Raw genomic sequence first — 56,046 nt, 5'->3', positions numbered from 1 at the left:
GCCTACCGCGCCAGCACCCTGTGTTCGCACACCTGATCCTGCCTGACTTTTCGCCTGGCGCCCCATGCTGACCTTCTACAATGAATTGCACAGCCAGCACCGGGGCCGCTTCGAAATGTTTCGCGGCACCCTGGTGCCCTGCTTCGAGACACCGGAGCGAGCCGACATGGTGGTGGCCGAGCTGGGGCGGCGCAACCTGGGCCGCATCGTCACGCCCCACGGCGTGCCGCTGACCTCGCTCGAGCGCATCCACACGCCCCGTTACCTGCATTTTTTGCGCCACGCCTGGCACGACTGGCTGGCGCTCGCCCCCGACAACGCGGGCAAGGACGCCTTGCCATCCGTCTGGCCCGTGCGCACCTTGCGCAGCGACATCGAACCGGACGACTTCACGGCCAGGCTGGGCCTGTACTCGATGGACAACGGCACGCCGCTGACGGCTGGCACGTGGACGGCGGCCAAGACGGGCGCCGACTGCGCCGTCAACGCGGCCCACGCACTGCGCCTGGGCGAGCGGGCCACGTTCGCCCTGACGCGCCCGCCGGGCCACCATGCGGGCAGCGACTTTTTTGGCGGCTACTGTTTCCTGAACAACGCGGCCCTGGCCGCGCAGCATCTGCTCGACGACGGTGCACGCAAGGTCGCCATCCTCGATATCGATTACCACCACGGCAACGGCACGCAAAGCATCTTTTACCAGCGCGACGACGTGCTGTTCGCCTCCGTGCATGCCGACCCGCGCAGCGAATATCCGTTTTACCTGGGCCATGCCGATGAAACGGGCAGCGGCGCGGGGCTCGGCTACAACGTCAACTTGCCGCTGCCGGCCGGCAGCACCACGGCCAGCTGGTTCGCGGCGCTGGAAACGGCCTGCCTGCGCATCAATATGTATGCGCCCGACGCGCTGGTGGTCTCGCTCGGTGTGGATACTTTCGCCGGCGACCCGCTGTCGCACTTCGCCCTGCAAAGCGGCGACTACCTGCGCGTGGGCGAGCGCCTCGCGCATTTGAATTTTCCCACCGCCTTCATCCTCGAAGGCGGCTATGCGGTGAAGGAAATCGGCATCAATGTCGTCAATGTGCTCGAAGGTTTTGAGACGGCGGAGTAAGCCAGCCTACATATTCCGAAACAAACTCATGAACGGCTGGCTCACGGCCAGGGTTTCCGGCCGCGTCTTCAGGCGCAAGGCGCCGCGGCCCACCTCGTCGCGCGTGACCGACGCCACCATCTTCATGTTGACGATGGTGGAGCGGTGGATCTGTTTGAAGATGGCCGGATCGAGCACGTCGAGCAGTTCGCGGATCGGCTTGCGCAGCAGCGCCTCGCCTTCCGCCGTCATGACGGCCGTGTACTTGGTGTCGGACTGAAAATAGGCGATGTCTTCCACCATGATCAACCGCGTATCCTTGCCGCTGCTGGCCGTCAGCCACACCAGCGGCGGCGACTTGGCGGCCGCCGGCAAGGCACTGCTCAATTGCTGCAGCAGGCCGGCCAGTGCGCCATCACCCACCCGGGTCTTGCCGGCCCGTGCCTGCACGCGCTGCAAGGTCGCTTGCAAGCGCTCGCGGGCGATCGGTTTCAACAGATAATCGACGGCGCCCTTGTCGAAGGCGTCGATCGCGTACTGGTCGTAGGCCGTGACGAACACCACCTGCGTGGCGGGACTCGCCTCAAGCACGCCGGCCGCCACTTCCAGCCCCGTCAGGCCCGGCATGCGGATGTCGAGGAAGGCGACGTCGGGCTTGTGCGTGGCGATGGCCTCGAGCGCCGTGCCGCCGTCGTCGCAGGCGGCGACGATGCGCAAGCAGGGCCACTCCTCGACCAGCAGGGCCACGAGCGCATCGCGCAGCAGGGTTTCATCTTCGGCGATGACGCAAGTCATCTCAGGCTGATGCATGGGACACTCCTTGCGCCGTGCTGTCGGGCACCGTGATGGTGGCCGTCACGCCATCGGGGAAATTGGCGACGATGGCAAACGCGGCGGTATTGCCGTAGGTCAGGCGCAGGCGTTCGCGCACATTGCGCAGGCCGATGCCCGTGCCGGCGCCATCGTCGCTGAACCCCTTGCCGTCGTCGGCCACCGTGACGATCACCGTGCCATTGCCGCTGCGCGCCATGATCCAGATGGTGCCGCCGCCGCTTTTCGGCTCCAGGCCATGCTTGATGGCGTTTTCCACCAGGGTTTGCAGCATCATCGGCGGCAGCTCCGCCTGGCGCAGGTATTGCGGCACTTCGATCTGCAGGTTCAGGCGCCCGCCCATGCGGATTTTCAAAATATCGAGGTAGGCGCGCGCCCGCTCCAGCTCCGTGCCCAGGGTCGACATGGCTTGCTCCGTGCGCGGCAGCGAGTGGCGCAGGTACAGGATCAGGTTGCCCAGCATCTCGTCGGCGCGCACGGGGTCGCTGCGCGTGAGCAGCTGCGCGCTGGCCAGGGTGTTGTACAGGAAGTGCGGTTCCACCTGCGCATGCAGCAGGCTCAGCTTGGCCACCGTGAGTTCCTTTTCCGTCACCGTCTGGCGCGCCTCGGCCTGCTCACCGCGCCGGCGCTGCGCCACGCGGCGCGTCATCGCCCGCGTCACCGCTTCCGCGTTTTCCAGGTTGCTGCCATGGTCGACGAGGAACCAGTCCGTCCACGCGTTGCGCGCCGGTTCGCAGATCAGGGTCACGCTGCCCGCTTCGCCATTCGGCGTGACGGTGGCGAGGATCTGGTTCGGCCGCGGCTCGAGGAAGCCCAGCAGGCGCATGCGGGGCAAGCCCGTGTGCGTATAGGGCGCCGCGCGGCGCACTCTAGCCTGCACCTGCAGGCTGTCGCGCGCGCTTTCGACCACTTCGCTGCCCGGCAGTTCGCGGATGGCCGCGTCGATCATGTCGAATGCCTCGCCCGCCTCGAACGGTATCTCGATCTGGCGCCGCTGGCGGCTCGACAGGGTGCCGGCGTTGACGGTGCCGGCGATCAGCCGCACGCGCCGCACGTGCGAAAACGCATTCGTGATGACGGCGCTGGCCAGCAGCGCGCCAACGATGACAAAGAAGCCTTCCGTGTGCCCGAAGATATAGCGCAAGAAATTCTCGACCAGGATCGCCGTAGCGATGATGTAGGCGACCATCGTGGCCACGGTGATGCGCAGGATAAAGAAGAGGCTAGTCATGATTTTTCCTTGGGGTGTGAAGTGGAGCCAAGCATAACCATCGGCCCCACCGGCGGTGGCCATTATGCGATGGAAGCCCGGTAGTGGCGACAAAGGCATCAAAATAAAGCATCAATATGCGCCGCCCCGAAATAAAATCGCTTGCAATTAAATAGCGCACGATATATATTGTGTACATGGACGCCGGCAAGCGCTTCTGCAGACGGGGATCCTGGGGCGACAGCCCACGAAACAAGTAGCACACTATTTAGTCGTTAACTATTTAACTCACCGAGGAAAACCATCATGTCGATCAAACAAGTCCTGTACCGCGCTCAAGCTACCGCCACCGGAGGCCGCGAAGGCCGTGCCGTATCGTCCGACAATGTGCTGGACGTCAAGCTGACCACGCCAAAAGAACTGGGCGGCAATGGCGCCGTCGGCACCAATCCGGAACAACTGTTTGCCGCCGGCTACTCGGCCTGCTTCATCGGCGCCATGAAATTCGTCGGCGGCCGCGACAAGATCGCCCTGCCAGCGGACCTGTCGATCGAAGGCAACGTCGGCATCGGCGCCATCGACACGGGCTTCGGCATCGAAGTGGAACTGAAAATCTCGCTGCCAGGCATGGAACGCGCCGCCGCCGAAGCGCTGGTCGCCGCCGCCCACATCGTCTGCCCGTACTCGAACGCCACGCGCGGCAACATCGACGTGACCTTGACCATCGTTTAATGCATCACTGACGCGATTGTCCATCCATCCCCGGCCGCGCCATCAGGCGCCGTCGGGGATATTTTTTTTAGCGCAGCGCCTGCAGCAGCTTGTCCGCCAGGGCCGGCGCCGAGGCGGGGTTCTGTCCCGTGATCAGTTCGCGGTCGACCACCACGTTGCTGGTCCACGGCGCCTGGTTCTGCACATAGCGCGCGCCGGCCGCCTGCAAACCCGACTGCGGATAGAACTTCATCGTTCCGCCCTGCAGCGCGCCCTGCGCCGCCAGCTCTTCCTGATTACTGATCACCGTCATGCGGTAGCCGCTGTAGATCCAGTCCGCCGGGGTGGGTGGCGTGCGGCCCGCTTCCAGCGCGGCCGCAAACGCTGCCGCCTGCGGCAAGGCCGACAGCAAAGCGATGGGGCCGTGGCACAGCAGCGCCGTCGGCTTGCCGTCCGCGTGGAACCGGCGCAACAAGGCGCCCAGGCTGGCATCCTTCAACAGATCCTGCATCGGCGCGTGGCCGCCCGGCACCAGCACGGCCGCGTAGTGGCCATAGCCGATCTGTTCCACGCGCTTCAGGCTGATCACGGGCGAGCGGCCCGGCACCGTCAGCGCCAGCTGGTCCAGCAGCGCCTTGTGCGCCGCGTGCGCGGTGGCGTCGCCGCCAAAGTAATCGACCGTATCCGAGCTGACGTCCAGCGTGGGCGCCTGGCCCTGCGGCGTGGCGAACGTCACCGTGTGACCCGCGTCGAGCAGTTTTTTCACGGGTTGCATCAATTCATTCAGATAAAAGCCCGTCGGGAAGACCTTGCCGTCGCGCAAGTCGAGGTGATTGGCGTCCGACAGCACGACGAGGACCTCGGCCGCCTGGGCGGTGGAAAAGGCGGCGAGCAACAGGCTGCTGATCAGTAATTTTTTCATGGTGTGGCCTTTCTGTAGAGAGGTCACCAGCATATTCCGAATCAAAATGGAGAAAAATGATGAATAATGCACAGCACTGATGCGTAATACGACTGAATAAAATCTCTGACTGGAACCGACATGGACAAATTGCAGGCGATGCAGCTGTTTCGCCGCGTGGCCGAGCTGGGCAGCTTTCGCCGCGCCGCCGATGAACTGGACTTGTCGGCCTCCTATGTGAGCCGGCGCATCGGCCAGCTGGAGCAGGAACTGGGCGGGCGCCTGATGACGCGCACCACGCGCCAGCTGGCCCTGACGGAAACGGGCGCCGCCTACCTTGAGCACTGCCGCAAGCTGCTCGACGAACTGGCGCAGGCGGAAGACATGGTGGCACACTCGACGGCGCACGTGACGGGCCGCCTGCGCATCAATGCGCCGCTGACCCTGGGTGTGGGCGAGCTGGCCGAAGGCCTGGCCGATTTCATGGCCGACTGGCCAGCCTTGCGCCTGGACGTCGACCTGAAGGATGAATACGTCGACCTGGCGGCCGCCAACTACGACCTGGGTTTTCGCGTCACCACCGCGCTCACCGATTCGAGCTACGTGGCGCGCCACATCCACGACTACCGCCTGCACATCTGCTGCGCGCCGGCCTACCTGGAACGCCACGGCCCCTTGCGGGAAGCCACGGACCTGACGCGCCAGCGCTGCTTCATCTACAGCCACGCGCTGTTCGGCAGCCGCTGGCCGCTGCGCCATGCTGGACCGCACAGCGACATCGAAGTGCCGAACTGGGTGCGCACGAACAACACGCTGTTCATGCGCAGCCTGATCCTGCGCGCCCTGGGCATCGGCATCCTGCCCACCTTCGTCTGCCGCGAGGAACTGGCCAGCGGCGCCCTGGTCGAGCTGTTTCCGGACATCGAGCGCCCCAGCCTGGCGCTGTTCGCCATCTATCCGTCGCGCCAGCTGGTGGCGCCCCGCGTGACGCGCTGCATCGAGCACCTGAAGCAGTGGTATGCGCAGCGCTATCCCGCGCCGGCGGTCTGAAGCCGGTAAAATCATGGCCACTCTCAATCAAGGATGACCCATGATCAGCTGGCAATGGAACACGTTCGACGAACTCGGCCCCCACGATTTGTACCAGGTGCTGGCCTTGCGCCAGCGCGTGTTCGTCATCGAACAGCAGTGCATTTACCCGGACCTGGACGGCCATGACCAGCAAGCCATGCATTTGCTGGGCTGGCAAACGGTCGATGGCCAGCGCCGGCTGGCCGCCTACCTGCGCGTGCTGGCACCGGGCGCCAAGTATGTGGAAATGTCGCTGGGCCGCGTGCTGACGGCACCCGAGGCGCGCACCATGGGCGCCGGCAAGCAGCTGCTGGTGGAAGGCATCGCGCGCGCCGAACGCCAGCACCCTGGCCACGCCATCCGCATCGGCGCGCAGCAGTACCTGGAGCGCTTCTATCAATCCTTCGGCTTTGTCACCGTCAGCGCGCCCTATGACGAAGACGGCATTGAGCACGTCGACATGCTGCGCGCGGTGGAGCAACCCGCATGACGACGGCCCTGATTTCCTGGAGCGGCGGCAAGGATTCCTGCCTGGCCCTGTGGCGCGCGCGCAACACCGGCATGGCCGTTCCCCTGTTGATCACGGCCATGGATGAAGATGGCCGCAAGTCGCGCTCGCACGGCGTGCCGCCCGAGCTGCTTGAGGCGCAAGCGGCCAGCCTGGGCGCGCGCCTGCAGCGCTATCACGCCAGCTGGGCCAGCTACGAGGAACAATTCATCGCCATGCTGCGCGCGGCCAAGGCCGAGGGCATCGATCATGCGCTGTTTGGCGACATCGACCTGCAGCCGCACCGCGACTGGGAAGAAAAAGTCTGTGCGGCCGCCGGCCTGACGGCGCACCTGCCCCTGTGGGGCGGAGACCGCCGCGCGCTGGTCGACGAATTTCTCGCCGCCGGCTTCAAGGCCATCGTCGTGTGCATCAATAGCCAGCACCTGCCGCGCGCATTTTGCGGGCGCGAGTTCGACGCCGCCTTTTTGGCCGACCTGCCGCCCGGCGTCGACGCCTGCGGTGAAAACGGCGAATTCCACACCTTCGTCTACGACGGGCCCGCCTTCAGCGCACCGGTGGCGCTGCGCCGCACGCAAGTGCTGCAATATGACGCGCCAGCCAATCTGGGCGGCGCCACGTACTACTTCCAGGAACTGGCGCCCGCCTGACTCCGCCGCAAAAGCAACAAGGGCGACTCCATGGAGTCGCCCTTTGTCCGTGCACCTTGCGCGTGCTTACTTTTTCTCTACTTTTCGCAGCGTGATGTCGAACACCAGGCCAGCGTAAGGCGGAATCACCACCGCACCCGTCGAATCACGGGTGCCGCCAACGCCATAGCCCAGGTCATACGGAATGAGCAGGCGGCGCGTGCCACCCTCTTGCATGCCGACCAGGCCACGGTCCCAGCCCAGAATCATTTTGCCGATACCCAGGACGAACGTAAAACTTTTGGGCGGGATTACCGCATCGAACTGCACGCCTTTGCCGTCCGGCTTGCTCGCGTCATACAGCCAGCCCGTGTACACCACCGTCAGGGTATCGCCCGCGGCGGCGGCCGTGCCGGTGCCTTTCACCAGGTCGGGAAAGAGGAACTCTTTGACTTGCGTGTTCGGGTCAAGCACGACCGGCTTCTCGGTGTTGGCAGCAGCGCCGCAAGCGGTCAGGGCCACGGCGCAAGCGAGGGTGGCGATCATTTGAAATACCGATTTCATGGTTTCCCTTTAAATATTGGTGTGTGGCTAAGCCCGTACGGTGCGGACCGGTACGGGCTGGAGTTTAACAGGACTCGCGTAGCCCATTTGTAAGCAGACGTAAGCAGGGCAATAAATGTGTCTCGATGCAACGTTGACACAATATCTATATTTCCACCTGCGTGCCCAGTTCGATTACCCGGTTGCTCGGAATCTGATAATAGTCGGCCGCCGTGCGCGCATTGCGCGACATGGTGACGAACAGGTGCTCGCGCCACGGCATCATGCCCGCACCGGGCGTCGAGATGATGGTCTGGCGCGCGATGAAGAACGACGTCTCCATCATCTCGAAATCGAGTCCCTGCTGGGCGCACTGCGCCAGCGCGGATGGAATATCCGGTTCATCCTTGAAGCCGTAATGCACGTTGACCTGGTAGCACTGGTGGCCCAGGTCCACCACGCGCACGCGCTCCGATGGCGCCACCCACGGCTCTTCATGCATGAAAACGGTGAGGAAGATCACCCGTTCATGCAACACCTTGTTGTGCAGCAGGTTATGCAGCAGCGCATGCGGCACGCCATCCGTTTCGCCGCGCAGGAAGATGGCCGTGCCGGGCACGCGCAGCGGCGGCGCGATGAACAGCGACGAGAGGAAGTCGTCGAGCGGGATCGCATGCTTTTCCAGGTTCTGGAACACCAGCTGGCGGCCGCGCTTCCAGGTCAGCATGACGATGAACAAAATCGAGCCCAGCAGCAGCGGGAACCAGCCGCCATGGAACAGTTTCAGGGCAGTCGCCGACACCAGGTTGACGTCGATGATCAGGAAAAAGCCCGTGGCGGCCCAGCACAGGGCCAGGTTCATCTTCCAGCGGTAGCGGATGACGAAGAACGTCAGGATGGTGGTCGACAGCATCGTGGCCGTGACGGCAATGCCGTAGGCGGCGGCCAGGTTTTCCGAGGAACCGAAGCCGATGACGGCCAGCAGCACCACGGCCAGCTGCAGCCAGTTCACGGCAGGGATGTAAATCTGCCCGATTTCGCTTTCCGACGTGTGGCGCACGCGCATGCGCGGCAAGAAGCCCAGCGCGATCGCTTGCTTGGTCATCGAGAAGGTGCCGGAAATGGTCGCCTGCGAGGCGATCACGGTGGCCATGGTCGACAGGATCACCAGCGGATACACGCTCCACGCGCCCAGTTGCTGGTAAAACGGATTCGTGACGGCTTCGGGATGGGCCAGCAGCAGACCGCCCTGGCCCAGGTAATTCAGCGCCAGCGCGGGAAAGGCGATCAGGAACCAGGCCAGGCGGATCGGCTTCTTGCCGAAGTGGCCCATGTCGGCGTACAGCGCCTCGGCGCCCGTCAGCGCCAGCACCACGGCGCCCAGGGCAACGAAGGCAACGAAGCCGTTATTCATCAGGAAGGTCGCCGCGTGCAGGGGATTGAGCGCGGCCAGAATGGCCGGCGACTTGATGATGTTGACCACGCCCATGCCGGCCAGCGCGGCAAACCACAGCACCATAATGGGGGCAAAATAGCGGCCGATGCCGGCCGTGCCATGCGACTGCACCGAATACAGCGCCACCAGCACCACCATCGTCAGCGGCACCACATACGGACTGAAGGCGGGCGTGGCCACTTCCAGGCCTTCGATCGCCGACAGCACGGAAATGGCCGGCGTGATCACGCTGTCGCCATAGAACAGGGTGGCGCCGAAGACGCCGATCACCATCAACGGGAAATGCCAGCGCGACAGGCGGCTGACGGACGACAGCACCAGCGCCATCAAGGCCATGATGCCGCCCTCGCCGCGGTTGTCGGCGCGCAGCACCAGGGTCACGTACTTGAGCGAGACGATCAGGGTCAGGCCCCAGAAGATCAGCGAAACGATGCCCAGCAGGTTCTCTGGCGACAGCAGCAGGCCGTGGGCCGGGTCGAAGACCGTTTTGAGGGTGTACAGCGGACTGGTGCCGATATCGCCGTAAACGATGCCGACGGCCGCCAGGGTCATGCCGGCAAGGCCGCTTTTTTTATGTTCCGACGTCAAGATTGCACCCGTTTTTGTTTTGTTGCATCGCACAATATGATAGGTATTAGCAAATAGCAAGAGTATTTTTGCATGGTCCCGGGCTGCCCCAAAGTCGTGGTTTTATGCCGCTCCGCCTTGCTGCGCGGGCTTGCGGCCATTGATTTGTTGCCATTCTACGCCTCGCCAGCGGCGCCGGGCAGCCCCCGATGTTTTCCGCCATAATGACAGACTGTCTACTCTCCAGCGAAGCCCATCATGAATCCAGGCATGTTGTACGCCTCCCTCGCCTTCCTGTGCTGGGGCCTGTTCCCCCTGTACTTTCACGCCATCGGCGAGATCGCGCCACAGGAAATCCTGGCGCACCGCATGGTCTGGTCGCTCTTGTTCCTCGGTATCGTGCTGACCGTGCGCCGGCAGTGGAGCTGGCTGGGCAGCCTCAAAGCGCAGCCCAGGGTGGTGGCCAGCTTCGTCGCCAGTGCGTTTTTGCTCTCCGCCAACTGGTTCATCTATATCTGGGCCGTCAACAACGGCCACGTGGTCGACGCCAGCCTCGGTTACTTCATTACGCCCCTGATCAATGTCATGCTGGGCTTTTTGCTGCTGCACGAACGCCTGCGCCGCCTGCAGTGGCTGGCCATCGGGCTGGCCGCCTGCGGCGTGGCCTGGCTCACCTGGCAGGCGGGGCAAGTGCCCTGGATCGCCCTGCTGCTGGCGGCCACGTTTGGCGGCTATGGCTTGCTGCGCAAGACGGCCGCGCTGGGCGCGCTGGAAGGCCTGTCGTTTGAAACATTGATTCTGTTCCCTCTGGCGCTGGCTTACATGCTGTGGCTGGCCTGGCATGGCCAGAGCGGCTTCGTCAATACAGATTCCACCGCCACGCGCGCGCTGCTGCTGGCGTCCGGCCCCATCACGGCCATTCCCCTGCTGCTGTTTGCCGCCGGCGCGCGCCGCCTGCCGCTGGCCGTATTGGGCTTGCTGCAATACATCGCCCCCACGGGCCAGCTCCTGATCGGCGTGTGGGTCTTCCACGAATCGTTCACCCAAGAGCGCATGCTGGGCTTCCTCGTCATCTGGACGGCGCTGGGCCTGTATGCGGCCGAGGGGCTGTGGAGCAGCCGCCGCGCGCGGCTGGCTGCGTAATCCGGTTTTACCCGCCCCGGCTGCGCGCAGCGCTGGCCGGAAGCGGGCGTTTACCGTATCCTGTCCGTCTTTGTATATCACCCGAGATTTCTAATGGCAAATTACGTCTACACCATGAATCGCGTGGGCAAAATCGTCCCGCCCAAGCGCCAGATTCTGAAAGATATTTCCCTGTCCTTCTTCCCAGGCGCGAAGATCGGCGTGCTGGGCCTGAACGGCTCCGGCAAATCGACCCTGCTGAAAATCATGGCAGGCATCGACACCGACATCCAGGGCGAAGCCGTGCCGATGCCGGGCCTGAACATCGGCTACCTGCCGCAGGAACCGCAGCTGGACCCGGAAAAAACCGTGCGCCAGGAAGTGGAGTCGGGCCTGGGCGAAGTGTTTGAGGCGCAAGCCAAGCTGGAAGCCGTGTACGCCGCGTATGCCGAGGAAGACGCCGATTTCGACGCCCTGGCCACGGAACAGGCACGCCTGGAAGCGATCATCTCGACGTCCGACGGCGGCAATCTGAATCTGCAGCTGGAAATGGCCGCCGACGCGCTGCGCCTGCCGCCATGGGACGCCAAGGTCGGCGTGCTGTCCGGCGGTGAAAAGCGCCGCGTGGCGCTGTGCAAGCTGCTGCTGTCGAAGCCCGACATGCTGCTGCTCGACGAACCGACCAACCATCTGGATGCGGAATCGGTCGACTGGCTGGAACAATTCCTGCTGCGCTTCCCCGGTACCGTGGTGGCCATCACCCATGACCGCTACTTCCTCGACAACGCGGCAGAGTGGATCCTGGAACTGGACCGCGGCAGCGGCATTCCATGGAAGGGTAACTACTCGACCTGGCTGGAGCAGAAGCAAGCCCGCCTGAAGCAGGAAGAATCGACGGAATCGGCGCGCCAGAAGGCGCTGCAAAAGGAATTGGAATGGTCGCGCCAGAACCCGAAAGCGCGCCAGGCCAAGTCGAAAGCCCGCCTGGCCCGCTTCAACGAGTTGTCCGAGCACGAATACCAGAAGCGCAACGAAACGCAGGAGATCTTCATTCCCGTGGCCGAACGCCTGGGCAATGACGTCATCGAGTTCAAGAACGTGTCGAAAGCGTTCGGCGACCGCCTGCTGATCGACAACCTGAGCTTTACCGTGCCGCCAGGCGCCATCGTCGGCATCATCGGCCCCAACGGCGCCGGTAAGTCGACCCTGTTCAAGATGATCACCGGCAAGGAAACGCCGGACAGCGGCGAAGTGGCCATCGGCCAGACGGCGCGCGTTTCCATCGTCGACCAGAACCGCGATAGTCTCGCTGACAACAAGTCCGTGTTCGAGGACGTGTCCGGCGGCGCCGACATGCTGACGGTCGGCCGCTTCGAAATGCCGTCGCGCGCCTACCTGGGCCGCTTCAACTTCAAGGGTTCGGACCAGCAAAAAATGGTGGGCAACCTGTCCGGCGGTGAACGTGGCCGTCTGCACCTGGCGAAAACCCTCTTGATGGGCGGCAACGTCCTGCTGCTCGATGAACCGTCGAACGATCTGGACGTGGAAACCTTGCGCGCGCTGGAAGACGCCTTGCTGGAATTTGCCGGCAGCGTCATGGTCATTTCCCATGATCGCTGGTTCCTCGACCGTATCGCCACGCACATCCTGGCCTTCGAAGGCAACTCGCAAGTCACCTTCTTTGACGGCAACTATCAGGAATACGAAGCCGACAAGAAGAAACGTCTGGGTGAAGAAGGCGCGAAACCGAAACGTATCCGCTACAAGCCGTTGACCACGTAATTTCGGTCCGGCCATGCAAAAAGGCAGTTACCTCGCGGTAACTGCCTTTTTTTTCAGCACATTTCTAAACCATTAGAAATTGTAGCGTGCGCCTAAAGCGAGGCCAGTAGCCTTGCGGCCCTGGTCGGCGCTCTTGCCGAAGTGTTCCACTTCCGCCGTCAGCGAGACTTTCTCGTTGATCGCGTACTGGGCGCCGACGGAAGCGTACACACCCGTCTTGTCGTTGCCGCTGATGCCGCTCGACAGGCCCGTGCCGCTCAAGCTGTTCTTGACCTTGGCCACACCGAGCTTGCCGAATACGCCGACCTTGTCGGTCACGGGCATGGTGGCCTTGCCGGCCAGGTAGTAGCCGTGCGAATCGCTTTTCACGGAACCGTTGCCGGCGCCGGTGACATAGCTGTAATCCTTGCTGCCGAAATCGGCATAGCCGCCCTCGACCGCCCAGGTTTTATCGAAATCGTAACCGGCGAAGATCTTGGCGCCGGCCTTGTAGCCGCTGTGATTATCGGCGCTGGTGGCGCCAGGAATATCGAAGTTATAGCGGTTGCCCGTGACGCCAGCACCCACATAGGCGCCCTCGGCGTGGGCGGCGCTCATGCCGGTGAATGCGGTAACGGAAGCGATCATTGCAAACAGGATTTTCTTCTTCATCATGTTCTCTCTCTCAATTAGTTAATGTTCCTAGATTCGTGCCTGGATTCGCAGTTCAGCGAAGTGCGATGAGGACACAATAACAGCCGAAAAAAGCTACGTCTTTCTTCATTCCGTAAGAACTGTGACAAGATGTAAGCCGACATTGCAAACTGACAATAACCGTACAATGCGCACCGTTGAGCGAACTTAAGATAGACTTAAGAACATTAGCGATTTCAGTCCAGAGGAGAAGTGCATGCACAAACGCCAGTTTCTCGCCGCCGCCATGGCTGGCGCGGCCCTGCCCGCCATCGCCCGCGCGGCGCCCGCCGGCCTGCGCGGTCCTGCCTTGCTGACCATAACGGGCAGCATCGACAAGCCGAACCGGGGTCCGTTCGACGCCGTGCGCGACCAGATGATGCACAAGCAAAAGATCAGTTTTGAGCGGGCGCGGGCCTTCGACTTCGCGGCGCTGGCGAATTTGCCGGCGCGCACCATCCACCCCACCCTGGAATACGATGGCAAGGCGCATGCCCTGCGCGGGCCGTTGCTGGTCGATGTCTTGAAGGCGGCGGGTGCGCCCGAGGAAGATGCCGTACGGCTAGTGCTGCGTGCCGTGGATGGCTATGCGGCGGCGCTGACCATGGCGCAGGCGCGCACGCAGCGTTTTATCGTCGCCACCCACCTGGACGGGCAGGCGATGGCGCTGGGCGGCCTGGGGCCGCTATGGGCGATCCACGATGCGGACCGCATCGCGGCCGTGGCAGCCCTGCCCCTGGCCGAACGCTACACCAGCTGCCCGTGGGCGCTGTATCACATTGGCGTGGAGGCGGGTTGAAGCGGTTGAGGCAGATTAAGCGTAGGCTTCGGCCATCGACATCACGCGTGGCGTAATAACGATGCCATGCTCCTCGAACAGCGCCGTGATGGCCGCCAGATTGTGCGTGCACTCTTCGGTTTTCCAGCCTTTGAAGATATCCGTGCCATCTTTCTGGAAATGCAGGTCCAGCACTTTGCCCCCATCCTTGTGCAGGTAGGGCGAACTATAGGTGTTCTCGAAGCCGAGCACCTTCAATTGCCCCAGCAAGGCTGATGGTGGCTGGTCGGGATCGGTGGCGAGAAAAATGCCGAAGGTCTTGCCTGGCGGTTTGGCGGCGATGTCGACCTCGTAGATGCCAGGGGCCTTGCTGACGGACGTACTCTTTAAAAATAACATACAACACTCCCTGCGCGTAATGTCCCGCGCCTGAAACGGGCGGCAAGACAGGGGCGATGCGCAATGATTCCCCTCAACAAATCTTATTGCTTATTTGCATCTTTGTCGACAAATCGGCACTTTTATTTGGTAAGTCGTGGTTATCTTGTCGCGTTCGCCAGCGTAAATTATCAAGAAAGCCAGTTATCATTGCGCCAATACCCGCCCTGCTGCATGCTTTTGGCTTGCATCACGATTGCCTTTGCGCCGGCCGCCCTTCGTCTGCATGCGTCTTCTGTCGATCAAGTACCGCCTGCTCATCGTCCTGGCCCTGATCCTGGGGGCGGGTTTCATGGCCACCAGCCAGGCCAAGGAGCAAGGCCGCAACGGTGGGCACGCCGCCTGAGTCATTTCCCGCGCTTGCGTCTGGCCAGATCCTGCGTGGGCGCCACCAGCGCCCGGTATAGCTCGCCCGTGGCGGCATCCCAGCTTTGCACGGCCAGTTGCTGGCGTTGCACGGTGGCCGAATCGCCGCGCGCGATGGGGCCGGACAGCGCCGGCGCGGCGCCCAGGCGGAATACATTGGCCACCGCTTCCGTCACCAGCGGCTGCGCCAGTTCGCGCGCCACCGGCTCGGGAATGCCGGCCGCCTGGTAGGCGCGCAAGGCGGCGTCGAGCACCGTCACCAGGTAATTGCTGGCAAACACGGCAGCGGCGTGATACAGGGTCTTGGCGGCCGGATCGATGGGCACGGGGCGCGCGCCGATGGCGTTCAAGGCCGGCGTAAGGAAGGCCAGCGCCAGCGGGTCGCCTTCGACGCCGCAAAACGTGCCGTCAAAGGTGGCGGCCACTTGTGCCGGATCGGCAAAGCTGCGGATCGGATGCGCGCTGGCGACAAACGCGCCGGCCTGCGTGGCCGCCAGCAGCACGTTCGAGGCCAGCGCGCCGCTGCAGTGAAACACGATGGCGCCCGCCTGGCGCCCTTCGGCCACCAGCGCCGCGCAGGCCGGACCGATCTGATCGTCGGAGACGGCCAGCATGGTGACGTCGGCGTGGCGCAAGGCCGCATAGCTGTCGACGGGGGTTCCGGCGCCGATGAAGGCCACGGCCGCTTGCGCCGAGGCCATCGAGCGCGTGAGCACGTCCTGCACGGCGACGCCTTCCACGCCGGCGAACAAACTGCCCAGCACGCGGCCCACGTGGCCGGCGCCGATGATATTCAAAGTGACGTTCATGATGATTTTCTAGAAGCTCGATCCCGGCTGGCGCAGGAATTCCACCTCTTGCGGCGTGGAAGCGCGGCCCAGGATGGCGTTACGGTGCGGGAAACGGCCAAAGCGGGCGATCACTTCCTGGTGGCGCTCGGCGTAGTCGAGCATGCCGTCAAAACCGGGCTGCGCCTGCGACAGCAGCTGGAACAGCTCGACGGCACGCGCCTGCATGGCCAGGTCTTCTGCGTGTTCGAACGGGAGGTAGGCAAAGGCGCGCAGCATCGGCGGCAATTGCTGGTCCTGTCCCGCTTGCGTCAAGGCGATGGCCAACGCCAGCGCCCGGGCGTCGCCGGCAAAGGCGCGCGGCGTGCCGCGGTACACATTGCGCGTGAACTGATCGAGCACGATGAGGCGCGCCAGCGCGCCGTGCGGCGTCGCATCCCAGTCGCGCAAGCCGCCGTCGATGGCGGCATCGATCAGCGCGCCGAAACGCGCGCGTATCTGCGCGTCAAAGCCGTCATCCTTGCGAAACCATTCCATGCGCGACTGGCCATAGTCAGGGTTATCCGGCGGCAAAAACCAGAAATCGAGTACATCTTGGGCTTGTGCATCCATGTCCATCCTCTCGGCATCCGTATCAATTGCGGGCATGCGACAGCTGGAAGCCGGCGATGCCTTCGAAGGCGGCCAGTTCGGCCGACATGGCCGACAGGCTGGCGCCCGTGTTCTTGCCATGCGCGATGGCGACAAAGCGCCATTCCTGCATGCCTTCATTGCTGCCGATGGTCAGCGAGCCGCCGGCGATGTCGTAGCCGCGCTTGGCGGCCATGCGCCGCAGCGCATCCTCACGGGGAATAAAGCCTTGCTTGAAGCGCATGGTGATGGCCACCGCGTGGCGCGACGGCAGCCAGTTCTCCAATTTTGACAGAAAAATCATCGCCATCGCGCACAGGAAGGCCAGGCCCATGGCCGACAGATAAAAGCCGATGCCGACCATGATGCCGATCACGGACGAGGCCCAGATCGAGGCGGCCGTCGTCAGGCCGCTGATGTTGAAACCCTCGCGCATGATGACGCCGGCGCCGAGAAAACCCACGCCCGTGACGATGCCCTGGATCACGCGCGTGGGATCGCTGCCGACGATGGCGCCATGGCCGCCGTACCAGAACTCGGGATAGCCGCCCAGCACCGTCAGCGCGGCCGAAGCCATGCACACGAGGCTGTAGGTGCGCATGCCGGCAGCGCGCCCGTGATACGAACGCTCGTAACCCACCAATAAACCCAGCAGCAGCGCGCCCAGCAGGTTCAGCAGGATCACGCCATTCGTCGCCAGCTCGGCCGGCGACCAGTAGGCGCGCAGGAAGTCGATGGTCGGCATTTAATCCTGGGGCTTTTTGGCCAGCTGCTTTTCAAACGCCACATCGAGCTTGCTGACGCGGCGCGCCTTTTGCGGTCCCAGGCCATTGACGAAGGCGACAAAGGCGTCCAGTTCCAGCGGCGGGCACAAAGGCGGCAAGCCCGGGCCTTCCGTGAGAAAGAACAGTTCGTCGCCCGTGCGCGCCATCGTGTAGAGGCGGTGGCCGGTGCGTTCCTTGAGCCGCTCGATGGCGGAGGTGGCGCGGGTCGAGCGCATCAGATGGCTCCCGTGCGCTGTTCCAGCCACGCCAGCGCAGGCGCATCGGCCGGCGCGGACAACAGCGGCGCCAGGCGCGCGCGCACGGTCGCGTGATAGTCGTTCAGCCACGCCGCTTCGTCGTCGCGCAACAGCGAGCGTTCCACACAACGCGTGTCGATCGGGCACAGGGTCAAGGTTTCGAAGCGCAGGAATTCACCGAACTGCGTCGTTTCCGCAGGCACGTTCAGCACCAGATTCTCGATGCGGATGCCCCACTGGCCGGGGCGGTAGATGCCCGGTTCGATGGAGGTGATCATGCCCGCTTCCATGGCCGTCTGCGGCTCCGGCATGGCGGACTGGGAAATCGATTGCGGCCCTTCGTGCACGTTGAGGAAAAAGCCCACGCCGTGACCCGTGCCGTGGCCAAAGTCGATGCCTTCGGCCCACAGCGGTGCGCGGGCAATCGAGTCGAGCATGGGCGACTTCACGCCGCGCGGGAACTGCGCGCGCGACAGGGCGATCATGCTGCGCAAGACCAGGGTGAAATCGCGTTTGTGCTCGGCCGTGATCGTGCCGACGGGGACCACGCGCGTGATGTCGGTGGTGCCGCCCCAATACTGGCCGCCCGAGTCGATCAGCAGCAAACCGTCGCCTTCGATGGTGGCGGCCGAATCCGCATGCGCGTGGTAATGCATGATGGCGCCATGCGCATTGAAGCCGGCGATGGTGCCGAAACTGGGGCTGACAAAACCGGCGCGGCGGGCGCGCGCGGCCGTCAGGTGTTCGTCGATGCCGATTTCCGTCAACGGCGCGCGCTGCGGGTCGGCCAGGGTGGCGTCCAGCCAGCTGAAAAACTCGCACAGGGCGGCGCCATCCTGCTCCATGGCGGCGCGCACGTGCGCCGCTTCGCCGTCCGTCTTGCGCGACTTGGCCAGGGTAGTCGGGTTGATAGCTTCCACCACGCGCACGCCCTCGGCCACGGCCTGGCGCGTGCCGAACGTGATGCGGCGCGGGTCGAGCAGCAAGGTGGCGCCGGTCGGCAAGGCGGCCAAGGCGGCCGCCGTGCGGTCATATGCGGCCACGTCCACGCCTTCGCTTTCCAGGGTGGCGCGCAGGGCCATCGGCACCTTGCCGTCGGCAACGAACAGGGTGGCGCGCTCCGGTCCCACCAGCGCGTGCGCGAGGAAGACGGGGTTGTAGTGCACGTCGGCGCCGCGCAAGTTGAACAGATACGCGATATCGTCGAGCGTGGAAATGACGTGGTGGCTGGCGTCGTACACCGCCATGCCGGCGCGCAGGGCCGCCAGTTTCTGCGTGCGCGACAGCGATGGATACGCGGGCGCATGTTCATATACGGGCGCGGCCGGCATGACCGGGCGATCGGGCCACACGGCTTGCAGCACGTCGATGTCCGTGCGCAGGGTCACTTGCGCGCCCAGCGCCTGCTGCAGCAATCGCGCATTGGCCAGGCCCAGCACGGTGCCATCGACGGCCACCGTCTGCCCCGGCTGCATGGTCTCGCCCAGCCAGTCGATATACAGCACGCTGGCGCCGGACGGGATTTTTTTCAGGACGATGCCGCTGCCAGCCAGTTCCTCTTCCGCCTGTTCCCAGTAACGGCCATCGGTCCACACGCCGGCGACATCCTGCGTCACGACCAGGGTACCGACGGAACCCGTAAAGCCCGACAGCCATTCGCGGCCTTGCCAGCGGGCCGGCAGGTACTCGGACAAGTGCGGATCGGCCGATGGCACGATCAGGGCATCGATCTGCTGCGCGCGCATGGCGGCGCGCAGCAAGGTCAAACGGGAGGCGGGATTACTGTGAACGGATGTCTGCATGGCGGCGAAAAGGTGCTGTGCTGGGAAGCGCTCATGATACTCCGATTGCCGGCAATGCAGTACTCACGCAGGCCAGGATCAGGATGCGGCTCGTCTTCAATGCTGGAGCAGCTGGCCGGCGAGGCCGACGATTTTTTCCAGCAGCGCCTCATCGTGCGGCAGCCACGGCACGGCGCCCAGCTTGTTCCCCTTCGCTGCCACCTCGCTCGCCACCTCGGCGCCGTCCAGCGTGACCCTGCCGGTGGTCAGGTGAATCGCATGCCTGCCGACCATCAGGTGGCGCGCTTCGAGCGCCATGCGCCCGTCCTCGATCTGCTCCGCGAATACCTGTTCCAGCACCGTGCGCCGCATGCCCGCCATCGGCCCCGGCGCCAGATTGGCCAGGTAAAACAGGCGCTCTGCGCGCTGCGCGCTGTGCTCTTCTTCCAGCAGCGCCAGGGCGCTGGCGCTGACCAGCAGGTCCACCGCGCGGCACGCTTCCGAATACGCCACCGGCGCCATCGGCATCATCTGCGCGGGCGCCAGCCCGTTGGATGTGCAGGCGCCGCCCGCGCCTGGATAGACGTGTCCCCCGAGGCGCAGCAATACGCGCCAGGCGCCGAACTGGCGCGACAAGCCTTCATCGTAATCGAGCCGCCAGCCTTCGCGGCGGGCCAGTCCCAGCAAGGTAGGCAGCGACAACTGGTAGCCGGCAAATGGGGCGCCGCCATCGCCGGGCGGTGCATATATTTCACGATACACCTGGCGCAGCGGCTGGCGCACGCGCCGCCGCGCGAGCAGCGCCTGCCAGGCGGCGCGCTGCTCCCCGCTGCCGTGCAGGGGATGCCACAGGCCGATGTCGCCTTGCTCAGGCAATGCCACTGGCTGCCCCTGCGCACCGATGGCGCCCTCGCCATCGAGCATAAAGGCCAGCCCATCGCCCGTGCGCCAGACCAGCGCGCGCGCCACCGTCTCGATATCGGCATCGTCGCGCAAGGCGCGCCATTGGTCCAGGCCAAACCACACTTCGCTGGCGTAGCCCGCTTCCAGGCGGCGCGCCAGCATGGCCTGGCGCCGCTTGCCCATGGGGCCGGGCATGCCGACCCGCCAGGCGATATCGGGCCGTTCGGCCAGCGCCCGTTCGGCCGGTTTCAGATTGCGTTCCAGCTTCTTGCGGATGCCCGCATGGCGCACCTGCGCCAGCGCCGTGCGCAGGGCCAGCAAGCTTTCCGGCGTGGGGATGGTTTCCACCGCATGGCCCAATGCCATCGCCAGCGACTGCGACGGCGCGCTTTTTGCCGCACCGGGCGCCACGCAGGCCAAGGGCAGCAAGACGGCGATCACGGGACGGAACCATGCATCATCGCGGTAGGCGGCGACCCGCGCGGCGCGCGCCAGCACGGGAGAATCTGCCGTGGCAAAGGCGGCATCGGCCGCATACGGCACGCTGCCGTCGTGGATGGCGGCGATATGGCGCGCCGCCTGTTCCAGTATCGCCCGCGCAAAATCGACATACGCCGCATCGTCGGCCAGCACGGCGGCGGGATCCGCCTCGCCGATACTGTTGCGGTTCCAGAAGCTGCTATGGGGCGAACCGGCCAGCGCCAGCAGGGACGCCTGCGCCAGCTGCGGCAGCAGTGCCAATTCCTGCAAGGTCAATGGCATCGGATAACGGGCGTGACGCTCCTCCATCAGCTGCGCGAATTGGGCAGGGGCGTCGCCGCCAGCAAGGTGCGCCAGCAGCCAGGCCTGGTAGGGCCGTTCGGCCCAGCCCGAGGTTTCGCCGAGAATGCGCCGTGCCTGCGCCGCCGTGCCTGCCGGTGCCTCGCCCTGCAGGCAGGCCAGGCAGCCGATGACATACTCCCATTCCCAGTTGTAATCAGCGGCCGCGTCGAGCGCGTCAAGGAACATGGCGCCGGCCAGCAACGGCGCCAGTCCGGCCTCAGTCACCTGTTCCAGCAGCGTGTGCGCCAGATTAAACCGCGCGACATCATCATGACCGAAGCGCGCCGCGCGGTGCAGCGCCCCCCAGACGGCGCCAAGTTCTTCAGGCGTCCAGTCGTTGAAATCGACGGGCGGCCCCGTGAAACGCGCATGGTCGACGGCAGCACCCTCGAGGCGTTCACGCAGCGCTGTGGCACGGCTGGAGATTTCAGTCGCCATCATCGGCCTCGTAGCGGCGCAAGCCTTCCAGGTCCAGCACGCGGATGCCGCCGTAATCGAGGCGCAATAGCCCCTTTTTTTCCAGCACCTGCAAGGCCTGGTTGGCGCGCTGGCGCGAAGAACCGGACAGCAGGCCGATTTCTTCCTGCGACAGTTGCACCAAGGTGTCCACGCTTGGGTACAGATGCGAATGGAACATCGACGCCAGGCAGCGCGCCACGCGCGTGTTCAGGTCCAGCAGGCGCTCGTTTTCCATCATGCCGATGAACTGGCCCAGGCGCTCGTTGAGCTGCATCAGCAGGAAGCGCGTGAATGGCAGGCTTGTCTCCAGCAGCCAGTGGAAGGTGCTGGCAGGCAGGCGCGCCACGCGCGTATCGCGCACGGCGATGGTGTCGTATTTGCGCATCTCGCGCTTGAGCAGCGAACCTTCGCCAAACCAGCTGCCCGGTGACAAGCCCGTAAACGTCATGGCCTTGCCGGAAGCGGAAAAATTATTCATCTTGACCATGCCGCTGATGACGCCGATCCAGTTGTCCACCGGCTCGCCCTTGCGGCAGACAAAGCCGCCTTTCGGCACGAAAGTCTCGAACACATCGGCCTCGACCCGGGCCATTTGCACTGGGTCGAGCAATTGCGCCCAGTGGGCCGCGCGCACGGCATCCTTGAGGCTGATATCAGGGTAGGTCATTGTGCGATGCACCATCGAAAAGTGGGTAAATGTCCCCGAAAAGACAACTTGGCAAACTAACGCAAGCTACTATCATTGCACAAACGCCTGACACATAAAAAACACAGAGCGCCATCCAACGAGGTGGGGCCTGAGACAAGCAACAGGGAGACACTGGTGCAAACGAATACCACAGCAACAATGCCGACTTTTCCGCGGCGCTTATTGCAACACGGGACAGTACGATCCGACAAGCCCGCCTTTCGCGAAAAACACCTGGGCATCTGGCAAACCTGGACCTGGTCCGAGGTCAACGAAGAAGTGCGTGCACTGGCCTGCGGCCTGGCCGCCATCGGCTTCCAGCGCGGCATGAACCTGGCCATCATCGGCGACAATCGTCCGCGCCTGTACTGGGCCATGCTGGCTGCGCAAAGCCTGGGCGGCGTGCCTGTGCCACTGTACCAGGACGCGCCGGCCGCCGACATGGCCTACGTGCTGCAGGATGCGGAAATCCGCTACGCCATCGTCGAAGACCAGGAGCAGGTCGACAAGCTGCTCGAACTCAAGGCCCTGTATCCGCACGTCGCCCACATCGCCTATGACGATGAACGGGGCATGCGCCATTACCGCCAGCCGGAGCTGACGTCGTTTGCCGCCCTGCAGACGCTGGGCCGGGCCTATGACCGCGAACATCCGGGCTTTTTCGACGCCGCCGTGGCAGCGGGCCAGGGTAGCGACTCGGCCGTGATCCTGTACACCTCGGGCACCACGGGCAAGCCGAAAGGCGTGTGCCAGAGCCACACGGCGCTGCTGGCCGCCGGCGTTGGCGGCGTGGCCTTCGACAAGCTCACCGACGCGGAAGACATCCTGTCCTACCTGCCCATGGCGTGGGTCGGCGACTGCCTGTTCTCGCTGGCGCAGGCCATGGTGGCGGGCTTCACCGTCAACTGCCCCGAGTCGGGCGACACGGTGATGATCGACATGCGCGAAATCGGCCCCACGTGCTACTTTGCGCCGCCGCGCGTGTTCGAGAACATGCTCACCAGCGTGATGATACGCATGGAAGACGCAAGCAGCATCAAGCGCCATATGTTCAGCCATTTCATGGACGTGGCCAAGCGCTGCGGCGCGCAGATTTTGGATGGCAAGCCAGTCTCGCTGGCGGACCGCCTCAGCTACAAGCTGGGCGAGCTGCTCGTCTACGGCCCCTTGAAAAACGTGCTGGGACTGTCGCGCGTGCGCGTCGCCTACACGGCCGGCGCCGCCATCGGCCCCGACCTGTTCCGCTTCTACCGCTCCATCGGCGTCAACCTCAAGCAGCTGTACGGCTCCACCGAAACCTGCGCCTATGTGTGTCTGCAACCGGACGGTAACATCAAGTTCGACAGCGTCGGCTTGCCGGCGCCGGGCGTGGAAGTCAAGCTGGCGGCCAATGGCGAGGTGCTGGTCAAGTCGCCGGCCACCATGAGCGGCTACTTCAGGCGCCCCGACGCCACGGCCGAAGTGATCGACGCTGACGGCTACTTTCATACGGGCGACGCGGGCGTGTTCGACGGCGAAGGCCATCTGAAAATCATCGACCGCGCGGCCGACGTGGGCAAGATGAATTGCGGCGCCATCTTCGCGCCCAACTACATCGAAAACAAGCTCAAGTTCTTCCCCTTCATCAAGGAAGTGGTGGCCTTCGGCCATGGGCGCGACCAGGTCTGCGCCTTCATCAACATCGACATCGAAGCGGTGGGCAACTGGTCCGAGCGGCGCGGCATCGCCTATGCCGGCTACACGGACCTGGCGGCGCGCGCCGAGACCTATGGCTTGATCCGCGACTGCATCGAACAAGTCAACGCGGAACTGGCAACCGATCCGCTGATGGACCGCACGCAGGTACACCGCTTCCTGGTGCTGCACAAGGAACTCGACCCGGACGACGACGAACTGACGCGCACGCGCAAGGTGCGCCGCAAATTCATCGCCGAAAAATACGCGGTGCTCATTTCCGCCCTGTATGAAGGCAAGGCAAGGCAATACATCGAGACCCAGGTGAAATTCGAGGATGGCCGCCTTGGCTCGACCAGCGCCGACCTGCAGATCTGGGACAGCAAAACGTACCGGCCCCAAGGCCTGGCCGCATGATGGAGCACAGCACGATGCAAATGAACGAACCCGACGCCCATTTCGGCACGGCCCGCAAGACGGGCCCCGTGATCCTCGACCTGAAGAATATCTCGCTGTCGTTCGGCGGCGTGAAAGCGCTGACCGACATCTCGTTCGACGTGAAGCAGCATGAAATCCGCGCCATCATCGGCCCGAACGGCGCGGGCAAAAGCTCGATGCTCAACGTGATCAACGGCGTGTACCGTCCCCAGCAGGGCGAAATCATTTATCGGGGCGAACACCGGCGCGGCATGGATTGCTACGCGGCCGCCAAGTCCGGCATCGCACGCACCTTCCAGAACATCGCCCTGTTCAAAGGCATGACGGTGCTGGACAACATCATGACGGGCAGGAACCTCAAAATGAAGTCGAATTTCCTGCTGCAGGCCCTGTACTGGGGCCCGGCGCGGCGAGAGGAAATCGAGCACCGCAAGAAGGCCGAAGAGATCATCGACTTCCTGGAAATCCAGGCCATCCGCAAGACGCCCGTGGGGCGTTTGCCCTACGGCTTGCAAAAACGGGTGGAGCTGGGCCGCGCGCTGGTGGCCGAACCGGACATCCTGCTGCTGGACGAACCCATGGCAGGCATGAACGTGGAAGAAAAACAGGACATGTGCCGCTTCATCCTCGACGTCAACGACCAGCTGGGCACGACCATCGTGCTGATCGAGCACGACATGGGCGTGGTGATGGATATCTCGGACAGGGTGGTGGTGCTCGATTACGGCAAGAAGATCGGCGACGGCACACCCGACGAGGTGCGCAGCAACCAGGATGTCATCAACGCGTACTTGGGTGTAGCCCACTAGCACCGGACCAGGGATAACAATGAATATCAATTTTTTCTTTGAAGTGCTGATCGGCGGCCTGCTGTCGGGCGTCATGTACGCGCTGGTGGCGATCGGTTTTGTGCTGATCTACAAGGCCTCGGGCGTGTTCAACTTCGCGCAGGGAGCGATGGTGTTTTTCGCCGCCCTCACCTGCGTTGGCATCATGGACAAGTTTGGCCTGTCGCTGTGGCTGGCCATTCCGCTGACGATGGTGACCATGATCGTGCTGGGCATGGCGATTGAAAGGGTGGTCTTGCGCCCGCTCGTCAACCAGCCGGAAATCACGCTGTTCATGGCCACCATCGGCCTGACCTTTTTCATCGAAGGCCTGGCGCAGCTGATGTGGGGCTCGCAGGTGCACAAGCTGGACCTGCCCATCGAAGACGTGCCAATGCAGTTTTTGATGGACCGCTTCGACATCAACATCTCGCAGTTCGACCTGATGGCGGCCGGCATCTGCGCGCTGCTGGTGATCTGCCTGGCCTTGCTGTTCTCGAAAACCAAGGTGGGCCGCGCCCTGCGTGCCGTCGCCGACGACCACCAGGCGGCGCTGGCGGTCGGCATCCCGCTGCAGCGCATCTGGGCCGTGGTGTGGGGCGTGGCCGGCCTGGTGGCCATGGTGGCCGGCTTGCTGTGGGGTGCGCGCAACGGGGTGCAGTTCGCTCTCACCTTCATCGCCCTGAAAGCGCTGCCGGTGCTGATCCTGGGCGGCTTTACATCGGTGCCGGGCGCCATCGTCGGTGGCCTGATCATCGGCGCGTCGGAAAAACTGGCCGAAGTCTACCTCGGCCCCATGGTGGGCGGCGGCATCGAAGGCTGGTTCCCGTATGTGCTGGCCCTGCTGTTCCTGCTGGTGCGCCCGGAAGGACTGTTCGGCGAGAAGATCATCCGGCGAATATAAGGCCCCAAGAGCATCGTAGGTCGGATTAGCCGAAGGCGTAATCCGACAAACACCCCAACAGCCAGCAAAGGACCACCCCATGATTTACCGTGAAGCAGGACAATTCAAGACCAGCTACCAGGCTGACAACCAGATTTTCCCGATCCGGCAAGACCGCCTGGCGCTGACGGCCACGCTCCTCGTCGCCGTCTTCCTCCTGCCGTATGTCGCCTCGCCCTACATGCTGTCGGCGATCCTGATCCCCTTCCTGATCTTCGCCCTGGCGGCGCTGGGCCTGAACATCCTGACCGGTTACGCGGGCCAGCTATCGCTGGGCACGGCCGCCTTCATGGCCGTGGGCGCCTTTGCCTCGTATAACTTCATGGCCCGCCTGCCAGGATTGCCGCTGCTCGTGTCCTTCATCCTCGGCGGCCTGTGCGCGGCCATGGTGGGCATCGCCTTCGGCCTGCCTTCCTTGCGCATCCGCGGCTTTTATTTGGCCGCTTCCACCCTGGCGACGCAGTTTTTTGTCGTCTGGTGCCTGACCAAGATTCCGTATCTGACCAACTACAGTTCCTCGGGCGTCATCACGGTGCAGAAGATGACCATCCTCGGCTACCAGTTCGACACGCCGCAAAGCAAATACCTGCTGGTGCTGGCCATCGTTGCCGGCATGGCCCTGCTGGCCAAGAACATGATCCGCTCGAACGTGGGCCGCTCGTGGATGGCCGTGCGCGACATGGACATGGCGGCCGAGGTGATCGGTTTCCGGCTGATGCGCACCAAGCTGCTGGCGTTTGCCGTCAGCTCCTTCTACTGCGGCGTGGCCGGCGCACTGTATGCGTACGCCTACCTGGGCACGGTGGAACCGGAAGCGTACAACCTGGACCTGTCCTTCCGCATCCTGTTCATGATCATCATCGGCGGCGTCGGTTCGATTTTAGGCTCCTTCCTCGGCGCGGCCTTCATCGTGCTGCTGCCCGTCTTCCTGAACACCATCGCGCACGGCCTGTCGCTGCCCACCAGCGTGGCCTCGAACCTGGAGCTGATGGTGTTCGGCGCGCTGATCATTTTCTTCCTGATCGTCGAGCCGCACGGCCTGGCCAGGCTGTGGCAGATCGCCAAGGAAAAATTGCGACTCTGGCCCTTCCCCCATTAAGTTTTTGCAGTCGATGTCGGTTCACTTGAATACCAAATAAAACAAGAGGAGACACACAATGAAACACATCAAATCGCTCATGCTGGCCACCGCCATCGCCAGTGCCGCACTCACCATGGCCGGCAGCGCGCAGGCGCAGGACAAGGAACAGTACATCGCCCTGCCGTCCTACCGCGTGGGCCCTTACGCGGCCGGCGGCTCCGGCTTCTACGGCGGCATCATCGATTACTTCAACCTGGTCAACCAGGCCGGCGGCGTCAACGGCGTGAAAATCAGCTGGGAAGAATGCGAAACGGAATACAACCCGTCGCGCGGCGTCGAATGCTATGAACGCCTGAAAACCAAGCAGGGCGGCGCCACCCTGGTCGAAACCCTGTCCACCGGCGTCGCCTACGGCATCCTCGACCGCGTGGCGCAAGACAAGATTCCCATGACGATGATCGGCTACGGCCGCTCGGACGCCGCCAACGGCAAGGTCTTCCCGTATGTGTATCCGCTGATCTCCAGCTACTGGAGCCAGGCCGCCGGCATGATCAAGTACCTGGGCGACAAAGATGGCGGCATGGACAAGCTGAAAGGCAAAAAGATCGTCCACCTGTACCACGATTCGGCCTTCGGCAAGGAGCCGCTGCCCGTGCTCGAAGCGCTGTCGAAACAGTACGGCTTCGAGCTGGTCAAGATTCCCGTCGCGCCGCCCGGCAGCGAACAGCAATCGCAATGGCTGCAAATCCGCCAGGCCAAGCCGGACCACGTGATCCTGTGGGGCTGGGGCGTGATGAATTCCGTTGCCATCAAGACGGCGCAGCGCAACGGCTTCCCGCGCGACAAAATGCTGGGCGTCTGGTGGGCCGGTTCCGAGGAAGACACGATTCCATCGGGCGAAGCGGCCAAGGGCTACACGGCGATGACCTTCAATACGCCGGGCAACTACCCGGTGCTGGACGACATCCGCAAAAAACTCTACGCGTCCGGCAAGGGCAACCTGTCCGACCAGTCGCGCATCGGCTCCGTCTACCACATGCGCGGCGTGACGGCCGGCATCCTGTGGGTGGAAGCGATCCGCGCGGCGCAGGAAAAATTCGGCAAGGGCAAGCCGATCACGGGCGAGCAGATGCGCTGGGGCCTGGAAAACCTGAACGTCGACGATGCGCGCCAGAAGGCCGTCGGCGCGCTGGGCATGTTCCCCACCGTGAAAACCAGCTGCGACGACCATGAAGGCTCGGGCGCCGTGAAAGTGCAGCAGTGGGATGGCAAGAAGTGGACCGCCATCACGCCGAAATGGATCGTCGGCGACAAGGCCCTGGTGCGCAAACTGGTCGAGGAATCGTCGGGCAAGTACGCCGACGAGAAAAAGATCACGCCGGCGTGCATGAAGTAAGCGGCTTTCGGGGTGGTGTCGGATTACGCGCGTTGCGCTAATCCGACCTACCTGGATACGACGTAGGTCGGATTAGGCCGCAGGCCGTAATCCGACAAGCACCACCACCTATGAAAACGAAGCAGCCATGAACCATACTGCCACTGAAATACCGCCGCCCTACCTGTCGGTGAACAATATCGAAGTCATCTACGACCACGTGATCCTGGTCCTGAAGGGCGTGTCGCTGCAGGTCCCGCAGGGCAAGATCGTGGCGCTGCTGGGCGCCAACGGCGCCGGCAAGTCGACCACCCTGAAAACCATCTCGACCCTGCTGCGCGGCGAACGGGGCGACGTCACCAAGGGCGAAGTCCAGTTCAAGGGCGAGCGCGTGGATCAATTGACGCCGAATGAACTGGTCAAGCGGGGCCTGTCGCAAGTGATGGAAGGGCGCCACTGTTTCGGCCACCTCACGATCGAGGAAAACCTCTTGACGGGCGCCTACACGCGCAGCCTGTCGCGCGGCGAACTGAAAGACGCGCTGGACAAGGTCTATCACTATTTTCCGCGTCTGAAAACGCGGCGCAGCAGCCAGGCCGGCTACACCTCGGGCGGCGAGCAGCAGATGTGCGCCATCGGCCGTGCGCTGATGGCCAAACCGTCGATGATTTTACTGGACGAGCCCTCGATGGGCATCGCGCCGCAGATCGTCGAAGAGATCTTCGGCATCGTCAAGGATTTGAACCACAAGGAAAACGTCTCTTTCCTGCTGGCCGAACAGAACACCAATGTGGCCCTGCGCTACGCCGACTTCGGCTACATCCTGGAAAACGGCAGAGTCGTGATGGAAGGGCAAGCCCAGGAACTGGCCAGCAACGAAGACGTCAAAGAGTTTTACCTGGGCGTCTCCAGCGCCGGGCGCAAGAGCTTCCGCGACATGAAGTTCTACCGCCGCCGCAAGCGCTGGCTGGCCTGACGCAGGAAGCACATCATGGACCTGGAACGGGCGAAGGCAGTCTGCCGCGGTTTTCCCGGCGCGACCGAAGACATCAAGTGGACGAACGTGCTGGCGTTCTCCGTCGGCGGCAGGCTGTTCGCCCTGTGCGGCGCGGAAGCGCACAGCACGCGCGGCATGAGCTTCAAGGTTGATGCGGAACGCTTCCTGGAATTGACGGACCGCCCCGGCTTTCGCCCGGCGCCCTACCTGGCGCGGGCCAAATGGGTGCTCGTCGCCAGTCCCGACGCCCTGGACGACGACGAAATGGCCGCCCTGCTGCACCGCTCATACAGCCTGATTGTGGCGGGGCTGACGAAAAAAATGCAACGTGACATTGGAGAATCCGCAACATGACCGATACGCTCGACAGTCTGGAAGCACGCGCCCCCGAAGCGCGCGAACGCGAATTGATGGCCGGCCTGCCGCAGCTGATCGCGCGCGCACAACAGGCGCCGGGCTGGGCCCGCATTCTCGATGGGATCAACGCGGCCGACATCACCAGCCGCGCCGCGCTGGCGCAGCTGCCCGTGACGCGCAAGTCCGACCTCAAGCAATTGCAGCACGACGCGCTGCCGTTCGGCGGCTTGAACACGACGCCAAAAAACGCCCTGTCGCGCGTGTTCGTCTCGCCCGGCCCCATCTTCGATCCGGAAGGCCGCGGACCCGACTGGTGGCGCTTCGCGCGTCCCATGTATGCGGCCGGCGTGCGCGCCGGCGGCTTGCTGCAGAACTGCTTTTCGTATCACTTCACGCCGGCCGCCTTCATGGTCGAAGGCGGCGCCGCGCGCATCGGCTGCACCGTCATCCCGGCCGGCATCGGCCAGACGGAAATGCAGGTGCAGGCGATGGCCGACCTGAAGCCCGACACGTATATCGGCACGCCGTCATTTTTAAAACTGATCATCGAGAAGGCGCGTGAAATGGGCGCCGACATCAGCAGCGTCACCAATGCCGTGATGGGCGCGGAAGCCTTGCCCGAGTCCTTGCGCAGCTGGTTTGCCGAAAACGGCGTGCCGCACGTGTTCCAGACTTATGCCTCGGCCGATATCGGCAGCATCGCCTATGAAACGGCCAGCAATGGCAAGCTCAATCCGGGCATGGTCGTCGATGAAAACGTGCTGCTGGAGATCGTCCATCCGGGCAGCGGCATTCCCGTCGCGCCGGGCGAGGTGGGCGAAGTCGTCGTCACCGTCTTCAATGCCGACTACCCGCTGATCCGCTTCGCCACGGGCGATCTGTCCGCCGTGCTGGTCGATGCGCCGGAGTCGCCGTGCGGGCGCACGAATACGCGCATCAAAGGCTGGATGGGACGCGCCGACCAGACCACCAAGGTGCGCGCCATGTTCGTGCATCCGTCGCAGGTGCATGACATCGCGCGCCGCCATCCGCAAATCAAGAAGGCGCGGCTGGTCGTGTCCGGGCGCATGGCCAATGACGAGATGGCTTTGCATTGCGAAGTCGACGATCCGACGGACGCCAGCGGCGTGGAAGCCATCATCGGCTCGATCCGCGAACTGACCAAGCTGCGCGGCGACGTGCTGCTGGTGGCCGTGGGCAGCCTGGCGCAGGATGGAAAAATAATCGACGACGTGCGCGATTACAGCTAGGCGTAGCGCACGGATGGCGTTTGCGGGATAATACCCGCATTCATCATCAGCCCCATTCATCGCCATGCAAGAGTCCATGCAAGAATTTCATCACAACCGTGCCCGTGACCTGATCAAGAACGCGGAACTGCTGTTCGACCAAGATACCGTGCAGGCGTCGATCACGCGCATGGCCGATGTGCTCAACACGCGCTTCAACGCCGAGGACTCGAAAGAGTTCCCGCTGGTGCTGGGCGTGATGGGCGGCGCCGTCGTATTTACGGGCAACCTGCTGCCACAGCTGAGCTTTCCGCTCGAATTCGACTACATCCACGTGAGCCGCTACGGCGACGACGACAAGGGTGGCGAGGTGGTGTGGAAAGTCATCCCCCGCTCGAATGTAGCGGGCCGCACCGTCATCGTGCTCGACGATATTCTCGACGAAGGCGAAACCCTGGCGCACGTCAAGCAGCGCTTGCTGGACATGGGCGCCTCGGAAGTGATCCTGGCCGTGTTCGCCGACAAGGCCATCGGCAAGAAGAAGCCGGTACAAGCCGACATCGTCGGCCTGGTCATCCCGAACCGCTTCGTCGTCGGCTTCGGCATGGATGCGTATGGCTACTGGCGCAATCTGCCAGGGCTGTGGGCCATCAAGCCTGAGGATTTGAAGCAGGAGTGATGATTTATCGGATTACGCGCTGCGCGCTAATCCGACCTACGCCACCGGGTTCGAGTAGGTCGGATTAGGCCAAAGGCCGTAATCCGACAACTACCACCAGCGTTACAGCAACTACCACCAGCGTTACAGCTTCAACCGCGCGCGCGCCGCATCGTATTCGGCTTTCAGCCGCGCCACCATCTCTTCCACGCTCGGCACATCGTCCATCAAGCCCACGCCCTGGCCCGCGCCCCAGATGTCGCGCCAGGCCTTGGCGCTGCCCGAGCCGAAATTCATCGCGCTCTTGTCCGCTTCGGGCAAGGCTTCCGGATCGAGTCCGGCCGCTTCGATCGATTTTTTCAGGTAATTGCCGTGCACGCCCGTAAACAGGTTGGTGTAGACGATGTCCGCGGCGCTGGAATCGACAATGGCGTCGCGGTAGCCGTCGCTGACGTTCGATTCCTTGGTTGCCAGCCAGCGCGAGCCGATGTAGGCGAAGTCGGCGCCCATCGCTTGCGCGGCCAGCACGGCGTCGCCCGTGGCAATCGAGCCCGACAGCGCCAGCGGACCGTCGAAAAATTTGCGCACTTCGCCCACCAGCGCGAACGGCGACAGGGTGCCCGCGTGGCCGCCGGCGCCGCTGGCCACCAGGATCAAGCCATCGACACCGGCTTCCAGCGCCTTTTTCGCGTGACGGATCGAGATCACGTCATGCAGTACGATGCCGCCATAGCTGTGGATGGCGTCGAGCATTTCCTTGGGCGGCGCGCGCAGCGAGGAAATGATGATGGGGATCCGGTGTTTCACGCACACTTCCACGTCATGCGCGAGGCGGTCGTTCGACTGGTGCACGATCTGGTTGACGGCGATCGGCCCGACTTTTTTATCGGGGTTGGCGGCCTGGAAGGCGGCCAGTTCGGCCTGCAGCTCCGTGAGCCACGTATCGAGCAATTCGGCGGGACGCGCATTTAAGGCCGGGAAGGAACCGACGATGCCGGCCTTGCACTGCGCCGCGACGAGGGCCGGGCCGCTGGCGATGAACATCGGCGAAGCGATAACGGGTAAGGAGAGGTTTTGCAACGCAACAGGCAATGCCATGGCGGACTCGCTGGAAAGTTGATCGGACGTGAAAGACACACTGAGCTTGATTATAGTGCAGAAAAAGTACGATCGTGCTGAATTTATCGCCTGGCCGTTTCAGCCTTCGTTGAGCAAGTACTCACCCTCGACGCGTGCCGCCGTGGCTCTCACCAGCTGCGACACGGCCCACTCGGCCAGCGCGGCCGCCTCCTGGCGCAGGAAGCGCCGGTTGGCCTCTTCGAAGATGGGCATGCCGCGCAACAGGGCCGGTATGGCGGCGAGGGCGATGCGCTGGCGTTCCAGCAGCAGGAATTTCAGCAGCACTTTCACGGCGTTCTGCGCATTGCGCACGGGGTCGGACGCCAGGTAATCGAGGCGAGACCAAGCACGCTGCAGGGCGCCGGCGGCATCCGTGAAGGGCCGCCCGTGGCCGGGGATCACCACGCGCACGTCCAGGCCGGCGATCAGGTCCAAGGTGGTGCGCGCCTCAGCAAAACCGGAGCCGCCATCGAGTTCCGGGAAGATCACGCCAAAGCCGTTTTCCCACAGGGCGTCGGCGGAGATCAGGATGCCCTCGTCGGCGCAGTAAAAAATCAGCGAGTGCGGATCGTGGCCGGGCGCGCCCAGCGCTTGCCAGCGCATGCCGGCCAAGATCAACATGTCGCCGGGCGAGACGGTGGCGTCAAAACCGAAGCGCGGGCATTGCTGGCCCGTGGCCTGAAAACTCAGGGCGTCGACGTCCCAGGCGCGCACCTTGTCCGCTTCCGACACGGGAATGGCCGTATGGCAGCCGTATTCCTCTTGCAGCAGCGCGTTGCCGCCGCAATGGTCGGAGTGCAGATGGGTGTTGAGCAGGCGGTCCAGGGGACGGCCATCGAGACTGTGGCGCAGCAGGGCCAGGGTTTGCGGCGCATGCGTGACATAGCCGCTGTCGATCAGCGCCGTGTCGTCCCGGCCCTGGAACAGGATGTTATTCGACGACAGCCAGCCGCGTTCGAACACCTGCATGGCATCGGGGAACAGCGCTGGCGATCGCGGCATGGCTTCCTCAGTAGTCGGGCTCGAAGTCGAGCAGGGATTCTCGTCCTGGCAATTCGGCCAACACGGCGCGCTTGAAGTCGTCGTCGGCCTTGCTCCAGGCGATGATTTCGTCGAGCGTGCGCAAACAGCCTTCGCACAAGCCGCTGTTGCGGTTCATCTTGCACAGGCTGACGCAGGGCGACGGCACCGGCGAGGGGAGCGGAACGGCTGGCGGAGGTGGGGGAGCGACCATCATGGAGCGACATCGGTAAACGTGTAGGCTTGCATTATGCCGCGAAACGGCGCCGGCGAGTCGGCGGCATCGCCATGCAATGTTTCTGTGAGTATATTTTCCAGAGTGAAAATGATCAAAAACGTATCTTCGGGAAATTTATTTTGCGCTGCATTCTCACTCTGCGGGTACCCGTCCTACAACACGATCCGGTCAAATCCTGCTTGACTTGAGATATTACACAACTATACTACCATCCATACAGATGGCAAATGGATGCCACGTGGAGTTTTTGGAGAGATATGGCCAAGCAAGACAGCAAGCCCAAAATTGGGGAATCCGAGAAAATCACGATCAACCTCGGCTTGATCGACCTGGGGCAGATCGATTTGCTGGTCCAGGAGGGATTTTATTCCAACCGTACGGATCTGATCCGTACGGCCATACGCAACCAGCTGGGTACCCACGCCGACGTGGTGAAACAAACCGTCGCACGTAAAAGCCTGGTATTGGGCATGCAGCATTATTCGCGCGCCGACCTGGAGACGATCCAGGCAGCCGGCCAGCGCCTGCAGATACAGGTGCTGGGACTGGCCAGTATCGCCAGCGATGTCTCCGTGGAACTGGCACTGGCCACCATCGAGTCGATTTTCGTATTAGGTGCCCTGCACGCCAGCACCGTCGTCAAGACGGCGCTCGCAGGGCGAATTCACTAGCGTATTGGTTTGCGGCGATGACCCGGCCGATGCGCGGCACCGTTAAGGATGGTCATGAAACTACCTGTCAACATGCTGGCGCAGATGCGCGCCGCAACCCGTAATCTGATGGGCAGCGGTCCCGCCGCCGCCACCGAAGCAATCCAGCAGGCGCTGTCCGCCGCCGGCCTGGCGCCGCAGGCGGCAGCCACGCAAGCGCCGCCCATGCGTGATATCAATCCGGCACCGGCGCAGGCCCGGGCCGAGCCGCCGCAAGCTGACGCCGTACCACCCACGCCCGCGCAGGCGGCGCAGGACTTCGCGCAGGATTTCATGGCGCGCCTGGGCGTGCCGGCCGGCCTGGGCCAGCACAGCTTCGACATGCCCAGCTTCGAGCTGCCGAATTTCCACCCGCCCGGTTTCAATACGCCCGCCGCCACGCCGGTGGAAATGCCGGCAGGTGCCCAATTCATCGACGGCGTGTACCGCAACCATGCGGGCACGCGCTCCTACAAGCTGTATATCCCCAGCAGCTACCACGGCCAGGCCATGCCGCTGATCGTCATGCTGCACGGCTGTACGCAAAATCCCGACGATTTCGCCGCCGGCACGCAGATGAATGCGCTGGCCGAAGAAAAGGAGTGTTTTGTTGTCTACCCGGCGCAAACGCAGGGCGCCAACAGTTCGCGCTGCTGGAACTGGTTCAACGCCATCGACCAGCAGCGCGACCAGGGCGAGCCGTCGCTGATCGCTGGCATCGCCCGCCAAGTGATCGACGAATATCCTGTGAATGAACGCGAAGTGTTCGTCGCCGGCCTGTCGGCGGGCGGCGCCATGGCCGTCATCGTCGGCACCTTGTACCCGGATCTGTTTGCCGCCGTCGGCGTGCATTCTGGCCTGCCCTTCGCCTCGGCGCAGGACTTGCCGTCGGCGCTGGCCGCCATGAAGGGCGGCGCCATGCCCAATGCCCAGCGCAAGGCGCCGGCCGGCGGCGTGCCCATCATCGTTTTTCACGGCGACCGCGACACCACCGTCAATCCGCGCAATGGCGATGAACTGATCGCCCAGGGCGTGCGCAGCCAGGTCGGCGGCAAGGCGGCCAAGGCCGCATCCATCGACGGCAGCGTGCCGAACGGCCACCGCTACACGCGCACCACGCACAGCCAGGCCGATGGTTCGCCACTGGGCGAGCACTGGGTCATCCACGGCGCCGGCCATGCCTGGTCCGGCGGCAGCCATAACGGCAGTTATACGGACGGCAAAGGGCCGGACGCCAGCCGCGAGATGCTGCGTTTCTTCAAGACCGTCAGCTGAGGTTCTCGGTGTAGGGCGCGATCTGGCGCTGCTTGTCGGCGATCTCGCACACGCCGTCCGCATAGCGGTGGGAGATGGCGATGAACTGGTCCTGGATCTGCAAAAAGGCGTCGACGATCTCGGCGTCGAAATGCGAGCCGCGTCCTTCGACGATGATCCGCACGGCCTGCGCATGGTCCATGCCCTGCTTGTAGATGCGCCGGCTGATCAGGGCATCGTACACGTCGGCCAGCGCCATCAGGCGCGCCGAAATCGGGATGGCTTCGCCGGCCAGGCCTTGCGGGTAGCCGCTGCCATCCCATTTCTCGTGGTGGCTGTAGGCGATCTCTTTCGCGTACTTGAGGAAATCGACTTCGATGCCCAGCTCGTGCTCGGCCGCCAGGATGGCGTCGCGCCCCAAGGTGGTGTGCGTCTTCATGATGGCCATTTCATGCGGTTCGAAACGTCCCGGCTTGAGCAGGATATGGTCGGGGATGCCCACCTTGCCGATGTCGTGCAGCGGCGCCGTCTTGAACAGCAGTTCGATATTCTTGTCCGTCAAAAAATCGCGGAAACGCGGCAAGCCGCGCACCTTCTCGGCCAGCGCCTTCAGGTAGTGCGAAGTGCGGCGGATATGGTTGCCCGTCTCGCTGTCGCGCGTCTCGGCCAGCGAGGCCATGGCGTGGATCGTGACGTCCTGCAGCGCCGCCACTTCCTGCACACGGCGCTCCACTTCCGTTTCCAGGTAATGATTCTGGTCGCGCAAAAAATCCTGCATCTGCTTCATCGCCAGCTGCGTCCTGATGCGCGCCAGCACGATGGGCGCCGAAATCGGCTTGGTGATGTAATCGACGGCGCCCAGGGCCAGGCCCAGCTGCTCGTCCGCCACTTCGCTCATGGCCGTGACAAAAATCACAGGAATGCCGGCCGTGGCGGGATCGGCCTTCAGCGCGCGGCACACGTCGTAGCCGCTCATGCCCGGCATCATGATGTCGAGCAGGATCAGGTCGGGCTGGTCGCTGCCGGCGGCGATCTTCAGGGCCCGCTCGCCATTGACGGCGATCTTGGTGCGGTAATCGTCTTCCAGCACCGCGCGCAGCAGGTCGATATTGTCTGGCGTGTCGTCGACCACCAGGATGGTTGGCTTGCTTGCCGGCGCTCTCATGCCCGTCCTTCGCTCTGCATAGTTATCCTTGTCACAGTGTCAGCTCCAGCGCCTCGGCCACCTCGCCCAGCTGCGCCAGCGCACCTTCGAAATCGTATTGTCCCAGCATGCGCTTCAACTGGCGCGCGTGTTCCGCCTGCCCCGCCGCGACCAGCACGGGGCCGATGCCGTCGAGGTGCTTGACGGCCTGTGCATCGTCCTGCTGCAGCAGCTGCGACAACTCGCGCAAGCCCGCTTCCAGCTGCGCCCGGTCCACCGGCGCCACGTGCGCCACCGCCGCGCCGCCCGCCTCGGCCGCATTGCCGCGCGACTGCATCGCCAGCACGATCTTCGGCACCAGCTCGTCGAGCGCCAGGGTGCAGGCGGCCAGCGCCTGCGGCAAGCCGTCGTGCGAGCCCAGGCTGAGCAAGTGCTCGACCCGCGCGGCGCTGTCGGCCAGGCCGCCGGCGCCGATATTGCCGGCCAGGCCCTTCAGGGTATGCGCTTCGCGGATCGCCGTTTCCAGCTGGTTGTTCTCGATGGCGGCAACGATGCGCTGCATCGCGTCGAACTGGGTTTCCACAAAACGCTCCAGCAATTTTCGCATCAAAGCGGCATTGCCGCCCACGCGGCGCATGGCCTCCGCCATTTTCAGGCCGGCGATCACGGGCAGCTCCGCTTCCGGCTGCGCCACCACCGCCGCAACTTCCTGCGGCGTGGCCGGCGCGATCCAGCGCGCCAGGGTGCCGAACAGCTGCGCCACGTCGATGGGCTTGGCGATGAAATCGTTCATGCCGGCGTCCAGGCATTTTTCCTTGTCGCCCACCATGGCGTTGGCCGTCATGGCGATCACGGGCAAGTTCGAATAACGCGGGTCCTGGCGCAGCTTGCGCGTCGCCTGGTAGCCATCCATCACCGGCATCTGGCAATCCATCAGCACGCCGTCATAGGCGTTTTCCTCGATCTTCGCCAGGGCGATGGCGCCATTGCTGGCGATGTCGACGCGGATGCCGGCGTCGTTGAGAATGTGCTGCGCCACTTCCTGGTTCACTTCATTATCCTCGACCAGCAGCAGCCAGGCGCCGCGCAGGGCGCGCTCGTCGTCGCGGTAGCTGCTCTGGCGCTGCGTCTTGCGGCTCTGCCCCGTCACGCCGCCAAACACGAACGCAATCTGGTCGAGCAGGGTCGAGGCGCTGACCGGCTTGTTCAAGACGCCGTCGAGCGGCAAGTCGCGCTGGCGCGCCGCTTCCAGCAGCGCTTCGCGATGGAAGGCCGTGACCATGATGCAGGCCGGCGTCGCATCGATGCCGGCGGCATCGGCGCGGATGCCGGCCAGGGTATCGAGGCCGCTCATGCCCGGCATTTTCCAGTCCATCAGCACCAGCCCGTACGGGCGTCCCTCGGCGCGCGCCTGCGCCACGGCGCCGATGGCCAGCGCGCCGCCAAGCACGGCGCGCGCCTCGAAACCGAGCGCCGTCAGCATGCTGACGAAGATTTCACGCGCACTGGGGTTGTCGTCGACCACCAGCACGCGCAGGCCATGGAATTGCAGCGGCACTGGCAGACCGTCGCGCGGCACGGCAGCCAGGCCGAAGCGGGCCGTGAAGAAAAAGGTGCTGCCCACGCCCGCTTCGCTGACCAGGTCGATCTCGCCTTCCATCATTTCCACCAGGCGCTTGCTGATGGTCAGCCCCAGGCCCGTGCCGCCATGGTGGCGCGTGGTGGACGTGTCAGCCTGGGTAAAGGCCTGGAACAATTTGCTGCGCTGGGGCGGCGTGAGGCCTATGCCGGTGTCGCGCACATCCACGCGCAGCACGGCCGCATGTTCTTCCAGCTGCTGCAGGCGGATGGTGACCACGATCTCGCCCTTCTCCGTAAATTTGATGGCGTTGTTGGTCAGGTTGATCAGCACCTGGCCCAGGCGCAGCGGGTCGCCTTGCAAGGCGTTCGGCACGTCGGGGGCGATGTCGAACAGCAGTTCCAGCCCCTTGTCCTGGGCGCGCATCACGGACAGGTCGGCGATCTGCGCCAGCACGTCCTCGAGGAAGAAATCGACTTTTTCAAAAGCCATCTTGCCCGCTTCGATCTTCGAGAAATCGAGGATGTCGTCGATGATGGCCAGCAGGTTCTTCGACGCCGATTCCACCTTCTCCAGGTAGTTGCGCTGTGTCGACGTGAGGTCCGTCTGCAGCGCCAGGTGGGTCATGCCGATGATGCCGTTCATCGGCGTGCGAATTTCATGCGACATATTCGCCAGGAAGTCCGACTTCATCTTGGTCGCATCCTCGGCCACTTCGACGGCGTGGCGCAGGTCCTGCTCGACGGCCAGGCTGGTGCTCATGTCCTTGAGCGCCTGCAGCAATTCGCCCGTCTCGTCGCGCGACGTCACTTCGATGACGGAACTGAGGTCGCCATTGGCCACGCGCGTGGCGATCGCCACCGCCTCGCCCAGCGGACGCGTGATCGAGCGCGCCGACCAGGCAAAGGCCAGGCCCGTCAGCAAGGCCGCCAGGCCGATGCCGCCCATCAGCAGCAGCGAGGTGTCGATGTCATTGCGTATCCTGGCCGCGCTGTCGCGGATCAGCTGCTGCTGCAGGTCGTCGAGCTGGCCCACGTACAGCAGCACTTTTTCCAGCACCGGCAAGGTCTGCGTCTGTATGGCCTGCTCGGCGAGGGCATCCTCGCCGCGCTCGACCAGTTCGAACATCGCCTTGAGCGAAACATAATAGTCGGCGCGCGCCAGGTGCATCTGTTCCAGCAGGCGCCGCTCCTCGGGCCGTGCATCGAGGCCGTCGAGGATGCGCACCTGCTCATCGATGCCTTGCTTGATCGCTTCCAGGCGCGCCTGGTTCGCCTGGCGCAGCGCCAGCTCGTGCTGGTTCGGCAGGTTGCCGATGCGCGTGGCCGCCTCGCGCGCCAGCCCGTGGATCTTGCTGGTGGCCTTGGCGGCGACCCAGTCGCGCTGCAGGATATCGTCGGTCTCGGCGCGGATGGCATAGATGCGGCTGCCGGACAGGACGATGACGACCAGCATCAGCACGATCAACATGGCATAACCGGCATTGATGCGCACGCCGATACTGATATCCCTGAAGCGCATAACTTTCCTATAAGAAATTCTTGAAAATCGAAGTCTGACCGTATTCCCCTACAAAATGCAAGGTCTTTTGCAAAGGAAAAAGCGTGCCGATGCGCTTATTTGGCCGGCGTTGCTGCCGGGCGCGTCAAGCTGGCGATATGGGCTTGCAGGCAGGCGGGGCACCAGCAGCCGATGGCGGCGCTGCCGGGCACGGGAACGGCCGGCGGCAGGGAGATGCACCAGCAGGGCTCCTTGGCGTCCGGGTCAAGCTGGCCACACTGGAAAGTGGCGCCGCACAGGCTGCACTGGCTCATGGCTGTGTGTGAATTGGCAAGTGTGTGTCATGCTGCGCCGGGAGGCGACGCAGATGTAACGGGCAGTAAAAGGGCTGGCTGGGGGACATATCGGGCCAGACTATAGGATCATCAGGGAAAATACAACAAGATCGCCCTATAATGCCTCCAGGATTTTCTTCTTCCCTGTAAAATCGCACAAATCTATTTTCCGGACTCGCCATGAATCAACTAGCTAACTTGAACCTGGACATGAATGACGACTTGACGGCGGTGTCGCCGCAAATCAAGGCGCAGATTCTGGCCGAGGCCCTCCCCTACATCCGCAATTTCCACGGCAAGACCATCGTCATCAAGTACGGTGGCAACGCCATGACGGACGAACGCCTGAAGCACGGCTTCGCGCGCGACGTCATCCTGCTCAAGCTGGTCGGCATGAACCCGGTCGTGGTGCACGGCGGCGGACCGCAGATCGACAACGCGCTGAAAAAAATCGGCAAGCAAGGCACTTTCGTGCAAGGCATGCGCATCACCGATGAAGAAACCATGGAAGTGGTGGAGTGGGTGCTGGGCGGCGAAGTGCAGCAGGATATCGTCATGCTGATCAACCATTACGGCGGCCAGGCCGTAGGCCTGACGGGCAAGGATGGCGGCTTGATCCGCGCGCGCAAGATGCAGATGCCGGACCGCGAACATCCGGGCGAATTCCTCGATATCGGTTTTGTGGGCGAGATCGACGCGATCAACCCGGCCGTCGTCAAGGCGCTGCAGGACGACGCCTTCATTCCCATCATTTCGCCGATCGGTTTCGGCCAGGATGGCCAGGCCTACAACATCAACGCCGATGTCGTGGCGGGCAAGATCGCGGAAATCCTGAAAGCGGAAAAGCTGATCATGATGACCAACATCGCCGGCGTCCAGGACAAGCAGGGCAACCTGGTGACCGACCTGTCGGCGCGCGAAATCGACGAGATGTTCGCCGATGGCACGATCTCGGGCGGCATGCTGCCGAAGATCTCGTCCGCGCTCGACGCCGCCAAGTCCGGCGTGAACACGGTGCACATCATCGATGGCCGCATCGAACACTCATTATTGCTGGAAGTGTTGACCGAGCAGGCTTTTGGTACTATGATCCGTTCGCACTAAAAATAATTCGGCGCAATTCACCCAGCGCCGATTTTTTATGCCCTTGTAGCTCAGTGGTAGAGCACTCCCTTGGTAAGGGAGAGGCCACGTGTTCGATCCACGTCAAGGGCACCATCGACTTATCCCCGTATCTGAAAAATGTCCATGGCTGCGTTGCCTCGCCTCGCCGTACATGCGTACTGTCTTCGGCTCGGCGCCTTGCCCTGAACACTTTTCATCTACTCTGCCGCGTGTTTTGCGCGGCTGAGCCAGCGCTATCGCTAATACACCCGTTCGACCTTCAATCCGCGTTTACGCAGCAAATCCGGCACGCTCTTTTCGCCGACCAGGTGCAATACGCCGATGGCGGCCAGGCTGGACTTTTCGCGCGCCAGCAAGTTGGCGATGCCGTCGGCCAGGGCCGGGTTGCGGCCATCTAACAACACCTTTTGCACGAACTGCGCGGCGAACGAGGGGTCTGTTGCCGCCTTGGCCGCCAGCTTGTCGAAGGCGACCGCGTCGGCCGTGCGCCATGCGTTGGCGATCTCGCGCGCTTCCTGGCTTTGTTCCTGATCCTCGATCGACGCCACGCCGTCTTCCAGGAAGCGGCATTGATCCAGCGGTGTCATCGCGCCGAACAGCGCCATCTGGCCTTCCATCGATTCGAGTTCCAGCACGGGGATCTTGCGCGCCTTGGCTTGCTGCGACAGATAATTGTCGACGGCCAGATCGGAGCGGTAGCCCAGGGTGGAAAATTCGCCGATGGCCAGCATGCTGGCCAGCATCCACGGCTTCATCGGCGCCACCGATTCGGATGGAATGCCGTATTTTTGCAACAGCGGCGCCAGACGCGGCGCCAGCGTCTGGCGGCAGTCAGGCGGCACTTTGCTGCCCGGCGCCTCCATGCCGTATTTCAGCACGGCGCTGATGGCCTTGCGCGGATCGGCGCCCGGATCGATCTCCAGCGCCAGCGCGCCAGCGCCTTCCAATGCCCGCGTCACGGTCGGCTCGAGCGGATAAAAATCGGGCGCGCCGACGTGGATGGTACCGAACAGATACAGGGTGTGGCTGGCGTCCTGCACCTTGAACAGGGCGCCGCGGTTTTGCGCCACGGGCGGCGCTTCGGCAAAGGCCGCCGGCAACGGCAGCAAGAATAATCCGCAAAACATCACTATAATCTGGCGTCGCATGGTTTTCCTGATTGTTGATTTTTTCATCCTGCTTATCCTCTTGCCTAAAGACTCCTGTGCCTGTGCCCCATCTTAACCGCTCGTCGCCGGTCTGGCTGTTTGACCTCGACAACACGCTGCACAATGCATCGCACGCCATCTTCCCCACCATCACGGCCAATATGAACACGTATATTGCCCGCGTACTGGGCGATGGCGTCACGCCGGCCGATGACGCCATCGTCAATGCGGCGCGCGCGGCCTACTGGCGCCGCTATGGCGCCACCTTGCTGGGCATGGTCAAGCATCACCAGGTGCAGGCCGCGCATTTTTTGCACGAGACGCATGCGTTCGACGATTTGCGCGCGATGATACGCGCCGAGCGGGGGCTGGGGGCTTTACTCAAACGCCTGCCTGGCCGTAAAATTTTACTCACCAACGCGCCGCTGCGCTATTCGAGCGACGTGATGCGCCACCTGGGCTTGCGCCAGCATTTTTCACACCACATCGCCATCGAAGCGATGCATGTGCACCGCCAGCTGCGGCCCAAGCCATCGACCCTGATGCTGCGCAAACTGATGCGCAAGCACCACATCCGCCCTGGCCGCTGCATTCTGGTGGAAGACACCCTGGCCAACCTGAAGGGTGCGAAAAAACTGGGCCTGCGCACGGCCTGGGTCACGCAATACCTGAAAATGGCCGATCCGATCGGCGTAGCGAAGCTGCCCAAGGCGTTAAATCGCCCCGCTTACGTCGATGTCAAAGTAAAATCTGTCCGGCATTTGGCACGCCGCCTTCACCGTCTGCGTTGAAGGGGACTCCTGGGCTTACGGTTGACGCCGGAAGCCGCACCGCTAGCGGCGGTGACGGATATCCCCATCAAGGCAGCATTTTTTTTAACGACAAGAGAAAATATGGCAAGCACACCGCCGGGCCAACGCAGGCTACAAATTCTTCAGGCCCTCGCCGCAATGCTGGAGCAGCCGAAAGGCGAAAAGATCACCACCGCCGCACTGGCGGCCAGACTGACCGTGTCGGAAGCGGCCCTGTACCGCCATTTCGCCAGCAAGGCGCAAATGTTCGAAGGGCTGATCGAATTCATCGAGTCGAGCGTCTTCGGCCTGATCAACCAGATCGCGGAAAAGCACAGCGACGGCATGACGCAGACGCGCGACATCATCGGCATGCTGCTCAATTTCGCCATCAGCAATCCGGGCATGACGCGCGTATTGATCGGCGATGCGCTGGTCAATGAGGACGAGCGCCTGCAAGTGCGCATGAACCAGTTCTACGACCGCGTGGAACTGGCGCTCAAGCAGGCCTTGCGCGTGGCCGCCGCCGAAGGCCATGGCAAGGAAAGCGAAGTGGCGGCACGCGCCACCCTGATCGTCGGCTTCGTCATCGGACGCTGGCACCGCTACGCCAAGAGCGGCTTCAAGATCAATCCATCCCAGGAAGCGGCGCTGCAAATCGCCATGCTGCTGGGGTAAGTCACCGCCGCGGCTGTCCCATGCACACCGACTGTTTCGCCCTGCTCGACGACGCCAGTACCCCGGGCGCCGGTTCGCGCCTGTACACGGGCCTGGCGGCAGTCTTGCAGTGCAGCGAGGGGCAACGGTGGCCGGACCTGCTCACAGGGCTGCAAGAGGCTTTACAACGCGGCCAGTACGCCGTCAGCGTGTGCAGCTACGAGCTGGGCGCGCATTTGCTGGCCATGCCGCCGCGCGCGGCAGGCATCAACGCGCCGCCGCTGGCGCAAGTGCTCGTCTTTGACCATTGCACCCAGCTGTCGCAGGACGAGGTGGCGCAGTGGCTGGACTCTCGCGTCGGCGCGGACGCCGCGCCGGCCGGCGTGGCCGATATCCACGCGAACGTGGATCAAGCCGAATTCACGCGCGCGCTGCACCGCATCCACGACTACATCGTGGCCGGCGACACCTATCAGGTCAACTACACGTATCGCTTGCGCTTCGATGCCTTCGGCTCGCCCCTGGCCCTGTATGCACGGCTGCGCGCGCGCCAGCCCGTGCCCTACGGCGCGCTGGTGATGCTGCCCGATGGCGGCGCCCTGCTGTCGCTGTCGCCGGAGCTGTTCGTGCGCCATGCGCAGGGCGAGTTGATGGCGCGCCCCATGAAAGGCACGGCGCCGGCCGCCCCTGCCGAACAGGCGGCAGAAAACGCGCGCCGCGCCAGCGCCCTGGCCCATGATCCGAAGAACCGCGCGGAAAACCTGATGATCGTCGACCTGCTGCGCAACGACATCGGCCGCATCGCCGTCACGGGTTCCGTCAAGGTGCCGGCCCTGTTCGAAGTGACGCGCTACAGCAGCGTGCTGCAAATGACCTCCACCGTGCAGGCGCGCCTGCGCGCCGACGCCAGCCTGGCCGACATCTTCCAGGCCCTGTATCCATGCGGCTCGATCACGGGCGCGCCAAAACGCCGCACCATGGAAATCATCGCCGAACTGGAACCTGCCGCGCGCGGCATCTACACGGGCGCCATCGGCTGGTTCGATCCGCCAGCCGCCGGCGCCGCCCACGCCGTGGGCGACTTTTGCCTGTCCGTGCCGATCCGTACCCTGGCCTTGCAACCGGCGAGCCCTGACGGCATCCGGCGCGGCGAGATGGGCGTGGGCGCCGGCATCGTCCTCGACAGCGACCCGCACGAGGAATTTGCGGAATGCCAGCTCAAGGCCCGCTTCCTCACCGGCCTCACGAACGACTTCGAACTGTTCGAGACCCTGCATGCCAGCCGTGCCGACGGTTGCCGCCAGCAGGAACGCCACCTGGCGCGCCTGGCCGCCTCCTGCGCCTATTTTAATTTTGCCTGGGATGCAAACGCTGCCCGCTCCGCGCTGCACGCGGCCTGCGCGGCGCGGACCGACGATGTCCCTTTCCGCCTGCGCCTGGCGCTGCGCCAGGATGGCCGGTTGACGACGCACAGCGGCGCGCTCAGCGCCTTGCCGGAGACGGTCAACGTCATGCTGGCGCCCGATACAACGACTGCCGGCGACCTCTTCCTGCGCCACAAGAGCAGCGTGCGTGCGCGTTATGACGCCGCCTGGCGCGCGGCCGAAGCGCAAGGCGGTTTCGACATGCTGTTCTTTAACGAACGGGGCGAACTGACCGAGGGCGGGCGCAGCAATGTCTTCGTCCAGCTGGACGGCCGCTGGCACACACCGCCCCTGTCCTGCGGCCTGCTGCCCGGCGTGCAGCGCGCCGCCATACTGGCCGATCCCGCCTGGGATGCGCAGGAAACCATCATCACGCGCGCCATGCTGGCACGGGCCGAAGCCATTGTTGTGTGCAATGCGCTGCGCGGGGCGGTTCCCGCAAAGCTGGTTATTTGATATCCACCTGCATTTCATAGCCGCCGTAGATCATGCGCTTGCCATCAAACGGCAATTTTTCCGGGTCCATCATCTCGGCCAGGCGCGGGTCTTTCATGACCTTGTCGTTGATTTCATCGCGCTTGGCGCGCGACGCATACACGATCCAGGAAAACACCACCACTTCGCCATCCTGCAAATCCACCGCCTGCGGGAACGAGGTCAGCTTGCCCGGCTTGACATCGTCGCCCACGCATTCGCGAAATTCCAGCGCGCCGTACTCTCGCCAGACGGCGCCGCAACTGCGCGACATGGCCAGGTAGGCATCGAGCTTGGCTTTCGGTACGGGCACCACAAATCCATCGACATACGCCATGATGTTCTCCTTTGTTGAGACAAACGTGAACAACCAGCTTAGGACAATGATGGCAAGACGACAAGCGCGGCATTAAAAAAAAGCAGGCGATCAAGCCTGCTTGTGTGTTGGTAACTTACAGCGCCAGCGCTTTTTCCACCGCGCCAACGAGTTTCTTGTCGTCCGGCGTCACCTTGCTGGGGAAGCTTTCCACCACTTTGCCGTGGCGGTCGATCAGGTATTTATGGAAATTCCAGGCCGGGGTCTTGCCCGTCTGCTTGATCAGGTCCACGTACAGCGGGTTCGGCGCGGGGCCGGAGACGACGGACTTCGAAAACATGGGGAACTTCACGCCATAGGTGTTGTAGCAGAAATCGGCGATTTCCTTGCTGTTGCCGGGCTCCTGCTTGCCGAAATCGTTCGACGGGAAGCCCAGCACCACCAGGCCCTTGCTGCCGTACTTCGCGTACAGCGCTTCGAGCCCTTCATATTGATTGGTAAAACCGCAATAACTGGCCGTGTTCACCACCAGCACGACCTTGCCTGCGTACTGGCACAGGTTTTGCGGCGCCTCGTCCTGCAGGCGGTTGAAGGTCTGTTTCAGAATGGCGGGGCAAGCCGCTGGCGCGGCGGCAGCTGGCGCGGTGTCGGCGGCATGGGCCGGCATGGCCAGGCTGGCGCCGGCGGCAAGGGTGGTCAGTGCAAACAGCTGGGCAAGGGTCTTGGACATGAAGGGCACCATGGTTGAACGGAAAAAAACCATTCTATGTCAAACGCCGCGCGTGCGTACAAGACGCACAACAACGACAATTACTTGAGCGACATCAACGACGGTGCAGTACTTGCCCAGCGCACAGTTTTTTTACCTATGCTCGGCCTTCCTGTCCCTTTCCTTGCCTTCTGGAGCCGCCATGCCCTTCCCGCACCTGACCGCGCACCTGACCACACTAACCACCGCCGTGCTGGCCGCCAGCCTGCTCATCCTGGCGCCAGCATGCACGCACGCCGCCACGGCAGTCAAAGCCGCCAAAGCCGTCAAGCCCGCCGCGACCAAGGACGCCCCCGCCCTGCCCGGCTACCAGGCTGACCTGAGCCAGACCACCGTGTCCGGCCTGTCCTCGGGCGGCTTCATGGCGGCGCAGTTTGCCGTCGCCTACTCGGCCACCGTCGCCGGCGCCGGCATCATCGCAGGCGGCCCGTATTTCTGTTCGGGCCAGCCGGGCCGCTTCCCCTACATCCCCTACCTGACGAATGCCCTGACCACCTGCATGAATCCCGGCAGCGCCCAGGTGGCGCCACCCGTCGCCAGCGAATTGCTGCGCGCGGCGAACGATTTTGCGCGCGCCCGTCTCATCGACGACACGGCCAACCTGAAACGCCAGCGCGTGTATCTGTTCAGCGGAACGAAAGACCAGACCGTGACACGGCCGGTGGTGGAACAGGTAGGGAAATTCTATCAACTGGCGGGCACGCCGGCGGCGCAAATCCGCTTCGTCGACACGCTAGGTGCGGGCCACGCCATTCTGACCGACAGCAACACCGACAAGCCTTGCGCCGTGACGGAATCGCCCTTCATCAACGATTGTGACTACACGCAGGCGCGCGACATCCTGCAGCACCTGTACCCGGACCTGCAACCGTCGGCGACCAGCCTGACGGGCAAGCTGATCGCCTTCAATCAGCGCAGCTTCATCCAGAACGCGTACTCGAGCATGAACAATACGGGCTACGCCTACATCCCGAAAGCCTGCGACAGCGAGAGCTGCCGCGTGCACGTGGTGTTCCACGGCTGCCTGCAAACGACGCAGGCGATCGGCGACCGTTTCTATACGAGCACCGGCTACAACCAGGTGGCGGACGCCAACAAGATCATCGTGCTGTACCCGCAGGCTGAACCGAGCCCCGTCTACCCATACAACCCGAAAGGCTGCTGGGATTTCTGGGGCTACACCAGCATCAATCCGATCGACCCGGATTTCTACCGCAAGAGCGGCACGCAGATGGAAGCGGTCAAGGGCATGCTGGACCGGTTAGCATCGGCTCGCAACAGCCGTCGATAACAGACGTAACGGATGCTTGAGAAAATCGTAGCGAGCGGCAACGATTTCTGGCTAAGAAGCGCAGCTGTACTTTAGTACAGCGAGCATCGCAGGCCGGAAAGCGCGCCGCGCAGTAGATTTAATCAAGAATCCTAGATCCCGCCCATGCAGATGTATTTGATGACCAGGTAATCTTCGATACCGTAGGTCGACCCTTCACGGCCCAGGCCCGATTGCTTGACGCCGCCGAAGGGGGCGATCTCGTTCGAGATCAGGCCCGTGTTGACGCCCACCATGCCCGTTTCCAGGCCTTCGGCCACACGCCAGATGCGGCCGATGTCGCGCGAATAGAAGTAGGCGGCCAGGCCGAATTCCGTGTTGTTGGCCAGCCCGATCACTTCATCGTCCGTCTTGAAGCGGAACAGGGGTGCCAGCGGGCCGAAGGTTTCTTCGGTGGCCACGCGCATGTCGTTTGTCACGTCGGCGATGATGGTCGGCTCGAAGAAGCCATTGCCCAGCGCATGGCGCTTGCCGCCGGCCAGCAGGCGCCCGCCCTTGCCCAGCGCGTCGGCCACGTGTTCTTCCACCTTGGCGACGGCCTTGGCGTCGATCAGCGGGCCTTGCGTGACGCCCGCTTCGATGCCATTACCCACTTTCAGCTTGGCTACGGCGGCCACCAGCTTGTCGGCAAACGCGTCATACACGCTGTCCTGCACGTACAGACGGTTGGCGCACACGCAGGTCTGGCCCGCATTGCGGTATTTCGAGGCGATGGCGCCTTCCACTGCCGCGTCCAGGTCGGCGTCGTCGAAGACGATGAACGGCGCATTGCCGCCCAGTTCCAGCGACAGTTTCTTGATCGTCGGCGCGCACTGCTCGGCCAGCAAACGTCCCACCTGGGTTGAACCCGTAAACGTCAGCTTGCGCACGATGGGGTTCGACGTCATTTCGCCGCCGATGTCTTTCGGCGCGCCCGTAACGATGCTGAACACGCCGGCAGGCACGCCCGCGCGCTCGGCCAGCACGGCCAGCGCCAGCGCGGAAAACGGCGTTGCTTCCGCCGGCTTCAGGACCATCGGACAGCCGGCGGCCAGGGCCGGGCCGACCTTGCGCGTGATCATGGCGGCGGGGAAGTTCCATGGCGTGATGGCGGCGCACACGCCGATCGGCTCCTTGGTGACGACCAGGCGGCGGTCAGGCCACGGCGATTGCAGGGTCTCGCCCGCGACGCGCTTGCCTTCTTCCGCAAACCACTCGATGAACGAGGCGCCGAACTGCACTTCGCCCTTCGCTTCCGGCAGCGGCTTGCCCTGCTCGGTGGTCATGATCAGCGCCAGGTCGTCGGCGTTTTCCAGGATCAGGTCATGCCAGCGGCGCAGCACGGCCGCGCGCTCCTTGGCCGTCTTCTTGCGCCAGGCGGGCCAGGCGGCATTGGCCGCTTCGATGGCGCGGCGCGTCTCGGCTGCGCCCATCAGGGGCACCGTGCCGATATGCTCGCCGGTGGCGGGATTGTTCACATTGATCGTCTGGCCACCATCGGCATCCGCCCAGGCTCCATTCACGTAAGCCTGGTGACGCAACAAGGTAGGATCTTTCAACTGCAGCATATGGATCTCCGGTCTGGTTTGAATTATCGACGAGGGATACTATGCCACAGCGCAGCCGATTCCGCAGGCGCGGCGCTGAATTGGCCTGAGCTCTACTCGACCTTGAAAGACGACAGTTTCGGGTCCGGCGCCGGGTATTCCAGCTTCATGCCCTGCAGGGTTTCCAGCAGCAGGGAAGCGACCACCAGGTTGCGCTGCGTCTTGGAGTTCGATGGCACCACGTACCATGGCGCGTGGTCGGCATCGGTCTCGCGGATCGCCGTTTCATAGGCGCGCTGATAGCCATCCCACTTCTTGCGCTGGGCGATATCGTTGGGGTCGAACTTCCACTGGCGGTCGGGATCGTCGAGCCGCTCCTGCAGCCGTCCCCGTTGCTCGTCCTTCGAGATGTGCAGGAAGATTTTCAGGATGACGGTGCCCGTCTCGCTCAGCATGCGCTCGAAATCGCGGATCTGCGCGTAGCGGCGCTGGCATTCCGCCTTGTCGATCATGTCCTGCACGCGCGTGATCAGCACATCTTCGTAATGGCTGCGGTTGAAGATGGCGATCTCGCCCTTCACGGGCACGTGCTGGTGCACTCTCCACAGGTAGTCGTGCGCCAGTTCGATATCGGTGGGGCCCTTGAACGCCACGGCGCGGATGCCCATCGGGTTGATGTTGCTGAAGATGGCCTTGACCGTGCCATCCTTGCCCGACGTATCCATGCCCTGCAAGACCAGCAGCACCTTCTTTTTGTGCTGCGCGTACAGCATGCTCTGGCACTCGGCGATCTGCGCCGTCAGGGCCACGGTTTCCTCGCGGTCCAGGGCCTTGCACTGGGCCGGCGTCAGCTTCTTGTTGGCCGCCTTGGTGGCGGCGCCCAGCAAGCGCTTGCCGGCGAATTCCTCGTTCAGCTCGAAGCCCTTGCCGGCGCGAAATTGCGTGCGCGCCTTCATGCCGCCACCGCCAGCTTGCGGTGCTCGATTTTTGTGCAGTGATCCATCACCACGTCGAGGCCCGCCGCCCGCGCCAGTTGCGCCGCCGGCTCGTTGACGATGTCGAGCTGCAGCCACAGGCAGCCGGCCTTGACGGCGATGGCTTCCTCGGCGATGGGCAGGATATCTTCGGACTTGCGGAAGCAATCGACGATGTCGATGCGCGCCGGTGCCACCGCAGCGGCAGCCTGCGTCAAGGTGGCGTAAGCGCGCTGGCCCAGCACGTCGCGCCCGGCCAGGGCCGGATTGACGGGCAACACGCGGTAGCCATGCCGCAGCAGGTAGTCGGCCACTTCATGGCTGGCGCGTTCGGGCTTGTCGGACATGCCGACGATGGCGATGATGCGGCTGTCTTGCAGGATGCGGGCGATGTTGGGCATATTCTGGTCGTAGTTAAGCGTGCGACATTGCCCGCCTAGCGTAGCAGAATTATTCAGGGCAGGGAGCTATCCAGAAGACCTAGAAGTCCGCACGGCCGCCATCTTCGCCACGAAAGCCTGCGCGCGCGCCGTCACGGCCGCGTAGTCGCCCGTCGCGCCAGGGCCACTGAGGCTGCTGCCGATGCCCACGGCCACGGCGCCGCTGGCAAACCATTCATGCAAGTTCTCCACCGTCACGCCGCCCGTCGGCATCAATGGCGCTTGCGGCAAGGGCGCGCGCAGAGCCTTGATGTAGGCGGGGCCGAACATCTCGGCGGGGAAGACCTTGACGATGTCGGCGCCGGCCTGCAGGGCCGTGACGATTTCCGTCGGCGTCATCGCGCCCGGCATGGACAGCACCTGGTAGCGCTGGCACAGCGCGATCGTTTCCACGTTGACGCTGGGCGAAATGATGAACTGGGCGCCGGCCAGGATGGCGGCGCGCGCCGTCTCCGTATCGAGCACCGTGCCCGCGCCCAGCAGCACGTCATGGCCATGGCGTTCGCGCAGGGTCCGCAGCACGCCCAGGGTATCGGGCGTGGTGAACGCCACTTCCAGCGCCGTGATGCCGCCGGCGATGCACGCCTCGGCGATCTGCACGGCCGCCTGCGCCGAATCGGCGCGCACGATGCCGACCATGCCCCGTTCGAGGATGCCATTGAAAACCGTGTGTTTTTGCATATGCTTTCTCCTGTCAGGCCGGCAGGGCGCCAAAGCGCACTTCCGGCAAACCGCGCACGCCCACCTGGCGCGCGTGGAACAATCCGCCAGCCAGCGGTTCGCTCGCCAGCTGGGCCGGGGTCAAGTTCTCCTGCGCCGTCGTGACGAACAATTCGTCGTAGTGCGGGCCGCCCAGGCTCACGCAGCTGGGCTGCGAGACGGGCAGGCTGATCTTGCGCTCGACGCTGCCGTCCGGCGCGAAGCGCAAGACCCTGCCGGCGCCCCACTGCGCGCTCCACAGGTAGTCATCCGCATCGATAATGGCGCCGTCGGCCGCGCCCGGTCCAGGGTCGAGCACGGCAAACACGCGCACCCGGCTGGCGTCGCCCCCCAGGTAATCGTCCCAGCGGTAGATCGCCCGCTTCATCGAGTCGCAGAAATACATGGCCGTGCCGTCGACGCTGAAGCAGATGCTGTTCGAGATGGCGATCTGCGGCAGCGGCAAGCGCTCCAGAGTCAAGTCCAGGTTGAGGCGGTAAAAGCTGCCGATGGCATCGCGGCACGGACGTTCATCGAGCGTGCCGAAGACAAAGCGTCCCTGGCGGTCGCAGCGGCCATCGTTCAGGCGCGTCATGGGCAAGTCGCCCTCCACCATGTGCAAGCGCGTGACGACCCCGCTGCGCGCGTCAAACCAGGCCAGTCCGGAGGCCAGTCCCAGCAACAGCACCTCGTCGCTATCCGTCAGCGCGAAGCACGCCAGGCGCTCGGGCATGGCCCAGCTCTGGCGCTCGCCCGTGGCCAGCACCAGCGCATGCAGCTGGCAGCCTTCGATATTCGTCCAGAAAACGCGGCCGCTGCGTTCGCACCAGCGCACGCCCTCGCCCAGGAAGTTTTGCGCATCGACCAGTAATTGCGCCTGTGTCCCCATCATCTTTTTTCCTTGTTTTCAGTGAGATTCGCGCGGAACGGCCGAACCGCGGCAACCGACGAGGAAATCGAGGTCCGCGCCTTCGTCGGCCTGCGTCACGTGCTTGATGTACATGGACTGGTAGCCGCCCTTCATGGCCGGCTCGGGAGCGCGCCACTCTTCGCGCCGGCGCGCCAGCTCCGCCTCGTCGACGTCCAGGTGCAAGCGGCGGCCCGCCACGTCCAGTTCAATCATGTCGCCATCACGCACCAGCGCCAGCGGCCCGCCCACGGCTGCTTCCGGCGCCACGTGCAGCACCACCGTGCCGTAAGCCGTGCCGCTCATGCGCGCGTCCGAGATGCGCACCATGTCGCGCACGCCCTGCTCCAGCAGTTTTTTCGGCAAGCCCATATTGCCCACTTCCGCCATGCCCGGATAGCCCTGCGGGCCGCAGTTTTGCAGCACCATCACGCAGCTGGCGTCGATATCGAGCGCGGGATCGTCGACGCGCTTTTTATAATGCTCGATGCTGTTGAAGACGACGGCGCGGCCACGGTGCTGCATCAGCTCGGGCGAGGCGGCGGAAGGCTTGATGACGGCGCCGCGCGGGGCCAGGTTGCCATGCAGGACGGCGATGCCGCCTTCGTCCTTGAATGGCTGCGCCAGCGGCGTGATCACCTCGGGATTGAAATTTTCCGCTTCGGCCACGTTGACGGCCATGGTCGCGCCCGTGACGGTGAGCGCCTCGCCATGCAATTTGCCCAGCAGGTCGCGGATGATCACGGGCAGGCCGCCCGCATAGTAAAAATCTTCCATCAGGTACTGGCCCGACGGCATCAGGTTCAGCAGGCAGGGAATGTCGCGGCCCAGGCGGTCCCAGTCGCCCAGGCGCATGTCCACGCCGATGCGCCCGGCAATCGCCAGCAAATGGATCACGGCATTGGTCGAGCCGCCGATGGCGCCGTTGACCATGATGGCGTTTTCAAACGCGTCGCGCGTGAGGATCTGCGACAGTTTCAAGTCTTCATGCACCATGTCGACGATGCGCCGGCCCGTCAGCTGCGCCTGCAGCTTGCGGCGCGCATCGACGGCGGGAATGGCCGCGTTGCCGGGCAGGGTCACGCCCAGCGCTTCGACCATGCTGGCCATGGTCGAAGCCGTGCCCATGGTCATGCAGTGGCCGGCGGAGCGCGACATGCACGATTCGGCCTGCTTGAATTCGGCGGACGTCATGCGTCCGGCCCGCACGTCTTCGGAAAACTTCCATACGTCGGTGCCGGAACCGATCGGTTTGCCCCGGTAATTCCCGTTCAGCATGGGGCCGCCCGACAGCACGATGGTGGGCAAGTCCACGCTGGCCGCGCCCATCAGCAGGGCCGGGGTGGTCTTGTCGCAGCCCGTCAGCAGCACCACGCCGTCGATCGGGTTGGCGCGTATCGATTCCTCGACATCCATGCTGGCCAGGTTACGGAACAGCATGGCCGTCGGGCGCAGATTCGTCTCGCCCAGCGACATGACGGGAAATTCGACGGGGAAGCCGCCCGCTTCGAGCACGCCGCGCTTGACCATCTCGGCCAAGTCGCGGAAATGGCCATTGCAGGGCGTCAGCTCGGACCAGGTATTGCAGATGCCGATGACGGGGCGGCCATCGAAGGCGTCGCTGGGATAGCCCTGGTTCTTCATCCAGCTGCGGTGAATAAAACTGTCCTTGTCGTCGCCGCCAAACCACGCTTGCGAACGCAAGGGACGCTTGTTCTTGTTGCTGCTCATACTGTCTCCTGCGGGGAAATCAAGCCGCGCGCGGCGGCGATCAGCAGCGCACCGTGACCGGCCAGATGGTCTTGCTGCTGGTCGTCAACGATGATGCGCTTGCCATAAAAAAATCCGTGTTCTTCGATCAGCAGCCCGAGCGCCTGGCGCAGCATGGGTTTACCTGTAATGACGAGCGGGCTATCGGGCCGCATCTGAATGGCGGTGCTGTTGCGCAGCGCCAGCAAGTCGCCGCTGAGGACGGCGCCCATCAGGAAATTGGCCCGCTCATTGCATTCGATGGCGCTGAACTGGCCCAGGGTGCGCACGCTGAAGCAGGCGCGCGCCAGCCCCGTTTTTTGCGCCGCGGCCGCGCCGGCCAGCAGCATTTTCGGCACCAGGGTCTGGGCAAAACCGCCATCGACCGATTGCTTGATCAGGGTGTGCTGCGTGATCGCCTGCAGCAGCTCGCCCGCGATGGTGGTGCTGCAGCCGAGGATGCGGCGCTGTTCGTCCACGCTGATCAGTTTGGTATGCGAACCGGGCATGATCAGGGTCGCCGCGCCGCGCAACTGCAGGCGCTCGAGCAGCGCGACGACTTCCGTCTCTTCGCCGCGCATCATGTCCATCGCCTCGACGTTATGCAGACCGACGGCGCCATGCTGGTTGCGCACGCCGGGAATCAGCCACAGAGGCTGCGCCAGCACGTCGGGCAAGTCCACCGCCTGCATGCCTTGCGCCAGCTGGGCCAGGCCGGCGGGCGCCGGCAAATGCGGCACTTCCCGCACGCCCATGGGCGAAGTGATCATGCCCGAGGCCACTGCCAGGTTCACCTCGGACGGCGCGATGCCGGCGCTGGCCAGCACGCTGGCGATGGTGTCGCGCAGCGCCTGTTTCAGCGCGCCGTTATGGCCATCGATGGCGGTATTGCGCACGCCCGTTTCCAGCTGCGCCTGGGCGACGACGGCGCCTGCGCGCCACAGCAAGGTACGCGTATTGGTGGTGCCGGCATCGATGGTGAGTATGTTCATGGGCAGGTTCGCAGCGTCGGTCAGGACAAAAATGAATGAGGGAAAAACTACCTCATGGTAGAACTGCCCCGCATATCTGACCAATCACTTATTTGACATCATTGATACCGGTTCGGATATGTCAAACGCATCGATATCCTGCACGCCTAAACGGTAGGCAAGGCTGAAGCGCATCACCTGTCCCGGCTGCAATTGCACGCCCTGCGCCAGCAGGGAAAAACAGCGCGCATCGGAATACAAATGGCAACTGTCCTGGGTACTGGAAAAACGCAAGACCCGGCCGGAAGCGGGGTCGGCCACCCGCGCCGCCTCGCGCAGCTGGCCGCTGCCCGTCCAGTAAAAGTCATGCCGGAATCCCGGTAAATGCACGAGCGCGGGCCAGGCCAGGCGTGTAGCGAGCGGCGCCGGCTGACGGAAGTCGAAGGCGCTGCCCGCCACATCGAGCGGCGAGCCGTCCGTGCTACCGCCAGGCCAAGGCCGGTAACGGTCGGCGGCCAGGCGCAG

56 protein-coding genes and 1 tRNA gene (2 of these 57 cut by a window edge) are annotated in these 56,046 nt (G+C 63.7%); 26 read left to right on the top strand and 31 right to left on the bottom strand.

All coding sequences use genetic code 11. The features are described 5' to 3' along the window. Window positions 1-36 carry the end of a glutamate--cysteine ligase gene (gene gshA / locus FG13_RS19685; protein ID WP_035823597.1) on the top strand. 1,572 nt of this gene lie to the left of the window's left edge, so the window shows 36 of its 1,608 coding nt (coding positions 1,573-1,608); the start codon falls outside the window, past its left edge; the stop codon is at window positions 34-36. Between the two features lie 28 nt (window positions 37-64). After that, the gene (locus FG13_RS19680; RefSeq protein WP_035823595.1) at window positions 65-1,108 is read left to right on the top strand and encodes a histone deacetylase family protein; all 1,044 of its coding nucleotides are present in this window, start codon (window positions 65-67) and stop codon (window positions 1,106-1,108) included. 6 nt (window positions 1,109-1,114) lie between these two features. Here the strand turns inward: FG13_RS19680 and FG13_RS19675 are convergent, their stop codons facing one another. Continuing rightward, window positions 1,115-1,897: a LytR/AlgR family response regulator transcription factor gene (locus tag FG13_RS19675; protein ID WP_152598811.1), complete on the bottom strand. Its 783-nt coding sequence runs from the start codon at window positions 1,895-1,897 to the stop codon at window positions 1,115-1,117. Further along, the gene (locus tag FG13_RS19670; RefSeq protein ID WP_035823591.1) at window positions 1,884-3,149 is read right to left on the bottom strand and encodes a histidine kinase; all 1,266 of its coding nucleotides are present in this window, start codon (window positions 3,147-3,149) and stop codon (window positions 1,884-1,886) included. Before FG13_RS19670 ends, FG13_RS19675 begins: the two co-directional genes overlap by 14 nt. 285 nt (window positions 3,150-3,434) lie before the next feature. Here FG13_RS19670 and FG13_RS19665 point away from each other — a divergent pair, with 285 nt between their 5' ends. Further along, a complete protein-coding gene (locus FG13_RS19665; protein WP_035823589.1) occupies window positions 3,435-3,860 on the top strand; it encodes an organic hydroperoxide resistance protein in 426 nt (141 codons plus the stop codon). A 67-nt stretch (window positions 3,861-3,927) separates the two neighbouring features. Here FG13_RS19665 and FG13_RS19660 read toward each other — a convergent pair whose 3' ends face one another. Beyond that, the gene (locus FG13_RS19660; protein WP_035823587.1) at window positions 3,928-4,761 is read right to left on the bottom strand and encodes a type 1 glutamine amidotransferase domain-containing protein; all 834 of its coding nucleotides are present in this window, start codon (window positions 4,759-4,761) and stop codon (window positions 3,928-3,930) included. A 120-nt stretch (window positions 4,762-4,881) separates the two neighbouring features. Here FG13_RS19660 and FG13_RS19655 point away from each other — a divergent pair, with 120 nt between their 5' ends. Genes FG13_RS19655 through FG13_RS19645 form a run of 3 tightly spaced genes read left to right on the top strand, consistent with a single transcriptional unit; the run spans window position 4,882 to window position 6,969 of the window. Beyond that, the gene (locus tag FG13_RS19655; RefSeq protein ID WP_035823585.1) at window positions 4,882-5,790 is read left to right on the top strand and encodes a LysR family transcriptional regulator; all 909 of its coding nucleotides are present in this window, start codon (window positions 4,882-4,884) and stop codon (window positions 5,788-5,790) included. A gap of 40 nt (window positions 5,791-5,830) precedes the next feature. Next, the gene (locus FG13_RS19650) at window positions 5,831-6,301 is read left to right on the top strand and encodes a GNAT family N-acetyltransferase (protein WP_035823582.1); all 471 of its coding nucleotides are present in this window, start codon (window positions 5,831-5,833) and stop codon (window positions 6,299-6,301) included. Beyond that, window positions 6,298-6,969 (top strand): diphthine--ammonia ligase, encoded by a 672-nt coding sequence (locus tag FG13_RS19645; protein ID WP_035823581.1) that lies wholly within the window; start codon window positions 6,298-6,300, stop codon window positions 6,967-6,969. Before FG13_RS19650 ends, FG13_RS19645 begins: the two co-directional genes overlap by 4 nt. Before the next feature lie 66 nt (window positions 6,970-7,035). Here the strand turns inward: FG13_RS19645 and FG13_RS19640 are convergent, their stop codons facing one another. Continuing rightward, window positions 7,036-7,512: an FKBP-type peptidyl-prolyl cis-trans isomerase gene (locus FG13_RS19640; RefSeq protein ID WP_035823578.1), complete on the bottom strand. Its 477-nt coding sequence runs from the start codon at window positions 7,510-7,512 to the stop codon at window positions 7,036-7,038. A 145-nt stretch (window positions 7,513-7,657) separates the two neighbouring features. Continuing rightward, window positions 7,658-9,535, bottom strand: a complete 1,878-nt coding sequence (locus FG13_RS19635) for a potassium transporter Kup (RefSeq protein WP_035823576.1) — start codon at window positions 9,533-9,535, stop codon at window positions 7,658-7,660. A gap of 237 nt (window positions 9,536-9,772) precedes the next feature. Here FG13_RS19635 and rarD point away from each other — a divergent pair, with 237 nt between their 5' ends. Continuing rightward, window positions 9,773-10,657: an EamA family transporter RarD gene (gene rarD, locus FG13_RS19630; RefSeq protein WP_035823574.1), complete on the top strand. Its 885-nt coding sequence runs from the start codon at window positions 9,773-9,775 to the stop codon at window positions 10,655-10,657. Window positions 10,658-10,750: 93 nt separating this feature from the next. Further along, complete coding sequence (gene ettA, locus FG13_RS19625) at window positions 10,751-12,418, top strand: energy-dependent translational throttle protein EttA (RefSeq protein WP_035823572.1); 1,668 nt, start codon at window positions 10,751-10,753, stop codon at window positions 12,416-12,418. Window positions 12,419-12,490: 72 nt separating this feature from the next. Here the strand turns inward: ettA and FG13_RS19620 are convergent, their stop codons facing one another. Continuing rightward, on the bottom strand, window positions 12,491-13,072 hold the full coding sequence (locus tag FG13_RS19620; protein WP_035823570.1) for a porin family protein: 582 nt from the start codon (window positions 13,070-13,072) through the stop codon (window positions 12,491-12,493). Between the two features lie 235 nt (window positions 13,073-13,307). On the opposite strand from FG13_RS19620, the gene FG13_RS19615 reads away from it, so the two are divergent. Continuing rightward, window positions 13,308-13,889, top strand: a complete 582-nt coding sequence (locus FG13_RS19615) for a molybdopterin-dependent oxidoreductase (protein ID WP_035823568.1) — start codon at window positions 13,308-13,310, stop codon at window positions 13,887-13,889. Window positions 13,890-13,904: 15 nt separating this feature from the next. Here the strand turns inward: FG13_RS19615 and FG13_RS19610 are convergent, their stop codons facing one another. From FG13_RS19610 to FG13_RS19575, 8 genes are all read right to left on the bottom strand, one after another. Then, window positions 13,905-14,267, bottom strand: coding sequence for a hypothetical protein (locus FG13_RS19610; RefSeq protein ID WP_035823566.1), 363 nt, complete (start codon window positions 14,265-14,267; stop codon window positions 13,905-13,907). A 386-nt stretch (window positions 14,268-14,653) separates the two neighbouring features. Continuing rightward, window positions 14,654-15,481 (bottom strand): Rossmann-like and DUF2520 domain-containing protein, encoded by an 828-nt coding sequence (locus FG13_RS19605; RefSeq protein ID WP_035823565.1) that lies wholly within the window; start codon window positions 15,479-15,481, stop codon window positions 14,654-14,656. Window positions 15,482-15,490: 9 nt separating this feature from the next. Beyond that, the gene (locus tag FG13_RS19600) at window positions 15,491-16,078 is read right to left on the bottom strand and encodes a DUF924 family protein (RefSeq protein WP_035823563.1); all 588 of its coding nucleotides are present in this window, start codon (window positions 16,076-16,078) and stop codon (window positions 15,491-15,493) included. A gap of 16 nt (window positions 16,079-16,094) precedes the next feature. Beyond that, window positions 16,095-16,835: an MgtC/SapB family protein gene (locus FG13_RS19595; protein WP_034752834.1), complete on the bottom strand. Its 741-nt coding sequence runs from the start codon at window positions 16,833-16,835 to the stop codon at window positions 16,095-16,097. Next, window positions 16,836-17,090: a hypothetical protein gene (locus FG13_RS19590; RefSeq protein WP_035823561.1), complete on the bottom strand. Its 255-nt coding sequence runs from the start codon at window positions 17,088-17,090 to the stop codon at window positions 16,836-16,838. Next, on the bottom strand, window positions 17,090-18,913 hold the full coding sequence (locus FG13_RS19585; RefSeq protein ID WP_035823559.1) for an aminopeptidase P family protein: 1,824 nt from the start codon (window positions 18,911-18,913) through the stop codon (window positions 17,090-17,092). The genes FG13_RS19590 and FG13_RS19585 overlap by 1 nt, the downstream gene beginning before the upstream one ends. Window positions 18,914-19,009: 96 nt before the next feature. Continuing rightward, a complete protein-coding gene (locus FG13_RS19580) occupies window positions 19,010-21,058 on the bottom strand; it encodes a DUF4132 domain-containing protein (protein WP_051959262.1) in 2,049 nt (682 codons plus the stop codon). After that, window positions 21,045-21,743 (bottom strand): Crp/Fnr family transcriptional regulator, encoded by a 699-nt coding sequence (locus tag FG13_RS19575; RefSeq protein ID WP_035823557.1) that lies wholly within the window; start codon window positions 21,741-21,743, stop codon window positions 21,045-21,047. The genes FG13_RS19580 and FG13_RS19575 overlap by 14 nt, the downstream gene beginning before the upstream one ends. Window positions 21,744-21,923: 180 nt before the next feature. On the opposite strand from FG13_RS19575, the gene FG13_RS19570 reads away from it, so the two are divergent. The 9 genes from FG13_RS19570 to FG13_RS19530 all read left to right on the top strand — a co-directional run bounded on the left by FG13_RS19570 (window position 21,924) and on the right by FG13_RS19530 (window position 31,364). After that, window positions 21,924-23,855 carry an AMP-binding protein gene (locus FG13_RS19570; RefSeq protein ID WP_035823555.1) on the top strand — a complete coding sequence of 644 codons (1,932 nt, stop codon included), beginning with the start codon at window positions 21,924-21,926 and terminating at the stop codon, window positions 23,853-23,855. Between the two features lie 14 nt (window positions 23,856-23,869). Beyond that, complete coding sequence (locus tag FG13_RS19565; protein WP_035828489.1) at window positions 23,870-24,685, top strand: ABC transporter ATP-binding protein; 816 nt, start codon at window positions 23,870-23,872, stop codon at window positions 24,683-24,685. A 25-nt stretch (window positions 24,686-24,710) separates the two neighbouring features. Continuing rightward, entirely contained in the window at window positions 24,711-25,607 is an 897-nt protein-coding gene (locus FG13_RS19560; RefSeq protein WP_200880402.1) for a branched-chain amino acid ABC transporter permease, read from the top strand. 79 nt (window positions 25,608-25,686) lie between these two features. Next, window positions 25,687-26,745: a branched-chain amino acid ABC transporter permease gene (locus FG13_RS19555; RefSeq protein ID WP_035823552.1), complete on the top strand. Its 1,059-nt coding sequence runs from the start codon at window positions 25,687-25,689 to the stop codon at window positions 26,743-26,745. Window positions 26,746-26,803: 58 nt separating this feature from the next. Beyond that, window positions 26,804-28,123, top strand: coding sequence for an ABC transporter substrate-binding protein (locus FG13_RS19550; RefSeq protein WP_035823550.1), 1,320 nt, complete (start codon window positions 26,804-26,806; stop codon window positions 28,121-28,123). A gap of 127 nt (window positions 28,124-28,250) precedes the next feature. Continuing rightward, a complete protein-coding gene (locus tag FG13_RS19545; protein ID WP_051959260.1) occupies window positions 28,251-29,078 on the top strand; it encodes an ABC transporter ATP-binding protein in 828 nt (275 codons plus the stop codon). A 15-nt stretch (window positions 29,079-29,093) separates the two neighbouring features. After that, the gene (locus FG13_RS19540) at window positions 29,094-29,453 is read left to right on the top strand and encodes an MmcQ/YjbR family DNA-binding protein (RefSeq protein ID WP_035823548.1); all 360 of its coding nucleotides are present in this window, start codon (window positions 29,094-29,096) and stop codon (window positions 29,451-29,453) included. Continuing rightward, a complete protein-coding gene (locus FG13_RS19535) occupies window positions 29,450-30,706 on the top strand; it encodes a phenylacetate--CoA ligase family protein (protein WP_035823546.1) in 1,257 nt (418 codons plus the stop codon). Before FG13_RS19540 ends, FG13_RS19535 begins: the two co-directional genes overlap by 4 nt. A gap of 76 nt (window positions 30,707-30,782) precedes the next feature. Further along, window positions 30,783-31,364, top strand: a complete 582-nt coding sequence (locus tag FG13_RS19530; RefSeq protein WP_035823544.1) for a hypoxanthine-guanine phosphoribosyltransferase — start codon at window positions 30,783-30,785, stop codon at window positions 31,362-31,364. 123 nt (window positions 31,365-31,487) lie between these two features. Here FG13_RS19530 and FG13_RS19525 read toward each other — a convergent pair whose 3' ends face one another. The 3 genes from FG13_RS19525 to FG13_RS29590 all read right to left on the bottom strand — a co-directional run bounded on the left by FG13_RS19525 (window position 31,488) and on the right by FG13_RS29590 (window position 33,699). Further along, on the bottom strand, window positions 31,488-32,441 hold the full coding sequence (locus FG13_RS19525) for an NAD(P)H-dependent flavin oxidoreductase (RefSeq protein WP_035823538.1): 954 nt from the start codon (window positions 32,439-32,441) through the stop codon (window positions 31,488-31,490). A gap of 99 nt (window positions 32,442-32,540) precedes the next feature. Continuing rightward, complete coding sequence (locus tag FG13_RS19520; protein WP_035823536.1) at window positions 32,541-33,464, bottom strand: MBL fold metallo-hydrolase; 924 nt, start codon at window positions 33,462-33,464, stop codon at window positions 32,541-32,543. A 7-nt stretch (window positions 33,465-33,471) separates the two neighbouring features. After that, complete coding sequence (locus tag FG13_RS29590; protein WP_081922648.1) at window positions 33,472-33,699, bottom strand: DUF1289 domain-containing protein; 228 nt, start codon at window positions 33,697-33,699, stop codon at window positions 33,472-33,474. 278 nt (window positions 33,700-33,977) lie between these two features. Here FG13_RS29590 and FG13_RS19515 point away from each other — a divergent pair, with 278 nt between their 5' ends. Next, complete coding sequence (locus FG13_RS19515) at window positions 33,978-34,391, top strand: CopG family transcriptional regulator (RefSeq protein ID WP_035823534.1); 414 nt, start codon at window positions 33,978-33,980, stop codon at window positions 34,389-34,391. Between the two features lie 54 nt (window positions 34,392-34,445). After that, the gene (locus FG13_RS19510) at window positions 34,446-35,684 is read left to right on the top strand and encodes an extracellular catalytic domain type 1 short-chain-length polyhydroxyalkanoate depolymerase (protein ID WP_235211775.1); all 1,239 of its coding nucleotides are present in this window, start codon (window positions 34,446-34,448) and stop codon (window positions 35,682-35,684) included. Here FG13_RS19510 and FG13_RS19505 read toward each other — a convergent pair. The 3 genes from FG13_RS19505 to FG13_RS19495 all read right to left on the bottom strand — a co-directional run bounded on the left by FG13_RS19505 (window position 35,677) and on the right by FG13_RS19495 (window position 40,200). Further along, entirely contained in the window at window positions 35,677-36,828 is a 1,152-nt protein-coding gene (locus tag FG13_RS19505) for a response regulator (protein WP_035823533.1), read from the bottom strand. The genes FG13_RS19510 and FG13_RS19505 overlap by 8 nt on opposite strands. 31 nt (window positions 36,829-36,859) lie before the next feature. Beyond that, window positions 36,860-39,907, bottom strand: a complete 3,048-nt coding sequence (locus FG13_RS19500) for a response regulator (RefSeq protein ID WP_035823531.1) — start codon at window positions 39,905-39,907, stop codon at window positions 36,860-36,862. Window positions 39,908-40,002: 95 nt separating this feature from the next. Next, window positions 40,003-40,200, bottom strand: a complete 198-nt coding sequence (locus FG13_RS19495) for a cysteine-rich CWC family protein (protein WP_035823529.1) — start codon at window positions 40,198-40,200, stop codon at window positions 40,003-40,005. 231 nt (window positions 40,201-40,431) lie between these two features. Between FG13_RS19495 and argB the strand changes: the two genes are divergently transcribed. After that, window positions 40,432-41,325: an acetylglutamate kinase gene (gene argB, locus FG13_RS19490; protein ID WP_010393729.1), complete on the top strand. Its 894-nt coding sequence runs from the start codon at window positions 40,432-40,434 to the stop codon at window positions 41,323-41,325. A gap of 39 nt (window positions 41,326-41,364) precedes the next feature. Next, window positions 41,365-41,439 (top strand) — tRNA-Thr (locus FG13_RS19485). 146 nt (window positions 41,440-41,585) lie between these two features. Here FG13_RS19485 and FG13_RS19480 read toward each other — a convergent pair. Beyond that, window positions 41,586-42,455 (bottom strand): TraB/GumN family protein, encoded by an 870-nt coding sequence (locus tag FG13_RS19480; protein WP_235211774.1) that lies wholly within the window; start codon window positions 42,453-42,455, stop codon window positions 41,586-41,588. A gap of 95 nt (window positions 42,456-42,550) precedes the next feature. On the opposite strand from FG13_RS19480, the gene FG13_RS19475 reads away from it, so the two are divergent. The 3 genes from FG13_RS19475 to pabB all read left to right on the top strand — a co-directional run bounded on the left by FG13_RS19475 (window position 42,551) and on the right by pabB (window position 45,822). Continuing rightward, window positions 42,551-43,285, top strand: coding sequence for a pyrimidine 5'-nucleotidase (locus FG13_RS19475; protein ID WP_035823526.1), 735 nt, complete (start codon window positions 42,551-42,553; stop codon window positions 43,283-43,285). Window positions 43,286-43,387: 102 nt separating this feature from the next. Beyond that, window positions 43,388-43,963 carry a nucleoid occlusion factor SlmA gene (slmA, locus tag FG13_RS19470; RefSeq protein ID WP_035823524.1) on the top strand — a complete coding sequence of 192 codons (576 nt, stop codon included), beginning with the start codon at window positions 43,388-43,390 and terminating at the stop codon, window positions 43,961-43,963. A 20-nt stretch (window positions 43,964-43,983) separates the two neighbouring features. Next, window positions 43,984-45,822, top strand: coding sequence for an aminodeoxychorismate synthase component I (gene pabB / locus FG13_RS19465; protein WP_035823522.1), 1,839 nt, complete (start codon window positions 43,984-43,986; stop codon window positions 45,820-45,822). Here pabB and FG13_RS19460 read toward each other — a convergent pair. Further along, on the bottom strand, window positions 45,815-46,177 hold the full coding sequence (locus FG13_RS19460; protein ID WP_035823520.1) for a DUF1428 domain-containing protein: 363 nt from the start codon (window positions 46,175-46,177) through the stop codon (window positions 45,815-45,817). The genes pabB and FG13_RS19460 overlap by 8 nt on opposite strands. Window positions 46,178-46,292: 115 nt before the next feature. Then, window positions 46,293-46,886, bottom strand: coding sequence for a glutathione peroxidase (locus FG13_RS19455; RefSeq protein ID WP_035828486.1), 594 nt, complete (start codon window positions 46,884-46,886; stop codon window positions 46,293-46,295). A 181-nt stretch (window positions 46,887-47,067) separates the two neighbouring features. Here FG13_RS19455 and FG13_RS19450 point away from each other — a divergent pair, with 181 nt between their 5' ends. Beyond that, the gene (locus FG13_RS19450; RefSeq protein ID WP_035823518.1) at window positions 47,068-48,216 is read left to right on the top strand and encodes an extracellular catalytic domain type 2 short-chain-length polyhydroxyalkanoate depolymerase; all 1,149 of its coding nucleotides are present in this window, start codon (window positions 47,068-47,070) and stop codon (window positions 48,214-48,216) included. Window positions 48,217-48,347: 131 nt separating this feature from the next. Here the strand turns inward: FG13_RS19450 and gabD are convergent, their stop codons facing one another. The 8 genes from gabD to FG13_RS19410 all read right to left on the bottom strand — a co-directional run. Next, complete coding sequence (gene gabD, locus FG13_RS19445) at window positions 48,348-49,802, bottom strand: NADP-dependent succinate-semialdehyde dehydrogenase (protein WP_035823516.1); 1,455 nt, start codon at window positions 49,800-49,802, stop codon at window positions 48,348-48,350. 92 nt (window positions 49,803-49,894) lie between these two features. Continuing rightward, complete coding sequence (locus FG13_RS19440; protein WP_035823514.1) at window positions 49,895-50,737, bottom strand: PPK2 family polyphosphate kinase; 843 nt, start codon at window positions 50,735-50,737, stop codon at window positions 49,895-49,897. Beyond that, window positions 50,734-51,156, bottom strand: coding sequence for a CoA-binding protein (locus FG13_RS19435; protein WP_035823512.1), 423 nt, complete (start codon window positions 51,154-51,156; stop codon window positions 50,734-50,736). Before FG13_RS19435 ends, FG13_RS19440 begins: the two co-directional genes overlap by 4 nt. Window positions 51,157-51,222: 66 nt before the next feature. Further along, window positions 51,223-51,876, bottom strand: a complete 654-nt coding sequence (locus tag FG13_RS19430; RefSeq protein WP_035823510.1) for a bifunctional 2-keto-4-hydroxyglutarate aldolase/2-keto-3-deoxy-6-phosphogluconate aldolase — start codon at window positions 51,874-51,876, stop codon at window positions 51,223-51,225. A 13-nt stretch (window positions 51,877-51,889) separates the two neighbouring features. Then, a complete protein-coding gene (locus FG13_RS19425; RefSeq protein WP_442905208.1) occupies window positions 51,890-52,786 on the bottom strand; it encodes an SMP-30/gluconolactonase/LRE family protein in 897 nt (298 codons plus the stop codon). Window positions 52,787-52,801: 15 nt separating this feature from the next. Further along, window positions 52,802-54,532 (bottom strand): L-arabinonate dehydratase, encoded by a 1,731-nt coding sequence (araD, locus tag FG13_RS19420; protein WP_035823508.1) that lies wholly within the window; start codon window positions 54,530-54,532, stop codon window positions 52,802-52,804. Beyond that, the gene (locus tag FG13_RS19415) at window positions 54,529-55,542 is read right to left on the bottom strand and encodes a 2-dehydro-3-deoxygalactonokinase (protein WP_035823506.1); all 1,014 of its coding nucleotides are present in this window, start codon (window positions 55,540-55,542) and stop codon (window positions 54,529-54,531) included. Before FG13_RS19415 ends, araD begins: the two co-directional genes overlap by 4 nt. Before the next feature lie 84 nt (window positions 55,543-55,626). After that, window positions 55,627-56,046 carry the 3' portion of an aldose epimerase family protein gene (locus FG13_RS19410; protein ID WP_081922646.1) on the bottom strand. 354 nt of this gene lie beyond the right edge of the window, so only the last 420 of its 774 coding nucleotides appear in the window; its start codon lies off the right edge, out of view; the stop codon is at window positions 55,627-55,629.

This window comes from Janthinobacterium sp. RA13, assembly GCF_000745325.1.
Classification (GTDB): Bacteria; Pseudomonadota; Gammaproteobacteria; order Burkholderiales; family Burkholderiaceae_D; genus Janthinobacterium; species Janthinobacterium rivuli.
The sequence above is the reverse complement of the archived record's forward strand: the minus strand, read 5'-3'. Positions and strand labels throughout refer to the sequence as shown.

Coding starts and splice junctions, on each gene's coding strand:
- FG13_RS19650 (WP_035823582.1), top strand. CDS start 5,831: ATGATCAGCTGGCAATGGAACACGTTCGACGAACTCGGCCCCCACGAT.
- pabB (WP_035823522.1), top strand. CDS start 43,984: ATGCACACCGACTGTTTCGCCCTGCTCGACGACGCCAGTACCCCGGGC.
- FG13_RS19440 (WP_035823514.1), bottom strand. CDS start 50,737: ATGAAGGCGCGCACGCAATTTCGCGCCGGCAAGGGCTTCGAGCTGAAC.
- FG13_RS19555 (WP_035823552.1), top strand. CDS start 25,687: ATGATTTACCGTGAAGCAGGACAATTCAAGACCAGCTACCAGGCTGAC.
- gabD (WP_035823516.1), bottom strand. CDS start 49,802: ATGCTGCAGTTGAAAGATCCTACCTTGTTGCGTCACCAGGCTTACGTG.
- FG13_RS19610 (WP_035823566.1), bottom strand. CDS start 14,267: ATGTTATTTTTAAAGAGTACGTCCGTCAGCAAGGCCCCTGGCATCTAC.
- FG13_RS19550 (WP_035823550.1), top strand. CDS start 26,804: ATGAAACACATCAAATCGCTCATGCTGGCCACCGCCATCGCCAGTGCC.
- FG13_RS19565 (WP_035828489.1), top strand. CDS start 23,870: ATGCAAATGAACGAACCCGACGCCCATTTCGGCACGGCCCGCAAGACG.
- FG13_RS19665 (WP_035823589.1), top strand. CDS start 3,435: ATGTCGATCAAACAAGTCCTGTACCGCGCTCAAGCTACCGCCACCGGA.
- FG13_RS19510 (WP_235211775.1), top strand. CDS start 34,446: ATGAAACTACCTGTCAACATGCTGGCGCAGATGCGCGCCGCAACCCGT.
- FG13_RS19605 (WP_035823565.1), bottom strand. CDS start 15,481: ATGAACGTCACTTTGAATATCATCGGCGCCGGCCACGTGGGCCGCGTG.
- FG13_RS19520 (WP_035823536.1), bottom strand. CDS start 33,464: ATGCCGCGATCGCCAGCGCTGTTCCCCGATGCCATGCAGGTGTTCGAA.
- argB (WP_010393729.1), top strand. CDS start 40,432: ATGAATGACGACTTGACGGCGGTGTCGCCGCAAATCAAGGCGCAGATT.
- FG13_RS19580 (WP_051959262.1), bottom strand. CDS start 21,058: ATGATGGCGACTGAAATCTCCAGCCGTGCCACAGCGCTGCGTGAACGC.
- FG13_RS19680 (WP_035823595.1), top strand. CDS start 65: ATGCTGACCTTCTACAATGAATTGCACAGCCAGCACCGGGGCCGCTTC.
- FG13_RS19675 (WP_152598811.1), bottom strand. CDS start 1,897: ATGCATCAGCCTGAGATGACTTGCGTCATCGCCGAAGATGAAACCCTG.
- FG13_RS19620 (WP_035823570.1), bottom strand. CDS start 13,072: ATGATGAAGAAGAAAATCCTGTTTGCAATGATCGCTTCCGTTACCGCA.
- FG13_RS19435 (WP_035823512.1), bottom strand. CDS start 51,156: ATGCCCAACATCGCCCGCATCCTGCAAGACAGCCGCATCATCGCCATC.
- FG13_RS19500 (WP_035823531.1), bottom strand. CDS start 39,907: ATGCGCTTCAGGGATATCAGTATCGGCGTGCGCATCAATGCCGGTTAT.
- FG13_RS19455 (WP_035828486.1), bottom strand. CDS start 46,886: ATGTCCAAGACCCTTGCCCAGCTGTTTGCACTGACCACCCTTGCCGCC.
- FG13_RS19585 (WP_035823559.1), bottom strand. CDS start 18,913: ATGCAGACATCCGTTCACAGTAATCCCGCCTCCCGTTTGACCTTGCTG.
- FG13_RS19645 (WP_035823581.1), top strand. CDS start 6,298: ATGACGACGGCCCTGATTTCCTGGAGCGGCGGCAAGGATTCCTGCCTG.
- FG13_RS19670 (WP_035823591.1), bottom strand. CDS start 3,149: ATGACTAGCCTCTTCTTTATCCTGCGCATCACCGTGGCCACGATGGTC.
- FG13_RS19575 (WP_035823557.1), bottom strand. CDS start 21,743: ATGACCTACCCTGATATCAGCCTCAAGGATGCCGTGCGCGCGGCCCAC.
- rarD (WP_035823574.1), top strand. CDS start 9,773: ATGAATCCAGGCATGTTGTACGCCTCCCTCGCCTTCCTGTGCTGGGGC.
- ettA (WP_035823572.1), top strand. CDS start 10,751: ATGGCAAATTACGTCTACACCATGAATCGCGTGGGCAAAATCGTCCCG.
- slmA (WP_035823524.1), top strand. CDS start 43,388: ATGGCAAGCACACCGCCGGGCCAACGCAGGCTACAAATTCTTCAGGCC.
- FG13_RS19545 (WP_051959260.1), top strand. CDS start 28,251: ATGAACCATACTGCCACTGAAATACCGCCGCCCTACCTGTCGGTGAAC.
- FG13_RS19505 (WP_035823533.1), bottom strand. CDS start 36,828: ATGAGAGCGCCGGCAAGCAAGCCAACCATCCTGGTGGTCGACGACACG.
- FG13_RS19450 (WP_035823518.1), top strand. CDS start 47,068: ATGCCCTTCCCGCACCTGACCGCGCACCTGACCACACTAACCACCGCC.
- FG13_RS29590 (WP_081922648.1), bottom strand. CDS start 33,699: ATGATGGTCGCTCCCCCACCTCCGCCAGCCGTTCCGCTCCCCTCGCCG.
- FG13_RS19660 (WP_035823587.1), bottom strand. CDS start 4,761: ATGAAAAAATTACTGATCAGCAGCCTGTTGCTCGCCGCCTTTTCCACC.
- FG13_RS19570 (WP_035823555.1), top strand. CDS start 21,924: ATGCCGACTTTTCCGCGGCGCTTATTGCAACACGGGACAGTACGATCC.
- FG13_RS19515 (WP_035823534.1), top strand. CDS start 33,978: ATGGCCAAGCAAGACAGCAAGCCCAAAATTGGGGAATCCGAGAAAATC.
- FG13_RS19590 (WP_035823561.1), bottom strand. CDS start 17,090: ATGCGCTCGACCCGCGCCACCTCCGCCATCGAGCGGCTCAAGGAACGC.
- FG13_RS19595 (WP_034752834.1), bottom strand. CDS start 16,835: ATGCCGACCATCGACTTCCTGCGCGCCTACTGGTCGCCGGCCGAGCTG.
- FG13_RS19655 (WP_035823585.1), top strand. CDS start 4,882: ATGGACAAATTGCAGGCGATGCAGCTGTTTCGCCGCGTGGCCGAGCTG.
- FG13_RS19535 (WP_035823546.1), top strand. CDS start 29,450: ATGACCGATACGCTCGACAGTCTGGAAGCACGCGCCCCCGAAGCGCGC.
- FG13_RS19525 (WP_035823538.1), bottom strand. CDS start 32,441: ATGGCATTGCCTGTTGCGTTGCAAAACCTCTCCTTACCCGTTATCGCT.
- FG13_RS19495 (WP_035823529.1), bottom strand. CDS start 40,200: ATGAGCCAGTGCAGCCTGTGCGGCGCCACTTTCCAGTGTGGCCAGCTT.
- FG13_RS19460 (WP_035823520.1), bottom strand. CDS start 46,177: ATGGCGTATGTCGATGGATTTGTGGTGCCCGTACCGAAAGCCAAGCTC.
- FG13_RS19425 (WP_442905208.1), bottom strand. CDS start 52,786: ATGATGGGGACACAGGCGCAATTACTGGTCGATGCGCAAAACTTCCTG.
- FG13_RS19530 (WP_035823544.1), top strand. CDS start 30,783: ATGCAAGAATTTCATCACAACCGTGCCCGTGACCTGATCAAGAACGCG.
- FG13_RS19430 (WP_035823510.1), bottom strand. CDS start 51,876: ATGCAAAAACACACGGTTTTCAATGGCATCCTCGAACGGGGCATGGTC.
- FG13_RS19615 (WP_035823568.1), top strand. CDS start 13,308: ATGCACAAACGCCAGTTTCTCGCCGCCGCCATGGCTGGCGCGGCCCTG.
- FG13_RS19640 (WP_035823578.1), bottom strand. CDS start 7,512: ATGAAATCGGTATTTCAAATGATCGCCACCCTCGCTTGCGCCGTGGCC.
- araD (WP_035823508.1), bottom strand. CDS start 54,532: ATGAGCAGCAACAAGAACAAGCGTCCCTTGCGTTCGCAAGCGTGGTTT.
- FG13_RS19540 (WP_035823548.1), top strand. CDS start 29,094: ATGGACCTGGAACGGGCGAAGGCAGTCTGCCGCGGTTTTCCCGGCGCG.
- FG13_RS19415 (WP_035823506.1), bottom strand. CDS start 55,542: ATGAACATACTCACCATCGATGCCGGCACCACCAATACGCGTACCTTG.
- FG13_RS19600 (WP_035823563.1), bottom strand. CDS start 16,078: ATGGACATGGATGCACAAGCCCAAGATGTACTCGATTTCTGGTTTTTG.